The 55489-nt window shown below is 40.9% G+C and carries 62 protein-coding genes, 1 tRNA gene, 2 pseudogenes and 1 other annotated feature (1 of these 66 cut by a window edge); of the genes and pseudogenes, 9 read left to right on the top strand and 56 right to left on the bottom strand.

Translation table 11 applies throughout. The annotated features are described in order from the left end of the window. From HMPREF2795_RS02865 to HMPREF2795_RS02795, 15 genes and pseudogenes are all read right to left on the bottom strand, one after another. Positions 1-581 carry part of the coding region annotated (locus HMPREF2795_RS02865) for a primosomal protein N' (RefSeq protein WP_261675640.1) on the bottom strand (this coding region is incomplete at its 3' end). Its footprint begins 1500 nt before the window's first position, so 581 of the 2081 annotated nt are shown. An 84-nt stretch (positions 582-665) separates the two neighbouring features. Further along, positions 666-980 carry a DNA-directed RNA polymerase subunit omega gene (gene rpoZ / locus HMPREF2795_RS02860; RefSeq protein ID WP_007554975.1) on the bottom strand — a complete coding sequence of 105 codons (315 nt, stop codon included), beginning with the start codon at positions 978-980 and terminating at the stop codon, positions 666-668. Between the two features lie 24 nt (positions 981-1004). Continuing rightward, positions 1005-1631, bottom strand: coding sequence for a guanylate kinase (gmk, locus tag HMPREF2795_RS02855; RefSeq protein ID WP_000775049.1), 627 nt, complete (start codon positions 1629-1631; stop codon positions 1005-1007). Positions 1632-1767: 136 nt separating this feature from the next. Continuing rightward, positions 1768-3308 (bottom strand): annotated as a pseudogene (gene rny, locus HMPREF2795_RS02850) (ribonuclease Y). A gap of 217 nt (positions 3309-3525) precedes the next feature. Next, positions 3526-4623 carry a nucleotidyltransferase gene (locus tag HMPREF2795_RS02845; protein WP_000156369.1) on the bottom strand — a complete coding sequence of 366 codons (1098 nt, stop codon included), beginning with the start codon at positions 4621-4623 and terminating at the stop codon, positions 3526-3528. Positions 4624-4632: 9 nt separating this feature from the next. Further along, positions 4633-5373 (bottom strand): class I SAM-dependent DNA methyltransferase, encoded by a 741-nt coding sequence (locus HMPREF2795_RS02840; RefSeq protein ID WP_315940713.1) that lies wholly within the window; start codon positions 5371-5373, stop codon positions 4633-4635. Between the two features lie 217 nt (positions 5374-5590). Next, complete coding sequence (gene rsfS / locus HMPREF2795_RS02835) at positions 5591-5941, bottom strand: ribosome silencing factor (RefSeq protein ID WP_001003028.1); 351 nt, start codon at positions 5939-5941, stop codon at positions 5591-5593. Between the two features lie 12 nt (positions 5942-5953). Next, positions 5954-6454, bottom strand: coding sequence for a cysteine hydrolase family protein (locus HMPREF2795_RS02830; protein ID WP_000844693.1), 501 nt, complete (start codon positions 6452-6454; stop codon positions 5954-5956). Then, positions 6455-7048 carry a bis(5'-nucleosyl)-tetraphosphatase (symmetrical) YqeK gene (gene yqeK, locus HMPREF2795_RS02825; protein ID WP_075228179.1) on the bottom strand — a complete coding sequence of 198 codons (594 nt, stop codon included), beginning with the start codon at positions 7046-7048 and terminating at the stop codon, positions 6455-6457. It abuts the gene before it with no gap. Further along, positions 7048-7677, bottom strand: a complete 630-nt coding sequence (locus HMPREF2795_RS02820; protein WP_075228178.1) for a nicotinate-nucleotide adenylyltransferase — start codon at positions 7675-7677, stop codon at positions 7048-7050. The genes yqeK and HMPREF2795_RS02820 overlap by 1 nt, the downstream gene beginning before the upstream one ends. 51 nt (positions 7678-7728) lie before the next feature. After that, entirely contained in the window at positions 7729-8040 is a 312-nt protein-coding gene (gene yhbY / locus HMPREF2795_RS02815; protein WP_000060171.1) for a ribosome assembly RNA-binding protein YhbY, read from the bottom strand. 211 nt (positions 8041-8251) lie between these two features. After that, on the bottom strand, positions 8252-9358 hold the full coding sequence (gene yqeH / locus HMPREF2795_RS02810; protein ID WP_075228177.1) for a ribosome biogenesis GTPase YqeH: 1107 nt from the start codon (positions 9356-9358) through the stop codon (positions 8252-8254). Between the two features lie 2 nt (positions 9359-9360). After that, positions 9361-9888, bottom strand: a complete 528-nt coding sequence (locus HMPREF2795_RS02805; RefSeq protein ID WP_049529952.1) for a YqeG family HAD IIIA-type phosphatase — start codon at positions 9886-9888, stop codon at positions 9361-9363. A gap of 16 nt (positions 9889-9904) precedes the next feature. Next, positions 9905-10810: a magnesium transporter CorA family protein gene (locus HMPREF2795_RS02800; RefSeq protein WP_075228176.1), complete on the bottom strand. Its 906-nt coding sequence runs from the start codon at positions 10808-10810 to the stop codon at positions 9905-9907. Between the two features lie 51 nt (positions 10811-10861). Beyond that, positions 10862-11428 carry a mechanosensitive ion channel family protein gene (locus HMPREF2795_RS02795; RefSeq protein WP_001154834.1) on the bottom strand — a complete coding sequence of 189 codons (567 nt, stop codon included), beginning with the start codon at positions 11426-11428 and terminating at the stop codon, positions 10862-10864. Positions 11429-11579: 151 nt separating this feature from the next. Between HMPREF2795_RS02795 and sstT the strand changes: the two genes are divergently transcribed. Both sstT and HMPREF2795_RS02785 read left to right on the top strand, forming a co-directional pair. Beyond that, a complete protein-coding gene (gene sstT / locus HMPREF2795_RS02790; RefSeq protein ID WP_075228175.1) occupies positions 11580-12785 on the top strand; it encodes a serine/threonine transporter SstT in 1206 nt (401 codons plus the stop codon). A 64-nt stretch (positions 12786-12849) separates the two neighbouring features. After that, positions 12850-13821: an aromatic acid exporter family protein gene (locus HMPREF2795_RS02785; protein ID WP_075228174.1), complete on the top strand. Its 972-nt coding sequence runs from the start codon at positions 12850-12852 to the stop codon at positions 13819-13821. Positions 13822-13890: 69 nt separating this feature from the next. On the opposite strand, the gene HMPREF2795_RS02780 is transcribed toward HMPREF2795_RS02785, so the two are convergent. Next, positions 13891-14139: a DUF3165 family protein gene (locus tag HMPREF2795_RS02780; protein ID WP_000262656.1), complete on the bottom strand. Its 249-nt coding sequence runs from the start codon at positions 14137-14139 to the stop codon at positions 13891-13893. Positions 14140-14158: 19 nt separating this feature from the next. Beyond that, positions 14159-16000, bottom strand: a complete 1842-nt coding sequence (gene typA, locus HMPREF2795_RS02775; RefSeq protein WP_075228173.1) for a translational GTPase TypA — start codon at positions 15998-16000, stop codon at positions 14159-14161. Positions 16001-16161: 161 nt separating this feature from the next. On the opposite strand from typA, the gene HMPREF2795_RS02770 reads away from it, so the two are divergent. After that, on the top strand, positions 16162-16887 hold the full coding sequence (locus HMPREF2795_RS02770; RefSeq protein ID WP_001234952.1) for a pseudouridine synthase: 726 nt from the start codon (positions 16162-16164) through the stop codon (positions 16885-16887). A 43-nt stretch (positions 16888-16930) separates the two neighbouring features. Here the strand turns inward: HMPREF2795_RS02770 and HMPREF2795_RS02765 are convergent, their stop codons facing one another. From HMPREF2795_RS02765 to HMPREF2795_RS02730, 8 genes are all read right to left on the bottom strand, one after another. Further along, positions 16931-17158 carry a hypothetical protein gene (locus HMPREF2795_RS02765; protein WP_001156564.1) on the bottom strand — a complete coding sequence of 76 codons (228 nt, stop codon included), beginning with the start codon at positions 17156-17158 and terminating at the stop codon, positions 16931-16933. Positions 17159-17273: 115 nt separating this feature from the next. Further along, entirely contained in the window at positions 17274-17501 is a 228-nt protein-coding gene (locus HMPREF2795_RS02760) for a hypothetical protein (protein WP_000660082.1), read from the bottom strand. A gap of 91 nt (positions 17502-17592) precedes the next feature. Next, on the bottom strand, positions 17593-17973 hold the full coding sequence (locus tag HMPREF2795_RS02755) for a rhodanese-like domain-containing protein (RefSeq protein ID WP_000259322.1): 381 nt from the start codon (positions 17971-17973) through the stop codon (positions 17593-17595). A gap of 5 nt (positions 17974-17978) precedes the next feature. After that, positions 17979-18203 carry a YqgQ family protein gene (locus tag HMPREF2795_RS02750; protein WP_000646475.1) on the bottom strand — a complete coding sequence of 75 codons (225 nt, stop codon included), beginning with the start codon at positions 18201-18203 and terminating at the stop codon, positions 17979-17981. A 68-nt stretch (positions 18204-18271) separates the two neighbouring features. Further along, positions 18272-18733, bottom strand: a complete 462-nt coding sequence (locus HMPREF2795_RS02745; RefSeq protein ID WP_075228172.1) for an ECF transporter S component — start codon at positions 18731-18733, stop codon at positions 18272-18274. Next, on the bottom strand, positions 18711-19484 hold the full coding sequence (locus HMPREF2795_RS02740; RefSeq protein WP_000794745.1) for a bifunctional hydroxymethylpyrimidine kinase/phosphomethylpyrimidine kinase: 774 nt from the start codon (positions 19482-19484) through the stop codon (positions 18711-18713). Before HMPREF2795_RS02740 ends, HMPREF2795_RS02745 begins: the two co-directional genes overlap by 23 nt. Then, positions 19474-20223, bottom strand: a complete 750-nt coding sequence (gene truA, locus HMPREF2795_RS02735; protein ID WP_000199148.1) for a tRNA pseudouridine(38-40) synthase TruA — start codon at positions 20221-20223, stop codon at positions 19474-19476. Before truA ends, HMPREF2795_RS02740 begins: the two co-directional genes overlap by 11 nt. An 85-nt stretch (positions 20224-20308) precedes the next feature. After that, on the bottom strand, positions 20309-20764 hold the full coding sequence (locus tag HMPREF2795_RS02730) for a GNAT family N-acetyltransferase (RefSeq protein WP_000690690.1): 456 nt from the start codon (positions 20762-20764) through the stop codon (positions 20309-20311). Between the two features lie 70 nt (positions 20765-20834). Here HMPREF2795_RS02730 and HMPREF2795_RS02725 point away from each other — a divergent pair, with 70 nt between their 5' ends. After that, a complete protein-coding gene (locus tag HMPREF2795_RS02725; RefSeq protein ID WP_075228171.1) occupies positions 20835-21497 on the top strand; it encodes a prepilin peptidase in 663 nt (220 codons plus the stop codon). On the opposite strand, the gene trpA is transcribed toward HMPREF2795_RS02725, so the two are convergent. The 17 genes from trpA to HMPREF2795_RS02640 all read right to left on the bottom strand — a co-directional run bounded on the left by trpA (position 21466) and on the right by HMPREF2795_RS02640 (position 38159). Beyond that, complete coding sequence (gene trpA / locus HMPREF2795_RS02720; protein ID WP_001127038.1) at positions 21466-22248, bottom strand: tryptophan synthase subunit alpha; 783 nt, start codon at positions 22246-22248, stop codon at positions 21466-21468. The genes HMPREF2795_RS02725 and trpA overlap by 32 nt on opposite strands. Beyond that, positions 22241-23464 (bottom strand): tryptophan synthase subunit beta, encoded by a 1224-nt coding sequence (gene trpB / locus HMPREF2795_RS02715; RefSeq protein WP_000331308.1) that lies wholly within the window; start codon positions 23462-23464, stop codon positions 22241-22243. The genes trpA and trpB (HMPREF2795_RS02715) overlap by 8 nt, the downstream gene beginning before the upstream one ends. Beyond that, positions 23442-24041: a phosphoribosylanthranilate isomerase gene (locus HMPREF2795_RS02710; protein ID WP_000169930.1), complete on the bottom strand. Its 600-nt coding sequence runs from the start codon at positions 24039-24041 to the stop codon at positions 23442-23444. Before HMPREF2795_RS02710 ends, trpB (HMPREF2795_RS02715) begins: the two co-directional genes overlap by 23 nt. Then, a complete protein-coding gene (gene trpC / locus HMPREF2795_RS02705; protein WP_000076570.1) occupies positions 24028-24795 on the bottom strand; it encodes an indole-3-glycerol phosphate synthase TrpC in 768 nt (255 codons plus the stop codon). Before trpC ends, HMPREF2795_RS02710 begins: the two co-directional genes overlap by 14 nt. Next, positions 24792-25796, bottom strand: coding sequence for an anthranilate phosphoribosyltransferase (gene trpD / locus HMPREF2795_RS02700; protein WP_000658718.1), 1005 nt, complete (start codon positions 25794-25796; stop codon positions 24792-24794). Before trpD ends, trpC begins: the two co-directional genes overlap by 4 nt. A 10-nt stretch (positions 25797-25806) precedes the next feature. Continuing rightward, entirely contained in the window at positions 25807-26373 is a 567-nt protein-coding gene (locus HMPREF2795_RS02695; RefSeq protein WP_000601917.1) for an aminodeoxychorismate/anthranilate synthase component II, read from the bottom strand. Beyond that, a complete protein-coding gene (gene trpE, locus HMPREF2795_RS02690) occupies positions 26370-27731 on the bottom strand; it encodes an anthranilate synthase component I (protein WP_075228170.1) in 1362 nt (453 codons plus the stop codon). Before trpE ends, HMPREF2795_RS02695 begins: the two co-directional genes overlap by 4 nt. 293 nt (positions 27732-28024) lie before the next feature. After that, a complete protein-coding gene (gene trpB, locus HMPREF2795_RS02685; RefSeq protein WP_000208448.1) occupies positions 28025-29203 on the bottom strand; it encodes a tryptophan synthase subunit beta in 1179 nt (392 codons plus the stop codon). Between the two features lie 63 nt (positions 29204-29266). Continuing rightward, positions 29267-29497, bottom strand: a binding site (T-box leader). Positions 29498-29557: 60 nt separating this feature from the next. Beyond that, positions 29558-30784 carry a DegT/DnrJ/EryC1/StrS family aminotransferase gene (locus tag HMPREF2795_RS02680; protein ID WP_001127355.1) on the bottom strand — a complete coding sequence of 409 codons (1227 nt, stop codon included), beginning with the start codon at positions 30782-30784 and terminating at the stop codon, positions 29558-29560. A gap of 40 nt (positions 30785-30824) precedes the next feature. Then, positions 30825-31517: a sugar transferase gene (locus HMPREF2795_RS02675; protein ID WP_000922181.1), complete on the bottom strand. Its 693-nt coding sequence runs from the start codon at positions 31515-31517 to the stop codon at positions 30825-30827. 105 nt (positions 31518-31622) lie between these two features. Then, positions 31623-33365, bottom strand: a complete 1743-nt coding sequence (locus tag HMPREF2795_RS02670) for an ABC transporter ATP-binding protein (RefSeq protein ID WP_075228169.1) — start codon at positions 33363-33365, stop codon at positions 31623-31625. Beyond that, on the bottom strand, positions 33355-35100 hold the full coding sequence (locus HMPREF2795_RS02665) for an ABC transporter ATP-binding protein (protein ID WP_075228168.1): 1746 nt from the start codon (positions 35098-35100) through the stop codon (positions 33355-33357). Before HMPREF2795_RS02665 ends, HMPREF2795_RS02670 begins: the two co-directional genes overlap by 11 nt. A 54-nt stretch (positions 35101-35154) precedes the next feature. Then, the gene (locus tag HMPREF2795_RS02660) at positions 35155-35790 is read right to left on the bottom strand and encodes a DUF421 domain-containing protein (protein ID WP_075228167.1); all 636 of its coding nucleotides are present in this window, start codon (positions 35788-35790) and stop codon (positions 35155-35157) included. Beyond that, on the bottom strand, positions 35787-36242 hold the full coding sequence (locus HMPREF2795_RS02655; RefSeq protein ID WP_075228166.1) for a DUF3290 family protein: 456 nt from the start codon (positions 36240-36242) through the stop codon (positions 35787-35789). The genes HMPREF2795_RS02660 and HMPREF2795_RS02655 overlap by 4 nt, the downstream gene beginning before the upstream one ends. A gap of 125 nt (positions 36243-36367) precedes the next feature. Continuing rightward, the gene (locus HMPREF2795_RS02650) at positions 36368-37009 is read right to left on the bottom strand and encodes an SdpI family protein (protein WP_000694126.1); all 642 of its coding nucleotides are present in this window, start codon (positions 37007-37009) and stop codon (positions 36368-36370) included. After that, positions 37010-37276 carry an autorepressor SdpR family transcription factor gene (locus HMPREF2795_RS02645; protein ID WP_000006514.1) on the bottom strand — a complete coding sequence of 89 codons (267 nt, stop codon included), beginning with the start codon at positions 37274-37276 and terminating at the stop codon, positions 37010-37012. Then, on the bottom strand, positions 37260-38159 hold the full coding sequence (locus HMPREF2795_RS02640) for a CPBP family intramembrane glutamic endopeptidase (RefSeq protein WP_000066799.1): 900 nt from the start codon (positions 38157-38159) through the stop codon (positions 37260-37262). The genes HMPREF2795_RS02645 and HMPREF2795_RS02640 overlap by 17 nt, the downstream gene beginning before the upstream one ends. Before the next feature lie 217 nt (positions 38160-38376). Between HMPREF2795_RS02640 and HMPREF2795_RS02635 the strand changes: the two genes are divergently transcribed. The 3 genes from HMPREF2795_RS02635 (at position 38377) to HMPREF2795_RS02625 (ending at position 40366) form a co-directional block, all read left to right on the top strand. Next, positions 38377-39204 carry an exodeoxyribonuclease III gene (locus HMPREF2795_RS02635; RefSeq protein WP_070458073.1) on the top strand — a complete coding sequence of 276 codons (828 nt, stop codon included), beginning with the start codon at positions 38377-38379 and terminating at the stop codon, positions 39202-39204. Positions 39205-39215: 11 nt separating this feature from the next. Beyond that, positions 39216-39602 (top strand): bleomycin resistance protein, encoded by a 387-nt coding sequence (locus HMPREF2795_RS02630; protein WP_000386133.1) that lies wholly within the window; start codon positions 39216-39218, stop codon positions 39600-39602. Positions 39603-39772: 170 nt separating this feature from the next. Next, positions 39773-40366, top strand: coding sequence for a helix-turn-helix domain-containing protein (locus HMPREF2795_RS02625; protein WP_001195901.1), 594 nt, complete (start codon positions 39773-39775; stop codon positions 40364-40366). A 106-nt stretch (positions 40367-40472) separates the two neighbouring features. Here the strand turns inward: HMPREF2795_RS02625 and HMPREF2795_RS02620 are convergent, their stop codons facing one another. The 4 genes from HMPREF2795_RS02620 to HMPREF2795_RS02605 all read right to left on the bottom strand — a co-directional run bounded on the left by HMPREF2795_RS02620 (position 40473) and on the right by HMPREF2795_RS02605 (position 44277). Further along, complete coding sequence (locus HMPREF2795_RS02620; RefSeq protein WP_000651200.1) at positions 40473-40877, bottom strand: PaaI family thioesterase; 405 nt, start codon at positions 40875-40877, stop codon at positions 40473-40475. 69 nt (positions 40878-40946) lie between these two features. Beyond that, a complete protein-coding gene (locus HMPREF2795_RS02615) occupies positions 40947-42428 on the bottom strand; it encodes a UDP-glucose--hexose-1-phosphate uridylyltransferase (protein ID WP_075228165.1) in 1482 nt (493 codons plus the stop codon). Beyond that, positions 42428-43087 carry an HAD family hydrolase gene (locus HMPREF2795_RS02610; RefSeq protein ID WP_075228164.1) on the bottom strand — a complete coding sequence of 220 codons (660 nt, stop codon included), beginning with the start codon at positions 43085-43087 and terminating at the stop codon, positions 42428-42430. The genes HMPREF2795_RS02615 and HMPREF2795_RS02610 overlap by 1 nt, the downstream gene beginning before the upstream one ends. 11 nt (positions 43088-43098) lie before the next feature. Continuing rightward, on the bottom strand, positions 43099-44277 hold the full coding sequence (locus HMPREF2795_RS02605) for a galactokinase (RefSeq protein WP_075228163.1): 1179 nt from the start codon (positions 44275-44277) through the stop codon (positions 43099-43101). 168 nt (positions 44278-44445) lie between these two features. On the opposite strand from HMPREF2795_RS02605, the gene HMPREF2795_RS02600 reads away from it, so the two are divergent. Further along, a complete protein-coding gene (locus HMPREF2795_RS02600; RefSeq protein ID WP_075228162.1) occupies positions 44446-45447 on the top strand; it encodes a LacI family DNA-binding transcriptional regulator in 1002 nt (333 codons plus the stop codon). A gap of 215 nt (positions 45448-45662) precedes the next feature. Here the strand turns inward: HMPREF2795_RS02600 and HMPREF2795_RS02595 are convergent, their stop codons facing one another. Then, positions 45663-46700 carry a zinc-binding dehydrogenase gene (locus HMPREF2795_RS02595; RefSeq protein WP_075228161.1) on the bottom strand — a complete coding sequence of 346 codons (1038 nt, stop codon included), beginning with the start codon at positions 46698-46700 and terminating at the stop codon, positions 45663-45665. A 76-nt stretch (positions 46701-46776) separates the two neighbouring features. Continuing rightward, positions 46777-47679, bottom strand: coding sequence for a cation diffusion facilitator family transporter (locus HMPREF2795_RS02590; RefSeq protein WP_000178033.1), 903 nt, complete (start codon positions 47677-47679; stop codon positions 46777-46779). A 133-nt stretch (positions 47680-47812) separates the two neighbouring features. Between HMPREF2795_RS02590 and HMPREF2795_RS02585 the strand changes: the two genes are divergently transcribed. Beyond that, a complete protein-coding gene (locus tag HMPREF2795_RS02585; protein WP_000203762.1) occupies positions 47813-48346 on the top strand; it encodes a TetR/AcrR family transcriptional regulator in 534 nt (177 codons plus the stop codon). 186 nt (positions 48347-48532) lie between these two features. On the opposite strand, the gene HMPREF2795_RS02580 is transcribed toward HMPREF2795_RS02585, so the two are convergent. From HMPREF2795_RS02580 to HMPREF2795_RS02545, 8 genes and pseudogenes are all read right to left on the bottom strand, one after another. Further along, on the bottom strand, positions 48533-49156 hold the full coding sequence (locus HMPREF2795_RS02580) for an endonuclease III domain-containing protein (RefSeq protein WP_000591538.1): 624 nt from the start codon (positions 49154-49156) through the stop codon (positions 48533-48535). Continuing rightward, a complete protein-coding gene (locus HMPREF2795_RS02575; protein WP_000067275.1) occupies positions 49153-50673 on the bottom strand; it encodes an ABC transporter permease/substrate-binding protein in 1521 nt (506 codons plus the stop codon). Before HMPREF2795_RS02575 ends, HMPREF2795_RS02580 begins: the two co-directional genes overlap by 4 nt. Next, positions 50666-51394, bottom strand: coding sequence for an ABC transporter ATP-binding protein (locus tag HMPREF2795_RS02570; RefSeq protein WP_000575201.1), 729 nt, complete (start codon positions 51392-51394; stop codon positions 50666-50668). The genes HMPREF2795_RS02575 and HMPREF2795_RS02570 overlap by 8 nt, the downstream gene beginning before the upstream one ends. Then, a complete protein-coding gene (locus HMPREF2795_RS02565; protein ID WP_000579478.1) occupies positions 51387-52241 on the bottom strand; it encodes an SDR family oxidoreductase in 855 nt (284 codons plus the stop codon). Before HMPREF2795_RS02565 ends, HMPREF2795_RS02570 begins: the two co-directional genes overlap by 8 nt. An 18-nt stretch (positions 52242-52259) precedes the next feature. Continuing rightward, a pseudogene (locus HMPREF2795_RS02560) lies at positions 52260-52708 on the bottom strand (MarR family winged helix-turn-helix transcriptional regulator). 131 nt (positions 52709-52839) lie between these two features. Then, positions 52840-53544 carry a hypothetical protein gene (locus HMPREF2795_RS02555; RefSeq protein ID WP_075228160.1) on the bottom strand — a complete coding sequence of 235 codons (705 nt, stop codon included), beginning with the start codon at positions 53542-53544 and terminating at the stop codon, positions 52840-52842. A gap of 148 nt (positions 53545-53692) precedes the next feature. Further along, complete coding sequence (locus HMPREF2795_RS02550) at positions 53693-54826, bottom strand: DUF4767 domain-containing protein (RefSeq protein WP_075228159.1); 1134 nt, start codon at positions 54824-54826, stop codon at positions 53693-53695. A gap of 537 nt (positions 54827-55363) precedes the next feature. Then, positions 55364-55451 (bottom strand) — tRNA-Ser (locus HMPREF2795_RS02545). Between the last annotated feature and the right edge of the window lie 38 nt (positions 55452-55489).

Genomic DNA, 55489 nt, shown 5'->3' with positions numbered 1-55489 from the left:
GAAATTTCTAGCTTTTCTAACTGTTCAAGATGAACTTCAACCCAAGACTGCGTCTTAACCTTCTTCTGATCCACAGCCTGGTACTCTAGTTTTAAAAGCCCTTTTCGAGTCAATCGCATCATCTCAGCCTGCTTTTCTAAGTCTAGAGATGAAAATGCTAGAGACTCCTGTGAACCGAATAAGCGTTCTCTATCTTCTTGACTTAAGCCTTCCAGAGGATAGAGGATCTTATCATAGCTAGAGTTCAAAAATCCAGGGAGCATAGCTTTTAGAATGGAAATTTTGTAGGAGAAGACTGATTTACGTAACTCCTCTGCTAGCCAGAGTTGTTCCTCTGTTAAAACTGGAGAAAAGTCAAGTACCTCGGCAATCTCTTTCAAATCTTCGTCTGCCACATCTGCATCAGATTGAGACTCCATTCCAAGAACAATACCCTGAATCAAGCGATTGGCCTTCCCAAAAGGTACATGAACTCGCATGCCAACTTCCAGCATCCCCTCAAATTCCTCTGGAATCTTGTAGCTATAGGGCTGGTCTGTCTGCATCAAGGGAACATCTACAATGATTTTTGCAATAGCCATATCCTCACCTCCTTCTCTTCTTAAATCTTTTCAATTGAGTGAGTATTCTTGCAATAGAAAAAATAAGATTGAGTCCCCCCAACCTTAAATTTTTTCACCTTCTTCTTTTTCTTTCGCGATTTGCTCTTTGATTTTCTTTTCTTCTTCTTCTTTCAATCGTCTTTCTTCTTCGATACGACGGCGAACAGCTTCGCGTTTTCCTTCTGGATCTGGGTGGATGGTTACATTCCCAGATTCAATCTCTTCCAAGGCACGAAGTGTAGATTTTACAGATTTAAATTCTTGAGTTGGAGGTGCTCCAGCTTCTAATTCGTGAGCACGTTTTGCTTCCAAGATTACGAGTGAATATTTTGATGGTACCTTATCAAGCAAGGTATCGATAGAGGGTTTAAGCATCATTTGTTTGTACCTGTTTTCTAAATTTTATCGAATAGTCGGAGACTTTGGTAGCATATCCTGATAGTGACCAATCACACGGTCCACACGGAAATGTTCTGCTTCAATCACACGTTTTACACGTTCTGCGGCAAGAGGAACATGGTCATTGACAATGGCATAGTCATACTCACGCATCAAAGCAATTTCTTCCTTGGCTTTTTCGATACGCTGAGCAATCACTTCTGCACTATCTGTACCACGGCCTACGAGACGGTCTTGCAATTCTTCCAAATCTGGTGGTGTCAAAAAGATAAAGACAGCATCTGGAACTTTTTTCTTGACCTGAAGAGCTCCCTGCACTTCAATTTCAAGAAAGACATCGATTCCCTTATCAAGCGTTTCATTTACATAAGTCAGAGGAGTTCCATAGTAGTTACCCACATACTCTGCATACTCTAACATTTGCCCTTGACGGATCAATTCTTCAAATTCTTCCCGTGTACGGAAGAAATAATCAACACCATCTACTTCACCTGGACGTTGTGCCCGCGTTGTCATAGATACAGAATATTGAAATTGATTTTCAGAACTCTCAAAAATTTCTCGTCTAACCGTTCCTTTTCCAACTCCTGAAGGACCTGAAAAAACGATTAGTAAGCCTCGGTCTGCCATTATATCTCCTTTGGATAGTTTGTGAAATGACTTGAAAATTTCTGTAAGATTATATATCTAAAGCCATTTCTGCTCGCTACAATCTTTCTATCTAGTGTAACAAAAAAGCAGTAATTTTTCAACTGCTCTTTCTTATTTATTTTGCATAATCAACTGCACGAAGTTCACGAATCACGGTTACCTTGATATTTCCTGGGTAATCGAGATTGTTTTCGATTTTCTCACGAACTTTATGAGATAAGATTGTGACCTTGTCATCCTTGATTTGACCTGGATTTACCATAATGCGGATTTCGCGACCAGCTTGAAGGGCAAAGCTATTTTGAACTCCTTCAAAGCTATTCGCAATTTCTTCAAGGTCATGGAGACGTTTAATGTAGCTTTCGAGTGACTCACTACGAGCTCCTGGACGGGCTGCGCTTAAGGCATCCGCTGCAGCAACGATAACTGCGATCACACTTTCAGGTTCTACATCTCCGTGGTGACTTGCAATGGTGTTGATTACAACTGGATGCTCTTTGTACTTGCGAGCTAACTCGGTACCAATCTCAACGTGGCTACCTTCTACTTCACGGTCAATGGCTTTACCAATATCGTGAAGGAATCCCGCACGACGAGCAAGGGTAGCATTTTCACCAAGTTCGCTGGCCATAATACCAGCCAACTTAGCAACTTCAATCGAATGACGCAAGACATTTTGTCCGTATGAAGTACGGAACTGCAAGCGACCCATGATCTTCATCAAGTCTGGGTGAAGGTTCGGTGCACCAATTTCATAGGCTGCGGCTTCACCATATTCACGAATCTTGTTATCAATCTCTTGACGATTTTTCTCAACCAACTCTTCGATACGAGCTGGGTGGATACGTCCATCCTTAAGCAAGGTTTCCATCGTCATACGGGCAATCTCGCGACGGATAGGGTCAAAACCTGACAAGGTTACCACTTCTGGAGTGTCGTCAATGATAACATCAACCCCTGTCAAACTTTCAAAGGTACGAATATTACGTCCTTCACGACCAATGATACGACCTTTCATAGTATCATCAGGCAGATGAACCGTAGAGTTGGTAGACTCAGCCACATACTCACCAGCAATTCTCTGCATGGCTTGAGACAAGATGTCCTTAGCCAATTTGTCGGAACGTTCCTTAACTTCTTGCTCAGCCTCACGAATGCGACTAGCAATTTCCTTAGTCAAGTTTTCCTCTGTCTGGGCCAAGATAATGTCTTTTGCTTCCGACTGAGTCAGAGTTCCAATACGCTCTAGTTCAGCTTGCTTTTGTTTCTCAATTTCTTCTAGTTGCTCTTCACGTACATCAAGGTTTTTTGCTCTATCAGAAATACTTTGTTCTTTTTGTTCAAGTGTTTTTTCTTTGTTCTACGTTCTGATTTAAATTCAGCGTCCACTTCTTCACGGTATTTTCTGGCTTCTTCTTTGGCCTCCAATAGTGCTTCTTTTTTAAGAGACTTGCTTTCGCTCTTAGCTTCATTGAGTAATAAATCCGCTTCGCGCTCAGCTTGTCCTCGTAAATTAGTTGCTTCTTGTTCAGCATTTAAAAGCATCAGCTCTGCAGCCTCTTGTGATGATTTCATCTTGACTGAGATGCTGACATATCCAATGACTAAACCAATGATGACGGCAAAAACAACTATAACAATCGCCATAATTTCCATGTTTTTACCTCAATTTATTTGTTTATCCGAATGATATGCATTCTTATACATTCTACCATAAAAAATCATTTTTAACAAACCTTAAATTGAGGTTGTTTTGGACATTTCAAGTCTAAAAATCCTTATTTTCCCTAATAAAATAGGCTATTCTCCCTAAGTAAATTTTTAAAGATTTTTTTAGAAAAAAATAAGTTAAAAAGCCTACCTTTCAGTAGACTCAGTTTGATTCGATTTTAATTGGCACTCGACCAAAATTTTGTTCTGCGATACTTGGGTGTCCCAGTTGATAAATTTGGTCTGCCTTTTGAGTCATAGCATCCCAGGGCTCTTTGCCGATTCGACTAACTAGATGGACCTGGTCTTTCAGAGACTTGAGGTGTTGTCTGCCTTTTTCGGTAAAACCAAGGACATGAATACCTTCTGGAAGGTCACTTTCTCTGGCTTGTACCAAGATATAGGTCAAGAGGCGTCGCACACGCGCCTTGGTGTAGCGTTTGGTAGCAACTGCGTCGACTAATTCTTCAATAGACTGAACTGTCTTTATAGCATCCTTGATGCGCACCGCCATTTCTTGATTGACCTGATAAATGCTAGTTAGGTCCGGATTTGACAAGATTTGATAGCGAAGCAAAGGATAATAATCTTCCCAGTTTACCTTGCTAGCATTTTCAAAAAGGGCAACAGAAGGCATAAAGCGTTCTATGAAATCTTGGTCATTTTGGTGCTGACGAAGAGCTGTCGCCGAGGCAAAGTCCACATCCTTGTCCACAGAATGGTAACCCGCTCCCTGACGTTGAATTGGATGAAGCTTGATCTTTCGCCCCACTACCGCCTTAGCATATGCTAGAGCAAGGACATGATTGGGCGTATCACCAGAAAAATTAAGACCTGCAAATTCCTTCCACATAGCTTGGGTTTTCTGGGGATAAGAAAGAGAATCAGGTAAATTATCCACAAATTTCTCCATCTCTTGACCACGTTCTGAGTATAGGTCAGCAATTTTCTGATAATCCAGAACTTCCTCTGTCCCAAAGGCTAAGGTATCAATTCCCAAACGAGCCAAGATAGCCACTGCACCTTGGCCAAAAAAATCCGCCGCTTGGACACTGACTAAAAAGGGCAATTCCACTACCAAATCCGCGCCATGTTCCAGCGCCATCTGAGCCCGTGTCCACTTATCAACAATAGCCGGCTCGCCCCGCTGCATGAAATTCCCAGACATGGCCACAATTTTCAATCCCTCCGCCTGTTCCAGCAGGTATTTGTGTCCATTATGAAAGGGATTGAACTCCGCGATAATACCTGTGATAGTCATGGTAATCTCCTACTTCTGCGCCACAAAAAACCAACGGGTACTGGTTTCTGTTGGATCCTTATCCTCAAAGTCCGCAAAGAGTTTAAAGGATTTAAAGCCAGCCTGCTCCAGCAGAATATCATAGGTTAAGACTTCATAAGTACGCTCTTCATGGACTTCATCATGACGACTAAAGGAACAGTCTGCTTCCTTGACAAAGAAGGTCAGTTCATGCACGATTGAGTGAGGAGCTTCGTCCTCATAGGTATCCCAAAGCATAGCGAAGTCTTCCGCATTTTCATGATAAGAATAACCTGGGAAGACCTCATCTGTCTGGTAAGTCGAATGCACATCAAAGATAAAGACGCCATCTTCATTGAGGGCATTGTACACTTCCTTAAAGACGTCTCCAACCTCCACTTCATCTTGCATGTAGCAGATAGAGTCCGAATAACAAGTGACAAAATCGTATTTACCAGCCTTAGATAAATCCAGCATATTGCCTTCAATAAAATCAATCTTTTGCTTGGCTGAAGCCGCTCTCTTTTCAGCAATCTTCAACATATCCGCACTCAAATCAAGTCCAGTCACATCAAAACCAGCTTGCGAAAAGCGAACGGACTGGATGCCTGTCCCACAAGCCAATTCCAAGAGTTTCTTTCTGTCCTTGGTTTTAGGCAAATGGCGTAGCGAAAAGTCCGTCCATTTGTCGTATAAACTATCATCCATAACTGCATCGTAAACAGCCGCAAAAATTTCATAAGTCGCCATAATCATGATACCAAGAGCGTCCATGGCAAACACCACTCGCCCTTTACCTTTCAATCAATTTTTCTAAAATAAGCAAATAAAACCCAGTTGACTGCAACTGAGTTCAATTGTAACGCTATAGTCTTTTCGTTTGCTTTTAGTACTAGGCAACGAATTGCAGGCATAACTAGAGTTAGGCAAAATGAGTTAACGCCGTAATAAAAGATAAAGGAAAAGACTATAAAGTTTCTGAGAGATCTACAGAATTAGCCTCATGCCAAAGTTTTTCTAGATTATAGTGGACACGCATTTCTTCTGAAAAGATATGCACAACGACACTGCCGAGGTCTAGCAAGACCCAACCTCCAGCTGCATCACCTTCGACATGGCTGCCTTTAAAGCCTGCTTCCGCTACTTTTTCACGAATATTGTCAGCGATAGCATCCAACTGACGGCTATTCATTGAGCTAGTGATAACAAAGTAGTCTGTCACACTGGTCAATTCTTGTACGTCAAGTGCGAGGATATCCTCGGCACGTTTCTCATCAGCCGCTTTCACGACTAGTTCTAGTAATTCTTTTTCGTTCATTTAGTCCTCTTTCTAGAAAATATGTTTGTAATCTAGGACATCTGCAAAGCGCTCCTCCCAAATGCCCTCATAAAATTCATTTATCGTTTCTGCTGGAATGTCATCGCCATCAAACGTTGTACAAGTTCCTTCTGGAATAATAAGCTGATAGCCATATTCAAAGGCAACCTTGACAGAGGTATCCACACAATATTCTGTCTGCATACCACATAAAACTAATTTTTCAATTCCCTGTTTATCCAAGTATTCTTTTAAACCAGTTTCTTTGAAAATGCTGTTATACTTCTTCTGAAAGACCTTTTCATTAGGTTTTCGACTTAAAAGCTCAGATAACTGCCAATCTTCTGATGTTTGAGCTGCAGAGTTCTCAATATGTTGAACATAGATAATTTCGATATTCTTGCTTCTAGCCTGGTTTTGTAAATAAGAAATTTTTTCCAATAGACTTTTTGTCTGAAACCCAGTTTCCACTAAAATATTCTGAACATCAATGATTATAAAAGCCGTCTTCATTTAGTCCTCTTTCAAATAGTGCACATAGGCGTTATAGGTTTCAAGGGTTTGGGGATAGATGGGAAATCCCAGGTGAGCTAAATGCTCCACAGTACGAGCTGTTTCGTAGGCCACCGCCTTATTGAGCGATAGTTCAGCAATTTCACGCGCCTCATCTACTCCTGGAAAGGCACGATTGTGCTCGATGTAGTCTGCGACGTAGATAACCTTATCAAGGTCCGTCATCTGACCAGCTCCAACTGTATGAATTTCTATTGCACGAAAAATTTCAGGATCTTTCAAATCTAAATCTTCCTGAATCTTGTAAATTCCTACCATCCCATGCCAGACATTATTGCCCCAGTTTTTAAGGTCAGGGTCTAGCTGATAACGGTTAATCAAGTCTATAAATTTCTGATCTGACAGTTTTTTAGCATAGTCATGAAGGAGACCAGCTAAACCAGCCTTCTCAACATCTATACCGAAACGTTGAGCTAATTCAATAGCTGCACGCTCCACACCCAGACAATGGGTTAGGCGTTTCTCGGGTAGAATCTCTGCCATTTTTTCCAACAATTCTTCACGCGAACAGTTGATATAGTCTTGGTATGCCATCAGTAAAGCCCTTCTTTATCAATATAGTCTAGTACAGGCTTAGGTAGGAGAAAGTTAGGTGTGCGTCCTTGGGCGATGAAATCACGCACCATGCTGGATGAAATATCCATGAGAGGCACATCCACCCAGATAACTGGATAAGAAGTCCCTGCCTTGTAACGTGGACGCTGAACCCCCACAAACTGAACCAAATCGACCAATTCGTCAATTCGATACCACTTAGGCAGATAGTCTACCATATCGGCACCGATAATGAAATAATAATCTGTATCTGGATTCTTCTCTGTTAAAAGCTTCATGGTGTCGTAGGTGTAGGAAACTCCCTTGCGTTCTAGCTCGATTGTCTCAATAGCTAAACCTTCGATTCCTTCGATAGCCAATTCAAGCATTTTGAGACGGTGGGGTTCAGGAATGGTTTCCTTTTTATCTACGTGAGGTGGTTGGTATTCAGGCATGAGCAGAACCTGGTCCAATCCCAACTGTTGGCGCACTTGATCTGCAACAATCAGATGGGCATTATGAACGGGATTAAAATTTCCACCCAAGATACCGACTTGTTTGCGTTTTTTATCCTTGATTTCTGGCTCTAACTCCACTTTGATAAAGGGAGTTAATAATTCAATTGCCATAGGTTAATCTCCTTTAGTCTTCTGTAAAAACAGCTTTTGGGAGTATCGTTCTTAGATTTCTTTAACTTTTTTAGAAATCTTGCGATTTTCTTTCTTGCTTGATTGTTTATACAAAATCAAGATGCGTCCGATTTTTTGGACTGTATCCACACCGATTTCTTCTTCCAAGATTTCAGCTACTTCGTGGATATTTTCATCTGTGTTTTGCAAGAGAGTAACCTTGATCAATTCACGAGCGTCAAGAGCCTGACGAACGCTGGTTTTGATTTGGTCGTTGAGTCCATTTTTCCCGATTTGAATGATGGGCTTGAGGGTGTGTGCCTGGCTGTTGAGGAAGGCACGTTGTTTCGATGTTAATGACATATTCTTTCTTCCTTTTTTGATAGTTATTTTAGGTGGGGGGGGACGGTCGGAACTAATTTTTCAATGATTTCACCTTTGAAAAATGGATTTCCGGACCTCACAATTGAGCCTAGGTCTCAATTGTGCCCCTTGCCAATCTATGGATTGGCAATCACACCACGGCAATAACTATCTTTTTATGAGCTCACTTTGTTCGCTCAGTGATTTTATTTTAAATAATTGCTTTTCGTGTGACGACTGCGACGCCTTCTGGGGCCCAGACAGCGACTTTGGCGGTGCCTGTTACGCGAATCCAGCCGAGTCCTGAGATGACTAGGTCTGTCTTATCCTTGATGGTAAATACATGTTGGACTAGTTTTGGAAAGTCTTCTTTTTCCTTGGTATTTGGTGGCGTGAGGAGAGTTCCAAGGTGCTTATCGTAAAAGTCACTCGCTCCTTCAAGCTTGGTACGGTGAAGTTTGAGTTCATTGTCAAAGAAAGCTGTAAATCCTTGCTTTTCTCCTGCAATGAAATCAAAGCGTCCCAAGCCACCTAAAAATAGGGTTTGTTCAGGGTTTAGCTGATAGGTTTTTGGCTTGATTTCCTTTTTAGGGCTGATATACTTGAGATTTTTGGCCGTCAAGTAGTGAGCCATCTGGTGACGATGGATAATTCCAGGCGTATCGTAGATATAAGAACCATCATCGAGCGGAATTTCAATCTTATCTAGAGTTGTCCCTGGGAAGCGTGAAGTTGTGATGACGTTCTGGTCACCCGTAATTTCCTGGATAATAGCATTGATAAGAGTTGATTTCCCAACGTTGGTCACACCAACTACGTAAACATCACGTCCCTTACGGTAGTGCTCGATCTTGTCAATGACTTCCTTAATGGCATGCTTATTTTGTGCAGAAGTTAGGACGACATCGACTGGACGAAGACCCTCCTCATGGGCACGTTCCATGAGCCATTGGCTAATTTTACCAGGCTTAACAGACTTAGGAAGGATGTCTTTTTTATTTCCAACCAAGAGCACATCATTACCTGACACAAAGCGTGGCAATCCTGGGATAACAGAGCCATTGAAATCAAAGATATCAATCACATTGACCACCAAGGCATCGCTATCTCCAACCTCGTGCAAGAGTTTGAGGAAATCATCATCTGTCAACTGAACATCAGTGATTTCATTGTAGTGACGAAGACGGAAACAACGCTGGCAATAAACTTCTCCAGTTTCCAAACCTTTTTCAAGTGCTGACTGAGGTGTAAAACCTAAACCAGTCTTATCTTCCGTCTGAATGATTGCTCCACAACCAATACAGAGAATTTCTTCCATAATTAGATTCCTTTTTTATATGTAATCGGTCCGTACTTTTCAGCGATTTTTCTCATCACACGACGCTCACGCGCTCGGTTAATCTGAGTCTTAATAGAGTCGTGCTGGACCAAGGGTTTAACCAAAATCGAACGAATACCTGCTCGGTGGGCTGCTCGAATATCCGTCATCAGCTGGTCGCCTACCATGACCACTTGGTCTTTTTCATAGTGGAAATGTTTCATGGCACGGTTAATTCCTAAAGTAAAGGGCTTCAGTGCCCAGTAAACATAGTCAATATCAAATTTTTCAACTGCTCGTTTGACACGTTTGGGAGTATTGTTAGATACCACAATGATACGAATCCCAGCATCTCGGAGGTCATGCAACCATTGCTTCATCTCTACTGTTCCATCTGGATTATTCCAAGCAATCAGGGTATTATCCAAATCAACCAAAACAGCCTTGATCCCCTGCTCCTGCAGGCTTTGGACTGTCAGATCATAAACTGCTTCTACAGCAAAGTCTGGCATGTAGTTTTCAATCACCATTTTGGCTCCTTTTCTTTTATTTTCTAGTAATTTTCTTCAGCCATTGAGATAAGGCTGCCCATAAAATCAAGCTAGCCATTAAGATATAAATCCAAGCATTAGGCTCTTCTGTAAATGGTAGAGGAACATTCATTCCGAAGAAACCTGTAATAACCGCAAGTACTGCTAGTAAGACGGAGATAATAGTCAAAATTGACAAACTATCATTCAAGTTATTGTTTAGGATGTTGTTGTAAGAAGCTGAGAGTTGTTGCAAGACTTGAGAAATCAAGTCTGTCATAGACACCAACTGATGGGCTTCAATCATGGCATCATCAAACTGCTCTCGTTCGACATCATTAAATCTCCGATAAAGAGCATGGCCCTGGATATGTTCCAAGAGGAGTCGATTTTGTTTTGCCGCTGCTGTCAAGTAAACCATACCTGTCTCCAAGTCAGAGAGGGCGAAGAGATTTTTCTTTGTTGTAGTTTGACGTAGCAAGGCACTAATTTCGTCCTTACTTTTATCCATCTCTTCAATGACAGGATAATAAGCGTTACTGATAATCTCTAAACCAGCAAAGAGAAACTTGTAAATAGAAAGCGACTCATGGCTATCCAGATAAGCTAACATCTGATCAATGACATAAGCATTCTTATGGTTGCTGATGGTAATCATTCGTTTGTTTTCAACGATAAAGGTCATGGGAATCGCTTCATAGTAATCCTTGTCCTTTTCTAAATCCAGAACATTGTAGATAAAGGTCACAGTCCCATTCTCACGGTTATAATCCATATGGGCACGTTCATTTTTATCCAGCGCATATTCGATGGTTTCCTTATCTAATCCGTAGATTTCAGATAAATCTTCAAGATTTTTAATTTTTTCTACATCTAGGTTGATCCAAACACAACCATTTCCTAATTGCTTATCTAAAAACATCGTTTCTCCTTTACCAAACTCTTTCTATTGTACCATAAATCAAGTAAAATTTCAGTTCTCTTCTTTTCTTGAAAAATTGCTAACCACAGTAATATTGCGGTTAGGAACAAAGTGAAGGGCTTGGTCGTCACTTCTCAGTTGAGTCGTCCGAATTCCAACACTGACAACTTTACCTGATACAGTAATAGGACCATTGGTCAAAACAACCTCATCTCCCACATCCAACTGACGTTCAAAGAGAATAAAGAAGCCGTTGATGACGTCTGATAGAAAGCCTTGTGCTCCCATACCGATAGCTACCCCAGCAATCCCTGCACCTGCAAGCAAGCTAGAGACAGGTAAACCTAGAATGGATAAAATACAATAAATCAAAAAGAAATAAAGTGTGTAGTTAAAAATGTTTTCAAGCAAACGAGAAATGGTCTTTTGTCTACCTGCATCACGATTTGAAAACTTAAGTGAAGGTTTAACAATCTTTCCTACAGCAACATGGAGGAACTTTTTAGCTATGTAAAATAGAAGAATGAGAAGTAAAAGAGAAATCACCTTGGTCAAGAGATTCTCTAAAACAGTTGTTAGATCTAATTTATCCAAATAACGTTGAAAAAATTCTTGCATATAAAACTCCTTTTCTATCCATTATACCATAAATCCTTCCCAGCCATCCTTTTCATAAATATTCATTAATTCCAATGAAACTTATAACTCACTTGCTTTTCAAGCATATTTATACTATAATCATAAACAATACACAAAAAAGGAGACCTCTATGAAAAGAATCATTCGTGCTTGGAACAAAACAAATTTGATCAAACGTATCGGAATCGGAATGGCCTTGGGAGCAATTCTAGGTCTACTCGTTCCTAATCTAACTGGCATTGGTTTATTGGGAGATTTATTTGTAGGAGGACTAAAAGCTATCGCTCCTATCCTGGTTTTTGCTTTAGTCGCTAACGCCCTTTCCCAACACCAAAAAGGCCAAGATAGCAATATGAAAAGAGTCATTTTCCTCTATTTGCTGGGGACTTTTGCTGCGGCTCTTGTAGCAGTTTTGGCTAGTTTTCTCTTCCCTGTTCAGATGGTCTTGAGTAGCGCTAGCACAGAAGTTACTCCTCCAGACGGTATCGGACAAGTGCTCAGCAATCTTCTGCTAAAAATAGTAGATAATCCTGTCCACGCCATCATCGAAGCTAACTATATCGGAATTTTATCTTGGGCTATCGTCTTTGGAGTTGCCATGCGAGAAGCTAGCAAAAATAGCAAGGAACTACTCAAAACAATGGCCAGTGTGACTTCAAAAATCGTCGAATGGATCATCAACCTTGCGCCATTTGGTATCCTCGGGTTAGTCTTCGAAACCATCTCTGGCCAAGGTATCGCTAGTTTAGCAAATTACGGAATCCTACTCGGACTTTTGATTGCCACTATGGTTTTCGTTGCCCTAGTGATCAATCCTCTGATTGCTTTTCTCTTTATCAAGAAAAATCCATATCCCTTGGTGTGGAAATGCTTGCGTATCAGTGGCGTTACAGCCTTTTTCACCCGAAGTTCCGCTGCTAATATCCCTGTTAATATGAAACTCTGTGAGGATCTAGGTCTTAATCCAGATACCTATTCTGTCTCTATCCCACTTGGATCAACTATCAATATGGCTGGAGCTGCTGTTACCATCAACATCTTAACCCTAGCTGCTGTCAATACCCTTGGAATCTCAGTTGATTTTGCAACAGCCTTTGTACTCAGTATCGTTGCAGCCATCTCTGCCTGCGGTGCTTCAGGGATCGCTGGAGGTTCACTCCTACTGATCCCGGTTGCCTGCAGCCTCTTTGGGATTACCAATGATATTGCTATGCAGGTTGTAGGTGTAGGTTTCGTCATCGGTGTTATCCAAGACTCTTGCGAAACAGCCCTCAACTCTTCAACAGATGTCCTCTTTACAGCAGTAGCCGAATTTTCCTCTGCTCGCAATAAATAATCAAGGCAAGCCTATTTAGGGCTTGTTTTGTCTGGTTTCTATCAATTACTTTAGGAAATGTCTCATGTCTATCACCCAACGTACTTTTAAACTCGTTCTGGCAACCTGTTTAGCCTGTGTTCTAGCCTACTTTCTGGATTTATCTTCAGCTGTTTCTGCTGGGATCATCGCCCTTTTGAGCTTATCGGATACCCGTCGAAGCACCATTAAGCTGGCTCGCAATCGTTTATTTTCAACCCTTCTTGCTCTTTTCATTGGCGTCCTTTCCTTTCACCTGACTGGCTATCACATCTGGAGTTTTGGTCTCTATTTGGCTCTCTATGTCCCTCTGGCCTATAAACTTGGCTGGGAGATTGGCATTACCCCGAGTAGTGTCCTGGTCAGTCATCTCTTGGTTCAGAAGTCTACATCACCTGATCTGCTAGTGAATGAACTCCTCCTATTTCTGATCGGTACAGGATTCGCCTTGACTGTCAATCTTTACATGCCTTCTCGGCAAGAAGAAATCCATCTCTATCATCTCAAGGTAGAAGAAAAACTCAAACACATCCTACAACGTTTTGAATATTATCTTGGAAAGGGCGATGGTCGTAACCGTGCCCAACTCGTTGAAGAACTGGATCAGCTTCTTGAAGAAGCTCTCAAACTGGTCTATCTTGATCACTCTGACCACCTCTTTCATCAGACCGACTATCATATCCACTATTTCGAAATGAGACAGAGACAGAGTCGCATTCTTCGTAATATGGCTCAACAAATCAATACCTGTAATCTAGCCGCAAGCGAAAGCCTAATCCTTGCCCAGCTATTCGCTAAAATTGCGGATCAACTCAGTCAGACCAATCCTGCCAACGATTTATTAAATGATATTGAAAGCTACCTGCAGGTATTTCGCAATCGTAACCTCCCTAAAACAAGGGAAGAATTTGAAACACGCGCAACCTTACTTCAACTCCTGCGCGAATTGGAAAACTTTATTCAACTGAAAGTTGACTTCTATCAACGCTATTCTGAAGAGAAAAGCAATCTATCATAATCAAAAAACTTCTATTAGCCAAATAGTTGCTAATAGAAGTTTTTGTTATTTTAGGATTCGAATTGATAATTAGTGTTTTTTTCGAATCGACATGAGACTGATATCTCGTAAACTAAAGTACGTGAGGACCAGCATGGCTACTGTGATAAAGAATTCTGTTGGTAGCTGAAAGATTTGCAGGATGGACAACATAAGCAAAATCACGAGGGAAACGAGACCAAAAACAAGAATTACAATATTAACCGTTCCCTTGATACTTTGAGGTGTCGCAAATATATAGAGTAAGAGTAATAAAATCCCTATGATTAAATAGACCATTTTCTGCTCTTTCTAGCTCTTATTCAGCTGATTTTTTCTTTTTGTTTGCTTTCTCACGCTCTGCCTTGTTAAGGATTTGTTTACGCAAACGAATAGATTCAGGCGTTACTTCCATGTATTCATCGTCGTTCAAGAACTCAAGTGATTCTTCAAGAGTCAAGATACGAGGAGTCTTGATAACCGCTGTTTGGTCCTTAGTTGCTGAACGAACGTTGGTCATTTGTTTCGCTTTCGTAATATTAACAGTCAAGTCATTTTCACGAGAGTTTTCACCGATAATCATGCCTTCGTAAACCTCAGTACCTGGGTTAACAAAGATTGTTCCACGTTCTTCGATAGACATGATAGAGTATGTTGTTGCCTTACCAGTATCGATAGAAACAAGGGCACCACGGTGACGTCCACCGATTTCACCTGGAATCAATGGCAAGTATTGGTCGAAGGTATGGTTCATGATACCGTAACCACGAGTCATTGACAAGAACTCAGTTGAGTATCCAATCAAACCACGCGCAGGAACTAGGAAGACCAAACGAGTTTGACCATTACCAGTTGAAATCATATCCAACATTTCACCTTTACGTTCAGAAAGACTTTGGATAACAGATCCTTGGTATTCTTCTGGTGTGTCAATTTGCACGCGTTCAAACGGCTCACATTTAACACCATCGATTTCTTTTACGATAACTTCTGGACGAGATACTTGAAGCTCATAACCCTCACGACGCATTGTTTCGATAAGGATTGACAAGTGCAATTCCCCACGTCCTGATACAGTCCATTTATCTGGTGAATCAGTTGGCTCAACACGAAGAGAAACGTCTGTTTGCAATTCTGCTTGAAGGCGCTCTTCTACCTTACGAGAAGTGACCCATTTACCTTCCTTACCAGCAAATGGTGAGTTGTTGACCAAGAAGGTCATTTGAAGAGTTGGTTCATCGATGTGAAGAACTGGAAGAGCTTCAACTGCGTCTGTCGGAGTGATGGTTTCACCGACAAAGATATCTTCCATACCTGATACGGCAATCAAGTCACCAGCTTTGGCTTCTTGAATTTCACGGCGTTCCAAACCAAAGAAACCAAAGAGTTTTGTGACACGGAAGTTCTTAGTTGTACCATCAAGTTTAGAAAGGGTAACTTGGTCCCCAACCTTTACACTACCACGGAAGACACGTCCGATACCGATACGTCCTACGAAGTCATTGTAGTCAAGAAGTGACACTTGGAATTGAAGAGGCTCATCAGAGTTATCAACCGGAGCTGGAATGTGATCGATAATCGTATCAAATATTGGCGCCATAGTCTTTTCTTGATCTGCTGGATCATCTGACAATGAAGATGTTCCGTTGATCGCTGACGCATAAACGACTGGGAAGTCAAGCTGGTCATCATCCGCACCAAGCTCGATGAAAAGTTCCAAGACTTCATCTACTACTTCTGCTGGACGAGCTGATGGCTTATCAATTTTGTTAACCACAACGATAGGCACAAGGTCTTGTTCCAAGGCTTTTTTCAATACGAAACGAGTCTGTGGCATAGTTCCTTCGTAAGCATCTACGACCAAAACAACACCGTCAACCATTTTCATGATACGTTCAACTTCTCCACCGAAGTCCGCGTGTCCTGGTGTGTCCATGATGTTGATACGAGTTCCGTTGTAGGCAACTGCTGTATTTTTCGCAAGGATAGTGATTCCACGCTCTTTCTCAATATCGTTTGAGTCCATTGCACGCTCAGCTAACTCTGTACGCGCGTCAAGAGTTTCAGATTGTTTCAACAATTCGTCAACGAGGGTCGTTTTACCGTGGTCGACGTGGGCGATAATCGCGATATTACGGATATCTTCTCTTAATTTTGTCATGATTTCCTCTATTGTATTCAAAAATTTATTTTCTAACTGAACGATTATACCACAATTTTAAGCAAATGACTTAATTCAAGTAAGTGTAAATGTTTTCAAAAGAAAATTCATTCCTTCTCTTTTCTTTTCAAAAATCCCGACTTGTGATAAGATAGGCTGGTATGCGTTTAGATAAATTATTAGCCCAAGAAAAAATCAGTCGAAAAGCCATGAAACAAGCTCTTCTGAAAAAAGAAATCTTTGTAGATGGACTCCCTGCAAGTTCCTTTGCACAGAATGTTGATACCGGGTTGCAAGAGCTGATTTTCAAAGATAGAAAAATCCAAGGATATGAACACACCTACCTCATGCTCCATAAGCCAAATGGAGTCGTGACTGCAAGCAAGGATAAGAAACTCCCAACGGTCATGGACCTCCTTCCTCAGCATCTCCAGTCAGAGCAACTCTACGCCATCGGTCGTCTGGATCGAGATACGACGGGGCTCCTTCTCTTAACGGATAATGGACCTCTAGGTTTTCAACTCCTCCATCCTCAATATCATGTCAATAAAACTTACCAAGTAGAGGTCAATGGGCCACTAACTTCCGACCATATTCAAGAATTTAAAGATGGGATTGTTTTTCTTGATGGAACTGTTTGTAAACCTGCTCAGCTTGAGATTCTATCTTCAAGCCCTGATCTCAGCCGAGCCACCATCACCATCTCTGAAGGGAAATTTCATCAGGTCAAGAAAATGTTCCTCTCAGTTGGTGTCAAGGTCACTGCTCTCAAACGAGTTCAGTTCGGGGATTTCCTATTAGACCCTGAACTAGCAGAAGGTGATTGCCGACTTCTAAACAAAGAAGAATTACAGGTTATTAAAGCTTACTTAGAAAACAGTGGATAAAACAAAAAAAGCTTTAAACAAATAAAGCTTTTTAAAATCTTCTTTAGCGTATAAATACCATGACACCTAAAATAAAGTGAAGTGCAGAAATTACAATCCCTAGGATGGACAGATTTTTCTCTCTCTTATAGTCTAGGCCAGATTCTTTTTGATGTGAGTTAGCTAAGACTAGACCAATAATCCCCAAAATCAAACTTACCACCGGCGAAAGCAAACCAAGAATGATAGACAAAATACCTAAAACAAGTGACGCTTTTTTCTTTTCTTGCATATTCTAAAAACTCCTTAAACTCATACAAATGAATAATACTATAAAAATTAGCTTTATCAATTGGATAAAACAAAAAAAGCTTTTAAAGATAAAGCTTTTTTTGTTAGAATCCTGATTAGTGCATCATTAAGATGAGCCCTGCAACCCAGTTAACTACAGAAATTACAATCCCTACGATATTAAGAATTCGTTCTGTTTTGTAATCAAGCTCAGATTCTTTTTGATGTGAATTAGCCAAGACTAGACCAATGATCCCCAAAACGAGACCTACGATTGGAGATAGCAAACCAAGGACGATAGATAGGACACCTAAAACAAGTGATGGTTTTTTCTTTTCTTTCATCTTCAAAAACTCCTTAAATTTTATACTAACAATTATACCATAAAAAGCCAAGACTTTATATTAAACATATGTGACAAGATTTTTCACATTGTTAATTCGATTTCACCTTCCCTGTCCAAGAATCCAATCCGTAAGAGAGGATATAGATTTCTGAGAAACCTTGTTTTTTCAAGAAAAGTGCTGCGTTTGTGACACGTTGCGCACGTTGGTTTTCATAGAGAAGGACAGGTTTATCCTTGCGAAGAGCTGCAAGACTTGTCTTCAATTGATTTGAAGGGATATTACGAGCTCCGAGGATATGTTTTCTATGAAAATCAGCTGGATCACGCAAATCAATCAACTGACCTGTACGAATTAAAGACTCAAACTCTGCATTGTCTACAATTTTCGCTGCACGACGAATGCGAAGATAGTTATATCCCATCCAAGCCAACATCGCTATAATAAGTCCCCATAATACCCAAGTTACCATATTACTTAATCTCCATTTTTTTCTAAATAGTCTAATTCTAGTTTGTGCTCTCTGCGAAGAACAGCCTCCGCTTCAAGATAATCCAGCTTGTCCATCAAGCCTGCATCATAGATTCGAGATAGCTCGATCTTCATCAGTTCAATGTCATAGAGACGTTTTCCCATATAGACAATGATACCAAACTGTTTGAGAAATTGTTGCACATCGTAGAGTGTTTTCATAGCTTTCATTTTAGCAAATAATCAGAGTTTTTTCAATAGTTCCCTAATAGTTCGGGGTAGGTTTCCTTTTTTCACTATTATCTGAATTTCTTTACACTATGACAAAGAAGAAATCCTAGAGTCATTCCAACGATATTTTGCATGAGATTTGGGATGATTTCTGGAATAGCTGCTCCCCAACCATTCATCCAAGCTGATGCCAAGGCATAACCAGCTACCATGAATAAAGTCGCTAAGACTAAGCCTAGCCATTGCCATTTCCCTTTAAAACCTGCGAAATAGCCTTGGAAACCATGGTTAATTAAGCTAAAAATCATCCACTGAGGGTAGCCTGAAATGAGATCAATAAGAAATCCTGCTACACCTCCAACAACGGCCCCTTCACGACTGCCAAAGTAAAAGGCTGTGAAGAAGACTCCAACGTCCAAAAGTGTTAGAAACCCAGTTGGTGTCGGGATTTTTATAAAATACCCCAATACGACAGAACTAGCTGCCAAGATGGATACTAGGGCAATTTTAGTTGTTTTGGTTTGCTTCATATTGTCTCACTCCATATTGATCTGCTTGTGCAATGGCACGGTAAACAAAGGCTTTGGAAGTTTCAATTGCTGGTAATAGTTCCTCTCCCTTGACTAACTGACTGGCAATACTAGATGCAAAGGTACATCCTGCACCAGCATTTTGTCCTTGGATGACTGGATTTTCAAGGATTGTGAAATTCTCCCCATCATAAAAGACATCCACAGCCTTATCCTGACTGAGGCGATTTCCACCCTTGATAATCACTGCTGGTGCACCCAAGTCATGTAATTTCTGCGCTACAGCCTTCATATCTTCCAGACTTTCAATCTTTTGGTCTGCAAGTAACTCTGCCTCAGGAAGATTCGGAGTAATCACTGATACATAAGGGAAAAAGCGAATCAACTCTTGACAGAGCTCGCTGACTGCAACGTCGTGCGTTTCCTTACAAACCAATACAGGGTCCAAGACGACAGGAACTCCTGATCTTTCCTTGATGAAATTCAAAGCTCTCTCAGCAACACCGACTGTCGGCAAGAGACCAATCTTAATCCCTCCAAAGTCTACACTTTTCAGGCTATCCAACTGTTGTTGGAAAATAGTCTCATCCGTCGGAAAGACTTCAAAACCATTTTCTGTCAAAGCAGTCAAGCAGGTCATGGCTACAAATCCATGCAAACCATTCAAAGTATAGGTGGCAAGGTCAGCAGCTAATCCACCACCACTAAAAATATCATTTCCTGAAAGTGCTAAAATACGATTATTCTTCATAACGAATCTCCTTCAAATACAAACCATTAGACGCTGCAGTTGGACCTGCCAACTGTCTGTCTTTTTTCTCTAAGATGAGGTCAATCTGTTCAATCGGCATACGGTTGTTGCCAATTTTCAGCAGGGTTCCAACCATATTTCGAATCTGCTTATAGAGGAAACCATTGCCTGAGAAGGTAAAGGTCAAGAACTGCCCTGTTTCATCAACCCTAAGACTAGCTTCCGTGATCGTTCTTACCTTGTCTTCCACACTAGTTCCTGAGGCTGTAAAACCAGTAAAGTCATGTGTTCCCTCTAGTTTTTTTACAGCAAGCTGCATCCGCTCCACATCAAGTGGATAGGGATAATGAGTTGCATAATGGCGACGCATAGGATTTTTAGGACGTCCTCTATCCACGATAAACTCGTAGGTCTTGCTATGCTTAGCATAACGGCAATGAAAATCGTCAGCCACTATCTCAATCGAAATCACATCGATATCTTCAGGACTTTGGGTATCGAGAGCAAAACGAAGTTTTTCCTCATCCATCTGATAGGGAAGGTCAAAATGGATGACCTGACCTAAAGCATGAACGCCACTGTCCGTTCGCCCAGCGCCATGAATGGTAATGGCTTGTCCCTTATTTAATTTTGTTAAAGTTTTTTCAATTTCCTCTTGGACACTACGCGCGTGAGGTTGCCGCTGGAAACCCGCAAAAGCGTAGCCGTCATAAGAAATTATAGCTTTATATCTCGTCATGTATCTATTTTATCAAGAAAATTTCTCTGCAACAAGTTTGAGAATTAAAAATTGTAAGGGGACAATTTCTAGTGTAATTTAGTTCTTACCTAGATTTTCTCATTATGTATTTACGTTCTGGAACTTCAATGGTTTGAACAATTTCAAATCCCTCTTTTTGGTAGAGGTCTCTAGCTATTTGATTTGACTCAAAAACCGTTAGGGAAATACTCTCAATTTCTTCATTTTCAAACATTTCTTGAACGAAACCTTGGAAAGTTTTCCTACCTATTCCTTTTCCCTGCTTCTGTGGAGCTATGAGAAATCTTCCGATATGAAGATTTTTATCTTCTAATTTGATTTTCTGGATGATGCCTACAAACTCTTCTCCAGCAAAAATGGAAAAAATCCCTTCTAGTTTTTGTAAGGATTGGGCAATCAAGGGATAAGAAATCTTTGGTCCCATCCATTGCTTCTGAAAACTTTCTCCCAAAGCATTAGACCACTGACAAATGAGTTGGGCATTTTCTGACTGAAGTCCTTTTTCAAAGTGAATTTTCATATTTGTTCCTAAAACTTCTCCTATATCCAACTATTATACTCTTTCTCTTATTTTTTCCGAATAAATAAGTATGATTCATCTTTATTTTTTTCTTGTTGGAACGATTCTTGCTTCCTTTCTAGGCTTAGTCATCGATCGCTTCCCTGAACAATCCATCGTCTTTCCTGCAAGTCACTGTGATTCTTGTCAGACTCGCTTGAGACCACTAGATTTGATTCCGATTGTGTCCCAGATATTCAATCGCTTTCGCTGTCGCTATTGCAAGGCTCGCTATCCTGTTTGGTATGCCCTCTTTGAGTTGTGCTTAGGACTGCTCTTTCTAGCTTTCTCTTGGGATTTTCTAACTTTGGGGCAAGTCATCCTAATCAGCGCTGGTCTGACCTTGGGCATCTACGACTTTCGCCATCAGGAGTATCCTTTACTGGTATGGATTTTCTTTCATCTACTTCTAATGGCTTGCTCTAGTTGGAATCTAATCATGGCTTTTTTCTTGATTCTTGGAATCATTGCTCATTTCATCGATATCCGCATAGGGGCAGGAGATTTTCTCTTTCTATCTTCTTGTGCCCTAGTTTTTACACTTACAGAAATACTGATTCTCATTCAATTTGCTTCTTCAACCGGCATTCTAGCCTTTCTCCTGCTAAAGAAAAAGGAAAGACTTCCTTTTGTGCCTTTCCTCTTACTGGCTGCTTGTGTGATTATTTTTGGTAAGCTACTGCTTCTCGGATAAAGTCAGCGATTTCTGCTATTTGTCCTTCATGTAGAGCTTTAACAATCTTGGAACCGACGATAACACCATCAGAGACCGCATTGAAACGTTCCACATCAGCCTGAGTGGATACACCAAATCCTGTTAAAACTGGAATGTCAGCCACTTGATGAAGTTGGGACAAGTGCTTGTCCAAGTCATCTCGGTAATTTCCTGATTTCCCTGTCACCCCATTGATAGCAACGGCATAGACAAATCCTTCTGCCCCTTCAATGAGTTCCTTTTGACGCTCAATTCCTGTCGTCAAGCTGACTAAAGGAATCAAAGCAATGTCTGTTTCCGCCAAATATGGCTCTACAAAGTTGGCGTGCTCATGAGGGAGGTCTGGTATAATCAAACCTTTGACTGCTGTATCAGCAAGGTCTTTAACCAATTTCTCCACACCGTACTGAAAGAGGGGGTTAAAGTAGGTCATGATGACAAGCGGAATTTCTGTTTCAATGGTTTTCAAAGTTTCAACCAAAGCCTGGGTAGAGGTTCCGCGAGCTAGACTGCGCAAGCCTGCTTCTTCAATAACAGGACCATCTGCAACCGGGTCCGAGAAAGGAACTCCTACCTCAATGGCAGACACACCCAAATTTTCTAAAAAGTGAATTGTTTCACCGAGACCATCTAATCCTTTTTCGTGATCTCCAGCCATAATATAGGGGACAAAAATTCCCTTTCCAGTTGCTTTAATAGCGTTCAGTTTTTCTGTCAGTGTCTTAGGCATGAGCTTCTCCCTTCTTTGCTGCGTCTGCTTCCAAGCGGTCTTTAACTTGAACTACATCCTTGTCTCCGCGACCTGATAGACAGACAATCATAGACTTGTCTGGACCAAGTTCTTTGGCTAATTTCACCGCAAAGGCGATAGCATGACTAGATTCCAAAGCTGGGATAATCCCTTCCACACGTGACAAGAGTTGGAAACCTTCCAATGCTTCCTCATCTGTCACAGGCACATAAGTCGCACGCTTGATATCGTGGTAATGAGAATGTTCTGGACCGATACCTGGGTAGTCCAAACCTGCTGAGATAGAGAAGGCTTCTAAGATTTGTCCATGGGCATCTTGGAGCACATCCATGAGCGAACCGTGGAGAACACCTGGTCTACCCTTGGTCAAGGTAGCTGCGTGATGCTCTGTATCCACACCAAGTCCTGCCGCTTCAGCTCCATACATAGCTACAGATTCATCTTCCACAAATGGATGGAAGAGACCGATAGCATTCGAACCACCACCAACACAGGCAACTAGCGCATCTGGTAGATTTTCACCTGTCAATTCACGGTACTGTTGTTTAGCTTCTCGACCAATGACACTTTGGAAATCACGAACAATTTCTGGGAAAGGATGAGGTCCCAAGGCAGAACCAAGGATATAGTGGGTATCATCGATATTTGCTACCCAAGAACGAAGGGCTGCATTGACCGCATCCTTGAGCACGCGCGAACCATCTGTTACAGCTTTCACCTTGGCTCCCAAAAGTTCCATACGGAAGACATTGAGGGCTTGGCGTTTAACATCTTCCTCACCCATATAGATAGTACATTCCATGTTGAAAAGAGCTGCAGCTGTTGCAGTTGCCACACCGTGCTGACCGGCACCAGTTTCAGCGATAATTTTCTTTTTGCCCATGCGTTTAGCGAGAAGAACTTGTCCCAAGGCATTGTTAATCTTGTGTGCACCTGTATGGTTGAGGTCTTCACGTTTGAGGTAAATCTTGGCTCCACCAATATGCTGGGTCAAGTTTTTTGCGTAGTAAAGAGGTGTTTCACGTCCTACATACTGGCGCAAAAGTTGGTTTAACTCTTCTTGGAAACTTGGATCTGCCTGACTTTCACGATAAGCTTCTTCCAACTCCAATACTGCTGTCATCAATGTTTCTGGGACAAAACGTCCACCGAATTTTCCGTAAAATCCTTCTTTATTTGGTTCTTGATATGCCATGTTTTACCCTCTCTATAAATCTTCTTATCTTTTCATGATCTTTTTGTCCGTCTGTCTCTACCCCACTTGATACATCTACTGCAAAGGGAGTAAAGTGTTGAATTGCTTCTTCTACATTGGCTTCATTTAGCCCACCTGCGATGAAGAAAGGCTGAGATAGATCTTTCGTATCCAGTTGACCCCAGTCAAAGGTCTGACCACTTCCTGCCACAGGTGCATCAAAGAGTAGATAATCTGCCTGAGAACTTGGCACGTGACCATCTCCACCCACCTGTACTGCCTGAATGCTAGTACAAGGTAAATTCTCAAACAAATCATCCGCCACCTGGCCATGAATTTGGACTAAGTCTAAATCGACCTTTTCAATCGCTTCTAGTAATTCCTCCCGACTTGGTGAAACAAATACGCCAACCTTTTTTACATTTGTAGGAATAATCTCAGCCAGCTTTGCTGCTTGTCCCAAGGTCACTTGTCTTTTGCTAGGAGCAAAGACAAAACCGATGTAGTCGGCCCCTGCTGACACAGCTGTTTCTACCGCTCCTTTGGTCGATAGTCCACAAATCTTAACCTTTGTCAATCTGCAACTCCTTGATTCTCTGGGCTACATCTTCTGCCTGCATGAGGGCTGTTCCTACCAAAATTCCGTTAAAGTAGGGGGCAACTCGTTTCGCATCTGCTTCTGTAAAAATAGCAGATTCAGAAATGTACAAGCAATCGTCCTTAAAGTATTGGGCCAAGTCTACACTAGTCTGCAAGTCAACTTCAAAGGTAGTCAAATTACGATTATTCACACCGATAATTTGAGCTCCAAGGCGGTGGGCTACTTCTAGCTCTGCTAGATTATGAGTTTCCACTAATACTTCTAGACCAATCTCTGTCGCATAGTCATACAGTTCCTTGAGGCGTTCTTCTGATAAAGCCGCTACGATAAGCAAGATAACTGTCGCACCTGCATTGCGAGCACGGATGATTTGCTTTTCATCGATGATAAAGTCCTTGTTCAGTGTCGGAATCTGTACTTGATTGGAAATCTCACGAAGATAATCCAAATGACCCTTGAAAAAAACTTCATCTGTCAATACAGAAATCATAACAGCGCCGTTAGCCTCGTAAGTCTGGGCCTGTTGAACGATATCCACATCCAGATTGATATCACCCATACTTGGACTCGCCTTCTTGACCTCCGCAATGATTTGCAGACGTTCTTGATGGTTTTTCAAATATTCAGCTAAGCGATAGCTTGCTCGCAGGGGCTGAAGCTCCTCTCGCTCCATCTTTTCAACTTCACGTGCCTTCTGCTCTAAGATACGTGACAAAAATTCCTGACTCATTTTTGGTACTCCTGTAATAGTCTGAGTTTTTCAAGGGCCTTACCACTAGCAATCACTTGACGTGCCATTTCAACTCCGTCCTTGATACTGTCTGTTTTACCATTGGCGTAGAATCCTAGACCAGCATTTAAAACGGTTGTTTCCAAGAATGGACTTGGTTCGTTATTAAGAACACTGACAAGGATGGCTGCATTCTCATGAGCATTTCCCCCACGAATGTCCTCAATAGCAATGCGTTCCATTCCCAAATCTTCTGGGGTAAAGGTTGACAAAGTGATTTCACCATTTTCAAGAAGGGCAATGCTGGTAGTCCCATTCAAACCAGCTTCATCCAATCCTTCTGGACCAGCTACTACAATGGCACGTTTGCGGCCCATATTTTTCAAGACCTGAGCAGTACTTTCCAGAAGTTCTGGGCGACTGATCCCTAGAAGCTGTGTTTCCAAGACCATTGGGTGAATCAGTGGGCCTGTCAAATTCATGATGGTTGGAATTCCCAACTCCAAGCGTGCTGGCATGATATATTTCATAGCTGGGTGCATGTTTTTGGCGAAGAGAAAGACAATACCTGTTTGATCAAATACCTTACCCAATTGTGCTGGTTTGAGGTCAATATTGATTCCCAAAGCTTGCAAGACATCTGCCGAACCAGATTTAGAAGAGATGGAGCGATTGCCATGTTTGGCCATGTGGATGCCACCACCTGCCAAGACAAAGGCTGCAGTTGTAGAAATGTTGAAGCTAAATGACTTATCTCCACCCGTACCGCAATTATCCATAGCATCTTGAATGTTGGTTGGAATGTGTTGAGCATGTCCTCTCATAACTTGGGCGAGGGCTGTTCTTTCTTCAGGTGTTTCTCCCTTCATCTTGAGGGCTAACAGTAGTGAAGCGATTTGTGCTTCCGTCACACGTCCTGTTACGATGCGTTCAATCACATCTGTCATTTCAACACTTGATAAATCTTCAAAGTTCGCTAATTTTTCAATAATTTCTTTCATTTTGTGTTCCTCACTTTACAACTTTCTCGATAAAATTCTGAATAGAAGATAGGCCATCTGGCGTTCCAATACTTTCTGGATGATACTGCAAGCCATAAATCGGAAGAGTTTTGTGTTGGATCCCCATAATGGCTTGGTCATCTGTCGAACGAGCTGTCACTTCAAACTCTTCTGGCATCTCTTCAATTAAAATACTGTGGTAACGCATGACTGGACGATTATCCTCGATTCCTTGATAGAGAACTGAAGGAGTCTCAAATCGAATCTGGCTTTGTTTACCGTGCATAACTTTAGGAGCCAAACCCAACTTACCACCGAAGACTTCTGCGATGGCTTGGTGCCCTAAACAAATCCCTAGAATCGGTTTCTTACCTGCAAAATCACGAATCATTTCTTCCATCTTCCCAGCATCAGCTGGCCAACCTGGGCCAGGAGAAAAGACCAGTCCATCTGCCTTTGTAGCTTCTTCATAAAGAGTTGGATCATCATTTCTCAAAACCTGAACTTCTGCGAAATTCCCAATGTATTGAGCCAAGTTATAGGTAAATGAATCATAATTATCAATCAATAAAATCATGGTCTTAGTTCTCCCATTCTAGTCATAGATTTAGCTTTGTTAATGGTTTCCTGGTATTCATTCTGAGCGATGGAATCATAAACAATTCCTGCACCAGCCTGTACATAGGCTGTTTTATTTTTAAGAATCATGGTTCGAATAGCAATGGCAAAGTCCATATCTCCAGTTGCTGAAAGGTAGCCGATAGCTCCGGCATAAACGCCTCGTTTCTCTGTTTCTAATTCATAAATGCGTTTCATAGCACGAATCTTAGGGGCCCCAGAAACTGTTCCTGCAGGAAGAGTCGCTTTCAAGGCATCCATGGCAGTCAGTTCTGGAAGCAAACGTCCTTTAACCACGCTGGTCAAATGCATGACATAGCGGAAAAGTTCCACTTCCATATACTTGGTTACTTGGACACTTGCTGTTTCAGCAATTCGACCGATATCATTGCGTCCTAGATCCACTAGCATTCGGTGTTCTGCCGTTTCCTTTTCATCAGAAAGTAGATCACTTGCAAGTGCTGCATCTTCCTCGTCATTGGCACCTCTAGGTCGCGTACCTGCAATCGGATTGGTTGTTACAATACCGTTTTTTACGGAAACCAAGCTCTCAGGACTGGCACCGATGATTTGATAATCTCTGAAGTCATAAAAGTAGAGGTAATTTGATGGATTTGTCACTCGGAGATTTCTGTAAAAGTCAAAAGGATTTCCAGTTACCTCTGCGGAGAAGCGTTGACTGAGCACGCATTGGAACATATCTCCATTGCGAATCAAGTCGCGAGCTGTTTCTACCATTTCTTCAAATTTCTGAGGAGCGATATGTGGTCTAAACTGAAGTGGAGAAACGTCCAAATCTTCAAATTCATTTGATGCTGGGATTTTTAACTCCTCTAAAACTTGATCCAAAGCCACTTCTAGCTCATCATTGCTTCGATCACTGTAGAGAGCATCCTCGATGATATGAATTTTTTCTTTCTTGTGGTCAAAAACTATGTAGCTCTCATAGACGAAGAAATGCATATCTGGCGTCCCAATCGTATCCTCAGGAAGCTGACCAATTTCTTCATAGAGAGAAATCATATCATATCCAACAAAGCCGATGGCTCCACCACCAAAAGGTAGGTCTGAATGGTCCTGGCTCTTATGAGTCACCTCATAGAGGAAATCCAAGGGGTCACGATCAATGACTTGCCCATTTTGATAAAGAACTCCATTTTCAAACTTAATTTCAAAAACTGGGTTATAGGCTAAGATAGAAAATCGAGCATTTTCCTTTTCTCTTGGGATACTTTCAAGTATAACCTTGTGTTGTCCATTTAAACGCATATACGCCAAGATTGGTGATAAAACATCTCCATGAATGATTCGTTCCATTGTAATTTCCCTTTCAGTTCTTCTTAAATTCCGTGTTTATTCTACAAAAAATCCCCACGCAAAATAACTTGCGTGAGGACGAAATTCGCGGTGCCACCTCAATTATAGGATTTCTCCTATCTCTCATTCCTGTCTCAGAACCTTCTTGTAACAGGCTGTGCGATAAAGGGCACTCCCTTGAGAATCATGTTTTCTTCTCTCATTTCAGACGGACCCAACCTTACAGCTTTCTCTGCTTGTTTTCAGCAACCACAAGCTCTCTGTGAGAGAAATCTCTGTATCTTTTCCATCTTTTATTTTTTATCTTCAAGGTAGTCTGCAATAGCAGCTACGTCCTTGTCTCCACGACCAGAGACATTAATGACGATAATCTCGTCTTTACTTAGTTTTGGTGCTCGTTTGACTGCTTCTGCAATAGCATGGGAGCTTTCAATAGCTGGGATAATTCCCTCAGTCTTGCTAAGTAAAAGCAAGGCTTGGACAGCTTCTTCATCAGTCGCTGCGACATACTCTACACGACCAGAGTCTTTAAAGAATGCGTGTTCTGGTCCAACCCCTGGATAGTCTAAACCAGCAGAGATAGAGTAAACAGGTGCAACATTTCCATCTTCGCCAAAGACTGCATAGGTTTTCATTCCATCGACAATCCCTACACTACCCTTGGTCATTGTTGCCGCGTGTTTGTCGGTATCTAAACCGTGACCAGCAGCTTCTACCCCAACCAATTTTACTTCTTCATCAGCTACATACTGTGAAAAAGCTCCGATAGCATTGGAACCACCGCCCACACAGGCAATGACGTAGTCTGGTAGACGTCCTTCTTTTTCCAAGATTTGACGACGTGATTCTTCACTAATAACCTTTTGGAATTCATGAACAATCGTTGGATAAGGATGAGGGCCTACAGCAGATCCTAAAACGTAGAAGGCTTCAAGGTCATTCATCCATGCTCCAAAGGCTGCATCAACCGCATCTTTGAGGGTACGAGTACCAGTTTCAACTGCGTGAACAGTTGCTCCCATCATCTCCATACGGAAGACATTGAGACGTTGACGCTCCACATCTTCTGCCCCCATGTAGACATCACATGCCATACCAAATTTGGCTGCAGCTGCAGCTGTCGCAACACCGTGCTGCCCAGCTCCTGTCTCAGCAATCACACGTTTTTTACCCATGCGTTTAGCAAGAAGGATTTGTCCAAGGACATTGTTAAGTTTGTGTGACCCAAGATGGTTAAGATCTTCACGCTTGAGATAAATCTTAGCTCCACCTAGGTGCTCTGTCAAACTTTCTGCAAAATAGAGCGGTGTTTCACGACCTGAATAATCCTTCAAGTAATGGCGAAACTCAGCTAAAAACTCTGGATCATCCTTGTATTTATCAAAAGTCACTTCCAACTCATCTAATAAAGCCTGAATTGGTTCTGGTACAAAACTACCACCAAACTGTCCAAAATAACCTTTAGTTGTCATAAATTTTTCCTCTTTTCCATTGTTCCAAAATATGAAAAAGCCCACACACGGAATCTACTTCCATGTGAGGGCGTTTGTAACGCGGTACCACCTCATTTGTAAAGAGAATATCCCCTTTACATCTCTGCCTTGTCTAACAACAAGTTGCACTGTAAGGTGTGCCTACCGAATTTTCATTGTTTCAAATTCACTTTTAAAATCAGCCCAATTTCACTAGTTCCAACCACCTGTTCACAGTAACCACAGGCTCCCTGAAGATTAAAAATAATTACTTTTCTGATTTGTTGAGTTAATTATATGTTATTGTTTTTTCTTTGTCAACCGTTTTCACTAATTTTTTACTAATTTTTTTAATTATTTTTGTGAAGCACCTAGAACTTCATCAGAAACTTTGACAAAAGTCTCAATGATATAATCTACTTCTTCATCCGTTAATTTGGTGTGAAGCGGTAGTGTAATCTCGTTTACAAAGTAGGCATAAGCTTTAGGATAGTTTGCCATGTCAAAGCCAAGATTCTTATAGGCAGTCAAAAGTGGAAGCGGTTTGTAGTGAACGTTACTTGCGATTCCAGCTTTGGCCAATTCTTGGATGATTTGATTACGTTGCTCAAGACTAGCACCTTCTACATGGGTAACATAAAGGTGACGACAAGATTCAACAGTATCTGTCTCATGCGCCAATGGGTGAATACGAGTTCCTGTAAATCCACGGTCATAGCGAGTTACGATTTCTTTTCGACGTTGAAGCAAGCTAGGATAACGATCCAATTGTACCAAACCAATTGAAGCCATGATATCTGTCATGTTGCACTTGTAGGCAGGAGTTACGATATCGTATTCCCATGAACCCAGTTGCATCTTGGCAAGAGCATCTTTTGTTTGACCATGAAGAGATAGGATTTGGAATTCCTTGTACATTTCTTCATCGTCAATAGCTGGATTAGCTTTCCAGGTCGCACTTCCTCCTTCAGCAGTTGTAAAATTCTTAACTGCGTGGAAAGAGAATGATGTAAAGTCTGCAATGGAACCAGCTGGTTGTCCCTTGTAGGTTGAACCCAAAGCATGGGCGCTATCTGATACAACAACGATACGGTTAAAGACTTTTTGCCACTTGCTAGTAGCTGTAAAGAGGTCACGTTTCTTCTCAACAACTTGGAACAAACGGTCATAGTCACAGATAATCCCTGCAAGTTCTACTGGGATGATAACCTTAGTCTTCTCAGTAATCGCTTGCTCAAGTTTGTCATAGTCCATTTCAAAGGTATCACCTTGGATATCAACCATTACTGGTGTCGCACCTACGTGAGTGATAACGCTACATGATGCTGTATAAGTCATAGCTGGAACGATAACTTCATCGCCAGGCCCCACTTCAAGCACGCGCAAGATCAATTCAAGAGCTGCTGTTGCAGAGTTAAGGCAGACTGTCTTAGGTGTCTGAGTATAGACGGACAGACGACGCTCCAATTCTTTTGTCTTAGGTCCTGTTGTAATCCAACCAGAACGGAGGGTATCTGCTACTTCAGCAATTTCTGCTTCGGTAATATCGGGTGGTGAAAATGGAATATTATACTTTGGCATTGTTTTACTCCTTTTATCGGTTTTCAATCTTAGGACTACTTTATTTTAAAACTTCAAATACAGTCTGGAACATGATTTTGATATCTCCGAAGAAATTAAAATCACGTAGGTAGGCTAGATTATAGTGCATCTTTTCTGGAAGGACTCTTTCGACATAAGCTTGGTCGACCGACATACCTTTTGCAGTCATTTGACTGATAATGGCATCCTCGTCCTTATAGTTAATGCTGGCAAGCGATGTAATCCCTGCTGGTAAGAGCAAGGTAGCCATCATTTCAGGGCTGTACTGCTCAGTATAGCGTGGTACTTCTGGACGAGTTCCCACAAAGGACATCTCTCCTTTGAGAACATTGACCAATTGTGGAAGTTCATCCAAACGAACACGGCGAATGAAATTTCCAACCTTGGTGATACGGCTGTCATTGGCAGAAGTTACTAGACTTCCTTTCTTGTCCGCATCGGTCACCATGGTCCGGAATTTCCAAATCTTGAAATGTCGGTTGTACTGGGTTACCCGCACTTGCTTGTAAATGACTGGACCCTTGCTATCTAGCTTGATCCAAATGCTTAGAATTAGAAATACGGGTGAGGTCAAGATTAACAAGACCAATGCTAGAAACAAATCTAGACAGCGCTTGAGAATCAGAGAGCCTTTTCTTTTAGAAACAAGCTGGTAGTATGGTTTTACCTCACTTAATTGCATTTCTTGAGGTAGTTCATCCCATTTCAGCATGCACATTCTCCTCTGTTTTTTAATATGTAATCTTTAAACATTCTACATTATACCACAAAATGAAAGAGGCAGTGCAAGAAATCTGTATTTTAAAGGAATTCTTCTCTAAGAAAGAGCCCCTGCCTGCAAACTATACATCTTGTGATAGGTTCCTCCCAAGGCTAAAAGTTCCTCGTGTGTGCCGCTCTCAATAATACGTCCCTTATCAAGGACATAGATACAGTTAGCATCCTGAATGGTAGAAAGACGATGGGCAATGGCAATGGTCGTCCGGCCCTGTCTCATCTTGGCTAGAGAATTTTGGACCAAGGCTTCTGTTTCAGAATCAATATTGGCTGTTGCTTCATCCAAAATCAGAATTTTCGGTTGACTGGCAACGGTTCTAGCAAAAGCAAGAAGCTGACGTTGACCAGTTGAGAAACTCGAACCACGCTCAGACACAGGGGCATCATAGCCTAATGGAAGATCCCGAATGAAAGAATCTGCATCGACAAATTCTGCCGCAGCCTTAACCTGATCATCGCTGATATCTTGGTACATAGCGATATTGGACTTGATGGTTCCATGATAGAGGAAAGGTTCCTGTAGGACCAGACCGATATTTTTTCTCAACTCCTCTTGACTATACTTACGAATATCCACACCATCAAGTAAAACCCGACCAGACTGGAATTCATAAAAGCGCATAAGAACATTGATGATAGAAGATTTCCCAGAACCTGTATGTCCGACAAAGGCAATAGTTTCACCTTTATTGACGGTAAAGGAGATATCATCGAGAATCTGATGTTTTCCGTCATAAGAGAAAGACACATGTTCAAAACGGATATTTCCTTCTCTAATCTCCGCTTGTCCATTTTCTTGGACCGGTTCATAGTTGGTCTCATCGATAAGTGCAAAAACACGACCTGCTGACACCATAGATGTCTGAAGTGTAGAAAAGTTTTGTGTTACCTCGATGAGGGGGTCAAAGAGACGATTGATATACTGGATAAAGGCATACATGGTTCCTGCTGTTATGCCTAAATAAAGACCACGATAACCAAAGTAAGCCATCAAAACCGCATAGCCCAAAAGCTTCAACAAACTCATAGCTGGACGTAAAAAGAGGGAGTCCAAAGCTACTGAACGGTTGGCGTAGACCAGATGTTCCTGATTTATCTCATCAAACTCTTCTTGTAGGCGTTTTTCTTGATTAAAGGCTTGAATAATGCGAATCCCTTCGATATTTTCTGCCAGCTTACTGTTGATATCTGACAAGAGACTTCTGGTTTTTTCAATGACCTTGACCGATTTTTTTCGGTAGAGATTGACCAAAAGGAAAATCAAAGGTAGAAAGAGCAAGACTAAAACTGTCAGACGATAATCCAAAATAAGCATGGTATAAAGGGTTGTCACAAAGATAAAGACTGCCGAGATAAAGCTGGATAAGATCCCTGAGAACATATCACTAATAGTCTCAGTGTCATTGGTCAAACGTGAAACGATAGAACCTGCAGGTGTTTTATCAAAGTAGGACATGCCTAGTTTTTCCATATTGGCAAAGGCATCACGTCGAATATCTCTAACAATGCTGTAGGACACACGCGCAAAGAGAAGATTCCCCACATATTGGATAATGGTTTGAAGGATGTAAAGACCATAGTAGGCTAGCAAAACTGTAACGGCAAGCTGGTTGAGATTATGTAGATACTGGTCGATAAAGTATGAAGCCACCAATGGAATAACGCTCTTAATAACAGTCGTCGTAAGGAGAAAAGCTAAGGCTAAAAAGGTTAGGAGACCATAAGGCTTGAGATAGGACAACAAGCGTTTCAATACAGCCCATTGTTCTTGTTTATTGCGCATCTTCTTCTCCTTTCATTTCTAATTGTTGTGACTGGTAGGTTTGTGCGTACCAACCATCCAAGGCTAGTAAGTCTTCATGTGTGCCTCGTTCAATGATGTGGCCATTTTGCATGACCAAAATCAAATCCGCATGAACAACTGCACTGAGACGATGGGCAGTGATGATAGTCGTTTTATCTTTGCGAGTTTCCTTGAGATTATCGATGATCGCGAACTCTGTCTTAGCATCCACTGCTGACAAGGAATCATCTAAAATTAAGATATCAGGATTTAGAATCATAGCCCGACTCATAGCCAGACGTTGCTTTTGTCCACCAGATAGACTAACACCTTTTTCCCCGATAACTGTATCAAATCCCTCAGGCATGGCCTGAATGTCTTGATAGACTTGAGCCAACTGAGTCGCTTCTTCTACTGCTGAGAAAGGTAGGTCGGGATTTCCAAAACGGATATTATCTAGGATAGAGCTAGCAAAGAGAAATTGGTCCTGTGGAACGTATCCCATCAAACTACGTAAGTCAGCTAGTCGATAGGCACGAATGTCATGACCATTTAGATAAATAGCTCCTTGGTCAACATCATACTCACGTAGGAGCAATTTAATCAAAGCAGTTTTCCCTGAACCAGTTTGCCCAACCAAGCCCAACGTTTGCCCTTTTTCGAGACTAAAATGTATATCTCTCAGCGTCTCTTCGTCTTCAAAGGCAAAACGATCAATAGCATATTCCAAGCGCCCATTTTCAATCCCGTCAAGTGGAGATTCTGGATCTTTGACAGGTGATTCTTGAGACAAAAGACTCTCAATTCGTTGATAAGAAACCTTCCCTCTTTGAGTAATATTAAAGAGGAAACCAATCGCCATCAAGGGCCAGACCAACATATCCAAGTAAGAGATAAAGGTGACCAGATTTCCGACAGTTACCTGTCCCGCTTGCACCATAAAGGCACCGACTAAGAGAGTTAAGGCATAAGAAGAACCAACAAAGAGCAAAACCATCGGGTCAAAGAGGCTATCATATTTCATGGTTTGCAGATTCTTTTGGAAGGTCAAATCATTAACTTCCTGGAAAGATGCCAATTCGTCTGACTGATAGCCAAAGGACTTGGTTACCTTGATACCTGATACTGACTCTTGAACCTTATTGTTGAGTTCAGAAAAGGCTGCTTGCGATTCGCCAAAAGCTTTGTGGGTCTTTCTCCCCAGACGACTAGTCCCATAAGCCATAAACGGCAAAGGTAGAATGGCAACCAAGGTAATCTGCCAAGAAATGCTAAAGAGCATGGTCAAGAGAGTCACCAAGGCTGTGATAGAGGCATCCACTGCAGACATGACACCCCCACCTGCTAGACGAGTCAGGGCATTGATATCATTAGTTGCGTGAGCCATCAAATCCCCTGTTCGATAATTCTGATAAAAAGCAGGCGACATCTTTGTAAAATGCTCAAATAGTCTTGAGCGCATGATTTGTCCCAGTCGGTAGGAGGTTCCTAGGATATACATGCGCCAAACATAACGCAGATAGTACATCCCGAAAGCAGCGAGCAGGAGATAAAAGAGATGAAGCAGGAGCTCATCCTGTGTTAATCGTCCCGAAGTGATGGCATCAATCACGCGCCCCATGACCATAGGTGGGATGAGGTTGAGCACAGAGACTAAGACTAGAGCCACAATTCCAACGAGGTAACGACGTTTTTCTAACTTAAAAAACCACCAGAGTTTTTGGATGATAGACATAAAATTCCTTTCTAATGACAAATGGAAACCTGAGGCATGAACCCCAGGTTTTTCTTATTCATAGGTGACGACGCTTAGTTGACCTTTATCATACTCAGCGATAAAGATATTGGTCACATTATCATACCCTTGCTTATTCAGATGATCTAAGAGCCATTCTTCCGTTAAGCTGAGAGTATCGAGAACATCAGACTGAATGACACCATCTGTGATGACAGGATACTTAGGATTTTCATCTCCATTTTGTACTACAATCAGCTGACCGTTTTGCTCTCGTACAGCACGCTTGACTTCTTTAAGCTGGAAGATACCTTGGCTACGAAGTTTCAGAGCTACGTCAGAAGCTGATAATCCGACAGAACGGCAGGCTTCTGGATCGATTTCCCCATTTTTGATGAGTAGGGTTGGTTTTCCATCAATCATTTGTTTCACAAAACCAACATTGTTTGTAAGCCATTTAAGAGACAAAACCAAAATCGTCCACACAATCAAGATAACTGCATATTGAAGGATGGTAATAGAGCTATTATAGATTACCCCACCGATGATTCCCCCAAGAACATAGTTTTGGATTTGGTCAATTGCTGAGTTGGGCGCTAGATTTCCCTTCCCTGTCACGTTGATAACAAAGACGAGAGATACAAGACCTAAAGCCAGTTTAATAAGAATCTCGATATAGTTAAATGTCATTTGTTTGCCTCCACTAATTCAATGTCGCTTGTTTGATACAAGTCAAGTTTTTCCAAGAGATACTTATCCGGTTCACTCCCACTTAAAGCACGGTAGTATTTGTCTCCTACCTTGAGAAGTGCACCATCTGTGGCTGCAGAAGTATTGACGTAGACCTCTGATTTATCCACCCCTAAATCCTCAGAAACAACTTCTATAAAGTGAAGTGAAGTTTGAAATTGGTTGTTGGAAGCTTGATTTGACTGATAAGTAGATATAATACCGAGAATGACAGCCAGTAAAGCCAAAGACGAGATCATCACCAACTCGCGAAACTTGGTTCCTCGATGGTCGCGGTAAGCCTTACAAGCAAAAAATCCAGTGATGGCAAGCAAGAATACTCCAAAACCAATCATGACACTATTTTGTTGGCCAATCTGGCTCAAGACATATTCATATGAGTAAAATTTCATTTATTCTCTTTCCTTTACATAAATCATTTTTTATTATAAAGGAATGACCTTGATTTTTCAAACTATACGTTGGGGAATTACGCGTATCAGACCAACTTCTCTAACTAACGACTCAAATACCTATTTCAAGATTCTGATTTTGATAATTGATAAGAATAGACACTAGGAATTATCACTACAAAGAAAAGTGTCAAGAAGAATACCCAGTAAACATATAGCTGAACAAAAGCATTTAGAAACAATAACAATCCTCCTAATACCCAAATTTTTCCAGCTATGCGATGCGTTTTGCTCCAGTTCTCATCATTCTCCAAAGTCCACGGAAGTCGAATACCGATTATATAATTTCGGCGTGTTTTGGGTAGATAATTTCCAATTACAATCATGATGACTCCCATAAAAATCTGAGCTAGAATTCCACTCATCATAGAATAACCCAAAGATACTCCGTAGATAGAAATCATCGATAGACAAGATACAAAAGGAATAATCCAGTAAATCAAAAGTTGTATTTTTGAACTAATATTGCTGGACTTAGGATCCTTGATCATCAAGAATAGAATCAACCAATGCATCAAAAGCATGAGAGCCGGTAATCCAAAGATAGCAAACATTTTATGATCGTAGCCATCTGCTTGTCCCAGTAGATTAAAATGAGTCGGCATCTTCTCTGGTAGTTGAAACCAGAGAACACAACCTACAAGGGTAGGCAGTAAGATAAGAAGGCTAGTATATAATACCAATTTCTTATTGATTTTTATCTTCATCTAAAAATCTCCTTTCAGTTCTGCTAACCACACCATCATATCCTCTAAAACTGATGTATTTAACTCATAATAAATAAAGTTTTTCTCTTTCATTTCACGAATCAAATCCGCTGCTTTCAAAATCGTAAGGTGGTGTGAAATTGTTGCACCAGTTAACTCAAAATGACTGGCAATTTCTCCTGCAGATAATCTGCCTGTTTTAAGCAAATTCAAAATCTCCCTCCTGACTGGATGAGATAAAGCTTTAAAGCTATTTGCAAAACTCATGGTGCTTCCTTTCTATTCGCAATATCAGTAAGGCAAGGAATAAGCAGGGTAGCACTGCTATCAATCCTGCTGGTGACGGACCAAAAATCAAGAGGCTTGAAGCTTTTTCTCCAGGCAGTTGAAAGAGTAATCCAAAACCTGCAGTTGCATTGATTGCCCCATGAAATAGTGCTGAAGCCCAGATAGATCCTGTTTTTTCCATCAACCAACTCAACAATATTCCTATGCTAAAACAAAATAGAAACATGGCAACAATTCCCAAAACGGGATATGAAAAATAAGTTAGTCCATAATTATAGCCTTGCAAATTGATTGGTAAATGCCATAGACTCCAAATGAGACCAAGCAAGACATGAGTCTGTACTAGTGAAAAGCGTTCTCTTAGAGCTGGGTAAAGATAACCACGCCAACCAATTTCCTCTCCCAATGCAAATAAGCTATTAAGAAAAGGAGCGTAGGTTAAACTAGCTAGCATTTGAATCAAGACCAAGGAAGATAGGGGGATCGGTGATTGAAGTACTCCTTTTTCTTGTAAGATGGCTTGAATAAATTCAAAACCAAGGCTGAAATTGTTAGGAAATACAAGAAAATAAAGTCCTGCTCCTAAGAAACTGATAACTGCTGGCAACCAGATAGCTAGTAAGTAAAAGCGCCAGTTCCTCTTGAGATTCACGACTAATTTAGACTTGATTCCACTAGGTTTTTTCGTTATTTTCCCTAAGAGAAAGACTGCAAGCGCAGGCATCCACATGGCCACAATACTAGCAAGCTGACTCCATGGAGAATTTAGTCCAATACCACTTATCCATAGTGCCAACCATATTATCCAAGCAAGACCATAAGACAAGACCACAAAAAGAAGGATTGTTCTCTTATTTGACATATTTGTAACTTCACTTTCTATTTAGATGTTTTTCTAAATAATATTATATACCTTTCCACTCCAAATACAAGAACTATTTAGATTTTTTTCAAAATAGTTGCGAGAATTTTTGTTTTCTAAGGATAAAGTTTAAAGAGTGAGTTTACGAACTAGAAACTCGCTGGCTTTACTTTTTTTTGATAAAATATAAGAAATACATCTAGAAAAGGTACACACTATGAAACTAATCTCATGGAATATTGATTCACTCAATGCAGCGTTGACGAGTGACTCTGCGCGTGCGAAATTGTCACAAGACGTTCTCCAAACCTTGGTTGCCGAAGATGCTGACATTATCGCCATCCAAGAAACCAAGCTTTCAGCCAAAGGCCCTACAAAAAAACACCTTGAGGTACTGGAAGAACTCTTCCCAGGCTACGAAAACACCTGGCGTTCCTCTCAAGAGCCTGCTCGTAAAGGCTATGCCGGAACCATGTTCCTCTATAAGAAAGAACTCACTCCAACTATCAGCTTCCCAGAAATTGGCGCACCTTCTACTATGGACTTGGAAGGCCGCATCATTACTTTGGAATTTGATACATTTTTCGTGACTCAAGTTTACACACCAAACGCTGGTGATGGACTCAAACGCTTGGAAGAACGTCAAGTCTGGGATGTCAAATATGCGGAATACTTGGCTGAACTAGACAAGCAAAAGCCTGTCCTAGCAACTGGAGACTACAACGTTGCCCACAAGGAAATTGACCTTGCCAACCCGGCTAGCAACCGTCGTTCACCAGGATTCACAGACGAAGAACGTGAAGGATTTACAAACCTTTTAGCCAAAGGATTTACAGATACCTTCCGCCATATCCATGGCGATGTGCCAGAACGCTATACTTGGTGGGCACAACGCAGTAAGACTTCAAAAATCAACAACACAGGCTGGAGAATCGACTACTGGCTCACAAGTAACCGTGTAGCAGACAAGGTTACCAAGTCAGATATGATCGATTCAGGAGCACGCCAAGACCATACACCGATTGTCTTGGAGATTGAATTATAAGGATTTTCTTTATGGACTACAATGCAGTTATTCCCGAGTTTATGGTCTCAAATATAGAACAGTCCCGTTCCTTCTACTGTGATTTGTTGGGTTTTACCATCGAATACGAACGACCAGAAGAAAACTTTCTCTTCCTATCTCTTGAAGATTGCCAACTAATGCTAGAGGAGGGGAGTAAGGAGGAACTAGCTGAACTAAACTACCCCTTTGGTCGTGGAGTCAACATCTCCTTCGGCATAGAGGATGTCCCTCGACTCTATCAGAAAGTAATAGAGTCTAACTATCCTATTCATCGTCCTTTGACCAAAAGAGAATTTCGTGTTGGTGAACAATATATCTATCCTCATGAATTTGCAGTTTTAGACCCAGATGGCTATTTTTTAAGATTTAGTGAATAAGAAAAAGGAGGCTGATAGCCTCTTTTTCAGTAGGTAAACATGAATTGACAGACCTGTAAATCCATTGACCAAAATCTTTGCTAAAGCCTATGAAATCAGTATGTCAAAGAACTTTGATAGCCGTTTTTTGTATAATTGAGTAGAATGAAATCAGAAAGCGAGGAAATTTTATGCAAGTCGGAAAACAAATCCAGCGCTATCGTAAAGAGAAAAAATTATCTCAAGATGATTTAGCTGAAATAATTTTTGTCAGTCGCCAATCCATTTCCAACTGGGAACGCGGCGCGACTTACCCTGATATTCAAAACCTACTCTTGCTGAGCAAGATCTTTGAAGTGTCATTGGACAAACTAGTAAAAGGAGATTTGGAAACTATGAAACAAATTATTCACGATCAAGAGTTTATACGTTATCAAAAAGATGGAATAATCGTTAGCATACTGCTATTTGGTTTTCCTATCATCAGCATACCCTTAATTCTTTATTTGGATTGGTACGGTATCGCTATTAGTTGCTTGATTTTTGCTATCGCTATGTTCTACGCCCTACGCATTGAAAAATTCAAGAAACAGCATAATCTTCGCACCTACCGACAGATTGTTGCCTATGTTCAAGGACGTAACCTAAGCGAGATTGAAGAAGCTGAAGAAAGGGGTAAAGCTCCCTACCAAAGAATCACGCTTCCCATTCTTTTTGGCCTTGGAATTGGCGCTATTGCTCTGTTATTTTATTGGCTCTTACTTACTTTCTTCCCTATAAAATAAAAGCGAAGTCATCAGACCTCGCTTTTTAAATGTATTAAAATTTATAGAGTTGTGGATAGTAAACACACTCTGGGTTTTTAGGGCGTAGCTATCTACTCATTTTAATTTATATCCTCACCTGTCTATCTTCAGATCGTTGGCCTGTAACAAACATGGTGAAGGTTGCCTTGCAGACATTTCGGCCTTCTTGGTTAGTGATATCAACATCGACGACACAAGTGGTACGTCCATGATGGACACATTCTCCTTTGATAGTGAGAAGGTCCCCTAGATTTCCAGCTTTCAGATAGTTGATAGAAGACTGGAGCGTCACTCCATCTAAGCCAAGCGAAATCACCACAAGACCACTGATTTGGTCACAAAGGGTAAATAGATAGCCTCCATGGGCATTCCCATAATAGTTGAGTGAGGAGTCCACTACTTTTGTCGTCACCACCACGTGACCGTCTCTCATTTTTTCAATTTCGTAATTTTCAAAGGCAGATATAGCGTCAAAGTGAAAATCTTTCATACGTTCCTCCTGATATTTCAAACGACACTATGATACTACTTTTCAAGACTCTACGCAAGAGAGAAGCACTTATTCGGGCAAAATACCAACCTGCTCCACAAAGCACATAAAGGCTGCCTGGCCTTCTTCTGTTTGCTTGTAAACCCCTGCATCTTCCAATACCCGAGCAAAGATTTTACCCACAGATTCTTGAACAATTTCGAGAGCTTGGTCTTTATCAGTCAATCCAGGATGGGATTCTTTCAACTCATCTGCCCATTCTTGGTGATAATCTGCTACCAGAACATCCTCTCCGACTAGGTAGGCTGCTACCTGCTCTACTTCTTCCTTCAAGCGTGGTGGCAAGATTGCTAAGCCCATGACCTCAATCAAGCCGATATTTTCCTTCTTGATATGTTGGACATCCTTATGAGGATGATAGATACCATCTGGATGCTCTGGAGAGGTTTGATTATCCCGCAAGACCAAATCCAACTCAAACAGTCCATCCCGTTTACGGGCTATCGGTGTGATGGTATGGTGCGGAGTTCCAGTGCTTTCCGCCAAGACCTGCACACTTGGATCTGAGTACCGACGCCAAGAAAGTAAGATTTTCTCAGCAAGATTGGTCAAATCGTATTTTGAATCTGAGGTCAATCGAATGACTGACATAGGCCACTGAACAATCCCTGCTTTGACAGATTCAAAACCTTCAAAGGTAAAGCTTTTCTGAATAGGAGCCACTTCCATCGGGAAAACATGGCGCCCACCTTGGTAATGATCATGGGTCAAGATTGAACCACCAACAATTGGTAGGTCCGCATTCGAGCCTGCAAAATAGCCTGGGAACTGCTCCACAATTGCTAACAAACGCTCAAAACTTTGTCGACTAATAGCCATAGGACGGTGTTGACTGTCTAGGAAAATACAGTGCTCATTAAAGTACGCATAAGGCGAATATTGGAAGCCCCACTCCTGCCCAGAAATATCAAAACGAATAATACGATGATTGCTCCTAGCTGGATGGTTGACACGACCATGGTAGCCCTCATTTTCCATACAGAGCTGACATTGAGGATAGTTGCTCGACTTGACCAACTTAGCTGCCGCGATCTCCTTTGGATCCTTTTCAGGCTTAGAGAGATTGATGGTAATCTCCAGTTCACCGTAGTCAGAAGGAACACGATAAGCAATATTCTTTGCGATAGCCTTTAGTTTGATGTAGTCATTCTTCTGACTGAGTTGGTAGAAGTCCGCAATCGCCTGCTCTGGTGACTGGGCATAAGTAGCCCAAAAGTCACGATTAACCTGACTTGGACAAGGCGTTACCAAGTCCATGAGGTCTGCACCGAGAATCTCACGCGCAGCCAGACTATCTTCAATCGTTTCCAAGCGAACGGCTTCCTCGACAAGCTGATCTTTTAGTTCAATCAAATCATTTTGGTCAGTATTGACTTCAAGAACCCCATTCCCCACCAGTGCTAAAACATGATTGGTTAGATAGATCCGATCCAACTCTTCAAAGGTACTTTCTGCAATGACTTTGGTAACAAATGTTTCTACTAAGGTCACTAGAAAACCTCCTTCTTACTTTCTAAATAGTCTCTAACAGCATCCAAATCTTGAAAAACTTGTTCTGTTTTATTTAAGAAAGACTGTGCTGGTATTTTTAAATCTGGAATACAAATAACTGGAATCCCAGCTCTATACGCCGCTTCAATCCCTGCTTCACTATCCTCTAGTACCAAGCAATTCTCTGGTAAAACGTTCAAATCACTACAGGCCTTTAAAAATATATCAGGGTATGGTTTGCTTCGCTTTACATCTTTTGCAAAAACTAGATGGTCAAATAGGGACAGTATACCATTGCTATCCAATATCATTCTAGCTCGAGATTCAACACTTGAAGTTGCTAAAGCGATTGGAACGCCTTCTCTTTGCAAATAAGTAAGCAAATTTTTAGCACCTTTTTTTAAATTTACACCTTTGGCTAAGATTTGAGCTTCCAGTTCATAAACTTTAGCCAAGGTTTGGCCAAAGTTCCAAGGTAAATCATAGGTGTCCAAAAATCGTTGAACATTCTCCTCTTCCCTATGTCCACTGTAGTCTCTAGAATAAGTTTCTTCTGTGAAAGGAATTCCAAAATCTCTAAGCAATTCTTGATAAACTTTTAGAGAAATGATTTCAGTATCGGCTAATAAGCCATCTAAATCAAATATTACAGCTTCCATATCCTTCTCTCCTAATCTAAAACGCGAGTTCCACCTGCCACTTCAGCGATATAGAAACTTGGAGCGTAACCAACGATTTCTTCATAGTGCTTGCCTACAGCTTCTTTAAAGGACTCAACAGCATCCTTTTGAACCAAGGCGATCGCACAACCACCAAAGCCAGCTCCTGTCATACGAGCACCGAGAACACCTTCTTGAGCCCAAGCCGTATGAACAAGGGTATCTAATTCCAAACCAGTCACTTCGTAATCGTGCTCAAGCGAAACATGAGATGCATTCATCAAACGACCAAACTTGTCTAAATCTCCTGCTTGAAGAGCTGCTTGTGCTTTAAGTGTACGTTGATTTTCAAGAACGGCATGACGCGCACGTTTCAAGCGATTTTCGTCTTTGATGAGATAGCTATACTCGTCAAAAGCCCACTCATCCAATTCACCCAAGGTTTGAATGTCCAAGGCCACTTGGAGTTCTTCTACTGCTTTTTCACACTCAGCGCGGCGTTCATTGTATTTAGAATCCGCAAGTTCACGGCGTTTGTTAGTGTTCATGATAACAACGACATTGTCCTTCAAATCAAGGGGAACCAAGTCGTATTCTAGAGTATTAGTATCTAGGTATATAGCACGTTGGTCTGCCCCCATACCGATAGCAAATTGGTCCATGATACCAGAGTTAACACCGATAAAGTTATTCTCTGTCAATTTTCCGATTTTTACTAAATCTAAACGGTCCAATTTTAGGTCAAAAAGGTATTCTGCCACGACACCAGTCAAAAGCTCCAAAGATGCAGAAGATGACAAACCAGCACCATTTGGGATATTTCCAAACACATAGAAATCAAAACCTTTATCAATCACATGACCAGCTTCTTGCAAGAAATGAAGGACACCTTTTGGATAGTTAGTCCAGTTGTGCTCTTTCTCAAACTTAAGGTCAGCTAGAGGCACTTCAATGATGCCTTTGCCCTCAAAGTTTGCGGAGTAGAAACTCAAAACTTGGTCATCGCGCTTGCGTGCAGCTCCATAAGTTCCTAGTGAAATAGCTGCCGGGAAAACATGGCCACCATTATAGTCAGTATGTTCCCCAATCAAGTTGATGCGCCCTGGTGAGAAGAAGGTTTGATCTGCTTCTTGACCAAAAACAGCAAGAAAATCCTTGCGAAGTGCTTCAGCAGTAAGATGTTGTGTCATATGAATTCTCCTTTTACGAAATATTAGGTAAAAAAGTTTATCCTGTAATCGTTTTCTTCTATTGTACCCAAGGGTTTTGCTTAGGTCAACATTTTTACCGATATTTTACTAAACTATGAGTAAAAAGGAAGAAAAATATGCTATAATAACCTAAAAAGGAGGGGAATTATGGCTACACTCAAAGATATTGCTCAGCTAGCCTCTGTCTCGATCGCAACTGTATCCCGTGTCCTCAATCGAGATCAGAGTCTATCTGTGACAGAAGAAACCAGACATCGTATTTTAACCGTTGCCGAAGAACTAGGCTACACCAAACATCTCAAAACAGGTGAATCACATAAACTCAAACAGAAAATCGCTATCATCCAGTGGGTCAGTGAACAGGGAGAGTTAGAAGATCTCTACTACTACCAGATTCGCCTAGGAATTGAAAATAGAGCTCAAGAATTAGATTACGACATCTTGCGCTATTTTAATGACCAGCCTTTTACGCTTAGCGAAGAAGTCATTGGAATTCTTTGTATTGGAAAATTTAGCCAAGCTCAGATTGCCTCGTTTGAAGAATATCACAAACCTCTAGTTTTCCTTGACAGTGATACGATTGCCCTTGGTCATACCTGTGTCATTACGGATTTCTATAATGCGGTTAGACAGGTTGTTGATTACTTTACAGATCATGGGCTTAAAAAGGTTGGTATCCTATCCGGTCTTGAAACTACTACTGACCAAGAAGAAGTCATCGCAGATAAACGTTTAGATTACTTTAAATCCTATATGCAAGAAAAGGGAATTTATAACGAAAAATTCATTTTCCAAGGCTCATTTACTGCCCAATCTGGATATGATTTGATGAAGGAAGCTATCGAAAAATTAGGGGATAAACTTCCACAGGCCTTTTTTGCATCCAGTGACAGTTTAGCCATTGGTGCCCTTCGTGCCCTTCAAGAAGCCAGCATCAGCATTCCCGAGCGCGTCAGCATTATTTCCTTTAATGATACCATTCTAACCAAGCAAGTGTTCCCACCACTTTCCAGTATCACAGTCTACACCGAAGAAATGGGACGCACAGGAATGGATATTTTGAACAGAGAAGTCCTTCACGGACGTAAAATCCCAAGCCTCACCATGCTAGGAACCAAACTGACGTTAAGAGAAAGCACCTTGCATTAAGTACAACACTTGAACATAAAAAAACCTAATAGAGATTCTCAAATCCTATTAGGTTTTTCTTTTTATACTCAATGAAAATCAAAGAGTAAACTAGGAAGCTAGCCGCAGATTGCTCAAAGCACTGCTTTGAGGTTGTAGATAAGACTGACGATGTCAGTTACCTATATCTACGGCAAGGTGAAGCTGACGTGGTTTGAAGAGATTTTCGAAGAGTATTAATCCATCACAATTATAGACTTGATAGTCTTGCGTTCATCCATAGCCTTATAAGCTTGGTCGATATCTTTCAGTTTATAGCTTGAAGTAAAGACACGACCTGGATTGATATCACCATCCAGAACAGCTTTGAGCAAGAATTGCTTATCGTATGTTGTTGCAGAAGCTGCTCCACCCGCAACAGAAATATTCTGAGCAAAGGTCGAACCAAGGGCACGGTTATTATAGTGAGGCACACCAACAATTCCCATACGACCGCCATTATGAAGGACACCCAGTGCTTGCTCAACAGCCGCCTCAGTACCAACACACTCAAGTGCTGCATCTGCTCCTCCTCCGAGGATTTCACGCACCTTGGCAATGCCTTCTTCACCACGTTCGGCCACAACAGCTGTCGCGCCTGACTCCAAGGCCATCTTTTGACGATCTTCGTGGCGACTCATAAGGACAATTTGCGATGCTCCACGTATCTTAGCTGCGATAACCGCACATTGACCTACAGCCCCATCCCCGATAACGACCACCTTGTCGCCTTTTTGCACATTAGCAACACGCGCCGCATGATAACCCGTCGGCATGACATCAGCAAGTGTCAAAAGTGACTTGAGCATGCCTTCGCTATAATCTGAAGGTTGACCTGGGATTTTCACAAGTGCCCAATTGGCAAAGTGGAAACGGATATACTCAGCCTGGACACCACCTGACCAGTTGGTGCCAATATGGCGGTCACAAGTCCCATCATAACCAGCACGACAGGCATCACACTCTCCACAACCATGAGTGAAGGGCGCGATGACAAAGTCACCTGGTTTTACAGTAGTGACAGCCTCACCAACTTCTTCAACGATTCCAATTGCTTCGTGTCCACTATTTTTGTGACCCGCTTTAATATCTGGATTTCGGTAACTCCATAGGTCTGAACCACAAACACAAGTGCGAACAATACGAATAATGGCATCATCTGCCGCCTCAATTTTCGGACGGTCAATTTCTGCTAGACCAACTTGCCCAGCTTTAGTATAAACTGCTGATTTCATAAAATTTCCTCTCTGTATCTAACTACTTTAAGTATACACTTTTTATTTAGCTTTCGCTCACTTATACTACATCTCATTAATGATGATGTTCATGTCCATGACTTTGACTTACTTCCAACTCCTCAATTTTCCGCTTATGGGCTTGGTGAGTTACTAGGTCAGCATCAACTTCAATGGTGATGTTTTGAAAACCATAATTTTTGAGCATGGCACGAATTGATTCTTTACAGACTTCCATATGCTCCACCTTTTTGAGACAAACATGGACAATGGCATTTTTTTCCAAACCATCCATGGTCCAGAGGTTTAGCTGATTAATACTAGCAACGTGGTCCAATTGCTCCAAGTCGCTTTTTACTTGCTTGATATCCACTCCTTCTGGCACTGCATCAAGGAAAATCTTGAGCGTAGACCAAAAACGAGGAATGGCTTTTGACAGAATGAAGAAGGAAATGATAAGAGATAAGAGCGGATCCAGAATATACCAGTCGGTAAATCGCAGAACAATGGCCATTAGGATAACAGCCAGCCAACCCAGAGTATCTTCCAGAAAATGCAGGCTAAGAATGGATTCGTTTTTTGTTTTTCCCTTACGAACTACTAGACTCGCCAATACATTGATACTGACCGCTATGATTCCTAACCAAAGGATTCCCTCATCATTGACCGGCTGTGGATGAAAGAGTTTTGTTATATTTTCCAAAATAACCAAAACGGACCCTGTCATGAGAATCACAGCCGTTACCAAGGCACCTAGAAGGCTAAACCGTTTGTAACCTAGGGTGTAATGACTATCTTCTTCACGATTGGAAATTGTTTCTAAAACGGCTGATACCCCAATTGCAATTGCATCTCCAAGATCATGGACAGAGTCAGCAAGAACAGCACTGGAACTAAACACTCCACCAGCGATAAACTCGATAATGGCATAACTCAAATTTAAGAAAAAAGCTAGCCAAACCGCACCTTTCATTGTCATTTTTTCATCCTCCTTTGGTATAATAGTAGTATAAATATTCCCTTTACTAGTATTATCTCTTACTCCGAAAAGAAAGGATAGGGGCAAACTGTTCTCTTTGTAAGTTACTGAACAATTTGTTCAAAGTGTCCATATGACTAGTCAAGACCGCCGCATTACCAAGACACGAAAAGCTATCTATACTGCTTTTTTACAATTATTGAATCAAGAAGATTACGAATACATCACAGTCCAAGAAATTATTGACCTCGCAGACGTTGGGCGCTCCACCTTTTACAGTCACTATGAGAGTAAGGAATTACTCCTAGATGAGCTCTGCCGTTATCTCTTTCATCATCTTTTTGAACGCGAGGAAAATATAACTACAAAGGCTTACTTGATACATATCTTTTCACATTTCAAAAAAAACCAGGACCACGTCACCAGCCTCCTTTTCTCAAAAAATGACTACTTCCTCCGTCAATTACAGAAAGAATTGGAACACCATGTTTATCCCATGGTAGCAGAGGATTTGCAAGTTTCTTATCCTAATATTCCTACTTCCTATCTCAAACATTTTGTAGTAACTAATTTTATCGAAACACTAACCTGGTGGCTCAAAAAAGGGAAATCTTATAAGGAAGATCAAGTAGTGAGCTTTTACTTAGATGTTTTAGAGATGAAGTAGCAAACACCAACTGTAGATTTCATACCACTCAAAAGAAAAATACCAGTCGACATTTTATCATTCAAATATTCCAATTCATCACGAGTATCTTACATCTACTTTCCACTTAATAATCTAATCAAACTATGATTTTTAAGCCAATAAATTCACTAAAAAAATTCTAAGACTTCTTGTCTTAGAATTTTTTTATCGTAACCAACTTTCGTCTAACTGGCCTTTACTTTTGCTAAAAGCTTTCCCATGCTCATCAATAACAGCATGAATCTCTTGGCATTGTTTGAGAGTGAGTCCTTCCAAGACGTCACTATAAACAGCATGCATTTCACTATAGGTTTTAAAGTTTCCAAGTCCTAAGCGTCGAAAAAGTCTTCTCGCATATTCATCCGAAATAAAAACTGGACGATCAAAAAGATAAAGTAAAAGTGCATCTGCAGTCTCTGGTCCAATCCCTTTTAACTCTAAAAGTTTCTTCCGTAAATCTTCTGTTCCAATCCTAGCAAGAACCTCAAAACCACCATTTTCTCTTAACCAGATCAGAAGTCCCTTAATCGTTTGAGATTTTTGCTTAAAAAATCCAGCAGGTCGAATACGTTCCTGTAAATCTTCTAGCGATAACTCTAGGATACCCTCCACTGTCATGATATCCATAAGACCAGCTAAAGCTAACTTGGCATTCTTCTCTGTTGTTCGCTGGATAAGAATAGTCGATACCAAATCTTCCAGTTTGTTATCCGATTGCCACCAATTTTGCTCTCCATAGTGCTTGCAGAGTCGCAAAAGAGTTTCTTGTATTTCATCTTTCTTGATCATTTCTTCAATAATCCCTGTTCCACCAAGAAATCATGTGCAACAGTATAAGCATCTTTGCCATCAATACCAACCTGGTAGTTTATCTGACTCATCTGGCTCTCAGTGATTTTACCAGCTAGTTTATTAAGAACAGCTTCCAACTCCGGATGTTTTTCGAGTAATTCAGCTTTCATGAGTGGAGCGCCTTGATAAGGAGGGAAGAGGTGTTGATCATCTTCTAAAATTTGAAGTTGGTAACGTTCGATTTCTGGGTCTGTCGAGTAAACTTCCATAATCTGAATATCACCAGATTTGATCGCATCATAGCGAAGAGCTGGCTCCATTGTTGCCACATTTAGATTCAATCCATAAACAGACTGTAACCCCTTGTTTCCATCCTCACGGTCGTTAAACTCCAGAGTGAATCCTGCCTTCAGTTTATCTTGAACTCCCTTAAGATCGGAAATAGTCTTCAAATTATATTCTTTCGCAATACTTTTAGGAACTGCAATCGCAAAGGTGTTTTGATAAGCCATGTGATTCAGCAAGACTAGATTATCCTGTTTCTTAATACCATCACGCGCAGCTTCGAAAACTTCTTCAGAGTCATTGCTCACTTTAGGAGCTGGCTGCAAGAGAGAACCTGTAATAGTCCCTGTAAATTCTGGATAGATATCAATGTCCCCTTTTTTCAGCGCTTGATAAAGGAAATCTGTCTTCCCAAAGTTAGGCTTGACCGTCACCGTCATATCCGTATTTTCCTCAATGAGAAGTTTGTACATATTCATGAGAATTTCAGGTTCAGGTCCCAACTTCCCAGCTATAACCAGATTTTCTTTTTCTTTCTGAGGAATCATGCTTGGAGCATAACTAGCTCCCAAACCAAGCACCATAACAGCAAAGGCTGCAACAATTGTACGCAACTTTGCCTTTTCCAACCATTTGAGAACAACATTAAAGAGAATGGCCAAAATGGCTGATGAGATTGCACCGATTAAAATCAGACTGGCATTTCGACGATCAATTCCCAAAAGGATAAAGGAGCCCAATCCTCCAGCTCCAACAAGAGCGGCTAGAGTTGCTGTCCCAATGATCATAACGGTTGCTGTTCGAACTCCCGATACAATAACAGGCATGGCCAGTGGAATTTCAAACTTCTTGAGTCGCTCCCACTTGGTCATTCCAAAAGCAATCCCTGCCTCCTCAAGACTAGGATCAATGCCGTTCAAGGCTGTAATCGTATTTTCTAAAATCGGGAAAATAGCGTAAATAACAAGGGCTGTGAGGGCTGGTAAGGTTCCAATTCCCATGAAAGGAATAAAGAGACCCAATAAAGCCATTGAGGGTATGGTCTGGAAGATACCCGCAACCTGTAGCACCCAATTCGCCACTTTTTTGTGGCTATTTAGATAAACCGCCAGCGGAATCGTCAGAAAAATAGCAACCAATAAGGTCAAAAGAGACAATTGCAAGTGTTGTCCAAGGGCCATTAACCATTCCCCAAAACGTTCTTGAAATGTTGAAATCAAATTAGACATGAAGGCTACCTCCAAACAAGTTTGCGACAAAGTCTGTCGCAGGCGCTTGTAAAATTGTTTCAGGTTCTGCGACCTGACGAATTTCTCCATCCTGCAAAACTGCAATTCGGTCACCTAATTTCAAGGCCTCATCCGTATCATGTGTTACGAAGATGGTCGTCATGCCGAATTCTTTATGTAATGCCTTGGTCAATTCTTGCAACTGCTTGCGAGAGATAGCATCCAAGGCTGAAAAGGGCTCATCCATCAGCAAGATTTTTGGTTCCCCAATGATGGCCCGCACAATACCAATCCGCTGTTGCTCGCCACCAGATAACTCGCTTGGTAAACGATGGGCATAATCTGCAGCAGGTAGGCCAACCTTGTCCAAGAGTTCTTCGGTTTTAGAGGCAATTTTCTCCTTGCTCCAGCCCTTCATCTCAGGAATCAATGCTATATTTTCCGCAACTGTCAAATTAGGAAATAGGGCAATAGCTTGAAGGACATAGCCGGTACTGAGACGTAATTCCCGTTCATCATAGTCCTTGATGCGTTTTCCATCCATGTAGATATTGCCATCTGTCGGTTCCAAAAGACGGTTAATCATCTTGATCATGGTGGTCTTTCCAGATCCTGAAGGACCCACTAGCACCATGAACTCTCCATTTTCAATGCGGAGATTGACATCTTTTAAAATGTCCTTATCCGTGTAGCGCAAGGCTACATGTTTGTATTCAATCATTTTTTTCCTCAATAAGTTTTCTATCTCTAAGAGTATCCAATAGGCTACTTGCTGGATGCCCTAGGACTTTTTCGATATCTGTTGAAACCCCAGCCTGTTCCCCAACTTTAATAGCTGTATAAGTACTGACCCAGGCATCGTACTCCCAAGTTTGTGCTGGCCATTTTTTCCGTGACTCATAAGCTTCTTCTACTGATTCATCCACATACGTGATGGCGTCACCCGTCTCCTTTGAGAGAAGCGCTACGATTTCTTCCATGGAAAGATCCTCTGGCCCAGTCAAGTTCAAGGTTTGATTTTCCCACTCCTTAGGATTTAAAAGAATCTCTGCTGCAGCCCTAGATGTGTCCTTACGGGCAACAGCTGACACAAGACCACTGCCGGCCGGACCACGAATCTCTCCATTTTCAAGCGCCATATCAATCAGGAAGTCCAAGTAAAAATTATCTCTCAAAAAAGTGTAGGTGAACCCTAATTCCTTGATATAGGCTTCTGTCTGGGCATGATCTCGAGACAAGGTGAAAGTTGCCTCCTCATCTGCCCCATAAAAGGAGGTATAAACGATATGCTCTACTCCTGCTAGCTTTGCAGCATCTAAAAACTCCTTGTGCTCCTTGACACGCTCAGGATTTTCCCGAGCAGAAACCATCAACAAGATATCGATCCCCTTTAAGGCCTCAACCACTTTTGGAGTATTTGTATACGACATTCTACGTATTTCCGCAGACGCGTAAACTTTTGCACGCTCTGGGCTTCGTGCTAGATGGACGGAAGCGATTCCTTTTTTATCGATAAGATCAGCCACATAGGAGCCTAAGTTCCCTGTTACACCTGTAATTCCGATCATAACTGTTACTTCCTTTCCCTAGATGTCATTCTCTTTAGCTTTTAGATTTGAGATAATTCTCTCTTGATAGGCCTCAAATTCTCGGATTTCTTGATCTGAAAAGCCTTGGTAGAAAATCTCTCCAAGTTCCCGACTAACACGGTCTCCAATTTTTTTTGCGCCCAACCAAGGTCTGTCAAAGAGATATATTTTTTCCTTTTATCCTGCGTGCAAGGTTGAATCGTGACCAATCCTTGTTCTTCCAATTTCTTAACCATACTGGTCAATGTATTATTGGCTAGACCCGTCGCAAGAGCGATATCGGTCGCTGTAGCGCACCCCAACTCTTGCTTCCACAAAATCGTTAAAATTTTTCCCTGTTCACTTCTGTATTGAGCATCTGGTTCCTTGTTCAATAGTTTTTGAAAGATACGCCCATTCAACAAACGAATCTGTAGAGCTTGGTAGCCCCCTAACATCTTATCCATTTTAACTCCTTTTTGTTCTATATCGAACCTTTTTAACCATTGTAACATTATTTATTACATCTTTCAACTGTTTCGATATCGAAATAATAAAAACTTTCTACTCAAAAGCAGAAAGTCATTTTTTGATAAAATCAAACATGAATCACATCTGAATCATTCCTCTTAAAGAAACTACTATGCACCAGATAAGGACCATACTTAGAATTTTGACTATAAACCAAACATAAAGGAATGATAAAAATTTTTATAAAATATAGTAAACAAAAGAGTAAGAAAAGACTAAAACTAAGATTCCTTAATTCAAAAAAATAAAGATAAAAGAAAATTAAAGCATTTGATAGAATATTAAATCCCGTAGCAAAACTGGCAGATAGAATATTCGTCTTGATCTGAGGATTAAAGAGTTTGACAGCAAATAAAGCCAATAAAGAAATATTATAGACACAAATTGGCTTGTAATCATGACGATAAAAAACTAAACATTTATTGTTATAAGAATTAATCCCACTACTAAAATTACTCGCCTTGTTAATCCAAACATGCGAAACTCCACTAATATCACTCCAAGGAACAAATAAAGCTAATCTTCTAAGATAAATCCCTTTTGGAGATATAGAAAATTTCCAAGGGCAAAGAAAGTTAATACCAATACCAACTAAAATTAATAAAAGAAGGAAATACTCTAACTGTCTTTGATGAAACCTAAAGGCGTAATCAAAAATATTAACTGTTTGAATTCCTCGACCAAGAATTTGATGAGCACCCAAAAGATATAAAAAAACTATAAATAGAACAAATCTATAATAAATACTATGAAACTTCACAATTTTGGGCATATATTCTCCTTACTGATAAAGTCATCATCGAATGACACTTTTCTATCTAACTTAACACAAGTATACCATTAAACACTCAAAAAGCATAAAAATGGAAGAAAGAGATTTTTATAAAAAGAGCTTGGCCAAGACCAAACTCTTCATTTTTCTACTCTTCCTCAACTAAGCGTTTAAATTCTGCTTGGATCTCTGTATTCTCTGTCGGTTTTAAGTACATGACACCACCATTTGTTGTTGGAGAATGAAAAACAATCGCTTCCCCTGTATCAGTTATCGCAAAAAAGTAGCTATGCACGTCCGGGTATTTATCCCAGTTACTATAGCGTTCCACAATTCGATACTTAGCGTTACCTAAACCTGTATCAGTGTATTCGGCATTCATTTTTTCGCTTGGTCCATCTCCAAAGCTATAGAGATTATCCGCACCAACATCACCACCAGAAATTCCTTTTTTGTAATTAGGTTGACCTAGTCTTTCGCCCCATCCTTTAATGAAAGCTTCTAATTTTGCAGATTTGCTTGCATTCCAAGGAGCTTTTTGTTTCTCCTCAGAGATAGAAGAGCTAGTCGAAGTTTCAAATTTTTGCCAATCAAAACCTCTTAAATCAATTTGATCAGATTCAGTTTTTCCAAAATTAGATCCAATATAATTAGATTCTATTTGAAATTCTTTTTCCTGAAGCTTACTAGCCCCCTTTTGATTTTCATTTAGCTTATAAAGAGCTCCATAACCTTTACCAGTTCCAGACGACCAACTTAATTCAAGAATCTCCCCACCTTGATAAATAATTGCTGCATTCCTAGCTCCACCATGTCCTGCAACAAAACCTTCTGCTAAGAGAACAGGTTTACTTTCTTGTAAAGAATACACCCCAGTCAAAAAGTATTTTCCACTCAAATTAAGATCCGCTATAAGTAACTCCTCAACGCCATCATCATTTAAATCAACAAAGGAATACCGCATATCATCTGAACGATTAATGGCATTTTCAATAGACCAACTATTGATAGGACGTTCAGTAGCTTTTAAACTTTGATAAAGATTTGAAATTGCAGTTGAATCATTAGAAGTAGAAAATATTTTTTGGTAATCATCAAAAACTGACTTGTACAAATCTTTATAATCTTTCTTAGACTCCTCAGACTGTCTCTCGTTACTAGTAGTTGAAGTCGATAAACTAATATCTTTACTAGAAAGCTCAGAATTTTGATTACTGCAACCAACTGTAAAAAAACAAAATATAAGAATAAACAGACTTCCTACTATACTTTTATGACCCATAAAAATCTCCTCTTGAAATGAATGGTGACCATAGCTTTGCTTACATTATATCAAATATTCGAGAATTTCGGTAAGATAAAAAAATTTTATATATACAAATACTAAGTAAATAAGTTCAATAATTCTTATATTCGATACACCTTCAATAAATACTATATAGCTAAATATATTGTAGAGAAATCCTATAAGACCCTATAACAAGAGAGATTAAACCATTATTTAAAGCTAACCTATAATACAGTTAAATGATTATACAAGCTTACAGGAAATTAAATAAAAGACTATTGACGCATTGAAACAATAAAATATAAATGAAAGATAAAAGCTAAGAAAAAGCCACGAAATCATTAAAAAATACTTTTATACTCAGTGACTTTAACAATACAGAAATCTAGAATCTCCCTAAATTTGAAAACAAAAAGAGCGAACCATTTTGTTTCGCTCCAGATAGTAAGTATTTATCACTCAACCACAGTTGACAAAGAGGGCAAATTTGATAATTAAGGGCACAAAAAAAGAGCTAACAAGCTCTAATTACGGAGAATAAGGGATTCGAACCCTTGCGCCAGTTACCCGACCTAACGATTTAGCAAACCGTCCTCTTCAGCCTCTTGAGTAATTCTCCTATTAATGGGCACGAGTGGACTCGAACCACCGACCTCA

Source organism: Streptococcus sp. HMSC056C01, from assembly GCF_001811305.1.
Lineage (GTDB): Bacteria > Bacillota > Bacilli > Lactobacillales > Streptococcaceae > Streptococcus.
Note: the sequence above shows the minus strand (reverse complement) of the source record. Positions and strands in the feature narration are given on the sequence as shown.

Excerpts from the sequence above, each read along its gene's own strand:
- rpoZ (WP_007554975.1), bottom strand. The coding sequence starts at position 980 with ATGATGCTTAAACCCTCTATCGATACCTTGCTTGATAAGGTACCATCA.
- gmk (WP_000775049.1), bottom strand. The coding sequence starts at position 1,631 with ATGGCAGACCGAGGCTTACTAATCGTTTTTTCAGGTCCTTCAGGAGTT.
- HMPREF2795_RS02845 (WP_000156369.1), bottom strand. The coding sequence starts at position 4,623 with ATGACTATCACAGGTATTATCGCGGAGTTCAATCCCTTTCATAATGGA.
- HMPREF2795_RS02840 (WP_315940713.1), bottom strand. The coding sequence starts at position 5,373 with ATGGCGACTTATGAAATTTTTGCGGCTGTTTACGATGCAGTTATGGAT.
- rsfS (WP_001003028.1), bottom strand. The coding sequence starts at position 5,941 with ATGAACGAAAAAGAATTACTAGAACTAGTCGTGAAAGCGGCTGATGAG.
- HMPREF2795_RS02830 (WP_000844693.1), bottom strand. The coding sequence starts at position 6,454 with ATGAAGACGGCTTTTATAATCATTGATGTTCAGAATATTTTAGTGGAA.
- yqeK (WP_075228179.1), bottom strand. The coding sequence starts at position 7,048 with ATGGCATACCAAGACTATATCAACTGTTCGCGTGAAGAATTGTTGGAA.
- HMPREF2795_RS02820 (WP_075228178.1), bottom strand. The coding sequence starts at position 7,677 with ATGGCAATTGAATTATTAACTCCCTTTATCAAAGTGGAGTTAGAGCCA.
- yhbY (WP_000060171.1), bottom strand. The coding sequence starts at position 8,040 with ATGTCATTAACATCGAAACAACGTGCCTTCCTCAACAGCCAGGCACAC.
- yqeH (WP_075228177.1), bottom strand. The coding sequence starts at position 9,358 with ATGGAAGAAATTCTCTGTATTGGTTGTGGAGCAATCATTCAGACGGAA.
- HMPREF2795_RS02805 (WP_049529952.1), bottom strand. The coding sequence starts at position 9,888 with ATGGTGATTGAAAACTACATGCCAGACTTTGCTGTAGAAGCAGTTTAT.
- HMPREF2795_RS02800 (WP_075228176.1), bottom strand. The coding sequence starts at position 10,810 with ATGTTTTTAGATAAGCAATTAGGAAATGGTTGTGTTTGGATCAACCTA.
- HMPREF2795_RS02795 (WP_001154834.1), bottom strand. The coding sequence starts at position 11,428 with ATGCAAGAATTTTTTCAACGTTATTTGGATAAATTAGATCTAACAACT.
- sstT (WP_075228175.1), top strand. The coding sequence starts at position 11,580 with ATGAAAAGAATCATTCGTGCTTGGAACAAAACAAATTTGATCAAACGT.
- HMPREF2795_RS02785 (WP_075228174.1), top strand. The coding sequence starts at position 12,850 with ATGTCTATCACCCAACGTACTTTTAAACTCGTTCTGGCAACCTGTTTA.
- HMPREF2795_RS02780 (WP_000262656.1), bottom strand. The coding sequence starts at position 14,139 with ATGGTCTATTTAATCATAGGGATTTTATTACTCTTACTCTATATATTT.
- typA (WP_075228173.1), bottom strand. The coding sequence starts at position 16,000 with ATGACAAAATTAAGAGAAGATATCCGTAATATCGCGATTATCGCCCAC.
- HMPREF2795_RS02770 (WP_001234952.1), top strand. The coding sequence starts at position 16,162 with ATGCGTTTAGATAAATTATTAGCCCAAGAAAAAATCAGTCGAAAAGCC.
- HMPREF2795_RS02765 (WP_001156564.1), bottom strand. The coding sequence starts at position 17,158 with ATGCAAGAAAAGAAAAAAGCGTCACTTGTTTTAGGTATTTTGTCTATC.
- HMPREF2795_RS02760 (WP_000660082.1), bottom strand. The coding sequence starts at position 17,501 with ATGAAAGAAAAGAAAAAACCATCACTTGTTTTAGGTGTCCTATCTATC.
- HMPREF2795_RS02755 (WP_000259322.1), bottom strand. The coding sequence starts at position 17,973 with ATGGTAACTTGGGTATTATGGGGACTTATTATAGCGATGTTGGCTTGG.
- HMPREF2795_RS02750 (WP_000646475.1), bottom strand. The coding sequence starts at position 18,203 with ATGAAAGCTATGAAAACACTCTACGATGTGCAACAATTTCTCAAACAG.
- HMPREF2795_RS02745 (WP_075228172.1), bottom strand. The coding sequence starts at position 18,733 with ATGAAGCAAACCAAAACAACTAAAATTGCCCTAGTATCCATCTTGGCA.
- HMPREF2795_RS02740 (WP_000794745.1), bottom strand. The coding sequence starts at position 19,484 with ATGAAGAATAATCGTATTTTAGCACTTTCAGGAAATGATATTTTTAGT.
- truA (WP_000199148.1), bottom strand. The coding sequence starts at position 20,223 with ATGACGAGATATAAAGCTATAATTTCTTATGACGGCTACGCTTTTGCG.
- HMPREF2795_RS02730 (WP_000690690.1), bottom strand. The coding sequence starts at position 20,764 with ATGAAAATTCACTTTGAAAAAGGACTTCAGTCAGAAAATGCCCAACTC.
- HMPREF2795_RS02725 (WP_075228171.1), top strand. The coding sequence starts at position 20,835 with ATGATTCATCTTTATTTTTTTCTTGTTGGAACGATTCTTGCTTCCTTT.
- trpA (WP_001127038.1), bottom strand. The coding sequence starts at position 22,248 with ATGCCTAAGACACTGACAGAAAAACTGAACGCTATTAAAGCAACTGGA.
- trpB (WP_000331308.1), bottom strand. The coding sequence starts at position 23,464 with ATGGCATATCAAGAACCAAATAAAGAAGGATTTTACGGAAAATTCGGT.
- trpC (WP_000076570.1), bottom strand. The coding sequence starts at position 24,795 with ATGAGTCAGGAATTTTTGTCACGTATCTTAGAGCAGAAGGCACGTGAA.
- trpD (WP_000658718.1), bottom strand. The coding sequence starts at position 25,796 with ATGAAAGAAATTATTGAAAAATTAGCGAACTTTGAAGATTTATCAAGT.
- HMPREF2795_RS02695 (WP_000601917.1), bottom strand. The coding sequence starts at position 26,373 with ATGATTTTATTGATTGATAATTATGATTCATTTACCTATAACTTGGCT.
- trpE (WP_075228170.1), bottom strand. The coding sequence starts at position 27,731 with ATGGAACGAATCATTCATGGAGATGTTTTATCACCAATCTTGGCGTAT.
- trpB (WP_000208448.1), bottom strand. The coding sequence starts at position 29,203 with ATGACAACTAAAGGTTATTTTGGACAGTTTGGTGGTAGTTTTGTACCA.
- HMPREF2795_RS02680 (WP_001127355.1), bottom strand. The coding sequence starts at position 30,784 with ATGCCAAAGTATAATATTCCATTTTCACCACCCGATATTACCGAAGCA.
- HMPREF2795_RS02675 (WP_000922181.1), bottom strand. The coding sequence starts at position 31,517 with ATGCTGAAATGGGATGAACTACCTCAAGAAATGCAATTAAGTGAGGTA.
- HMPREF2795_RS02670 (WP_075228169.1), bottom strand. The coding sequence starts at position 33,365 with ATGCGCAATAAACAAGAACAATGGGCTGTATTGAAACGCTTGTTGTCC.
- HMPREF2795_RS02665 (WP_075228168.1), bottom strand. The coding sequence starts at position 35,100 with ATGTCTATCATCCAAAAACTCTGGTGGTTTTTTAAGTTAGAAAAACGT.
- HMPREF2795_RS02660 (WP_075228167.1), bottom strand. The coding sequence starts at position 35,790 with ATGACATTTAACTATATCGAGATTCTTATTAAACTGGCTTTAGGTCTT.
- HMPREF2795_RS02655 (WP_075228166.1), bottom strand. The coding sequence starts at position 36,242 with ATGAAATTTTACTCATATGAATATGTCTTGAGCCAGATTGGCCAACAA.
- HMPREF2795_RS02650 (WP_000694126.1), bottom strand. The coding sequence starts at position 37,009 with ATGAAGATAAAAATCAATAAGAAATTGGTATTATATACTAGCCTTCTT.
- HMPREF2795_RS02645 (WP_000006514.1), bottom strand. The coding sequence starts at position 37,276 with ATGAGTTTTGCAAATAGCTTTAAAGCTTTATCTCATCCAGTCAGGAGG.
- HMPREF2795_RS02640 (WP_000066799.1), bottom strand. The coding sequence starts at position 38,159 with ATGTCAAATAAGAGAACAATCCTTCTTTTTGTGGTCTTGTCTTATGGT.
- HMPREF2795_RS02635 (WP_070458073.1), top strand. The coding sequence starts at position 38,377 with ATGAAACTAATCTCATGGAATATTGATTCACTCAATGCAGCGTTGACG.
- HMPREF2795_RS02630 (WP_000386133.1), top strand. The coding sequence starts at position 39,216 with ATGGACTACAATGCAGTTATTCCCGAGTTTATGGTCTCAAATATAGAA.
- HMPREF2795_RS02625 (WP_001195901.1), top strand. The coding sequence starts at position 39,773 with ATGCAAGTCGGAAAACAAATCCAGCGCTATCGTAAAGAGAAAAAATTA.
- HMPREF2795_RS02620 (WP_000651200.1), bottom strand. The coding sequence starts at position 40,877 with ATGAAAGATTTTCACTTTGACGCTATATCTGCCTTTGAAAATTACGAA.
- HMPREF2795_RS02610 (WP_075228164.1), bottom strand. The coding sequence starts at position 43,087 with ATGGAAGCTGTAATATTTGATTTAGATGGCTTATTAGCCGATACTGAA.
- HMPREF2795_RS02605 (WP_075228163.1), bottom strand. The coding sequence starts at position 44,277 with ATGACACAACATCTTACTGCTGAAGCACTTCGCAAGGATTTTCTTGCT.
- HMPREF2795_RS02600 (WP_075228162.1), top strand. The coding sequence starts at position 44,446 with ATGGCTACACTCAAAGATATTGCTCAGCTAGCCTCTGTCTCGATCGCA.
- HMPREF2795_RS02595 (WP_075228161.1), bottom strand. The coding sequence starts at position 46,700 with ATGAAATCAGCAGTTTATACTAAAGCTGGGCAAGTTGGTCTAGCAGAA.
- HMPREF2795_RS02590 (WP_000178033.1), bottom strand. The coding sequence starts at position 47,679 with ATGACAATGAAAGGTGCGGTTTGGCTAGCTTTTTTCTTAAATTTGAGT.
- HMPREF2795_RS02585 (WP_000203762.1), top strand. The coding sequence starts at position 47,813 with ATGACTAGTCAAGACCGCCGCATTACCAAGACACGAAAAGCTATCTAT.
- HMPREF2795_RS02580 (WP_000591538.1), bottom strand. The coding sequence starts at position 49,156 with ATGATCAAGAAAGATGAAATACAAGAAACTCTTTTGCGACTCTGCAAG.
- HMPREF2795_RS02575 (WP_000067275.1), bottom strand. The coding sequence starts at position 50,673 with ATGTCTAATTTGATTTCAACATTTCAAGAACGTTTTGGGGAATGGTTA.
- HMPREF2795_RS02570 (WP_000575201.1), bottom strand. The coding sequence starts at position 51,394 with ATGATTGAATACAAACATGTAGCCTTGCGCTACACGGATAAGGACATT.
- HMPREF2795_RS02565 (WP_000579478.1), bottom strand. The coding sequence starts at position 52,241 with ATGATCGGAATTACAGGTGTAACAGGGAACTTAGGCTCCTATGTGGCT.
- HMPREF2795_RS02555 (WP_075228160.1), bottom strand. The coding sequence starts at position 53,544 with ATGCCCAAAATTGTGAAGTTTCATAGTATTTATTATAGATTTGTTCTA.
- HMPREF2795_RS02550 (WP_075228159.1), bottom strand. The coding sequence starts at position 54,826 with ATGGGTCATAAAAGTATAGTAGGAAGTCTGTTTATTCTTATATTTTGT.